Origin of the sequence: Paucibacter sp. JuS9, assembly GCF_044043925.2 — a bacterium.
Taxonomy (GTDB): domain Bacteria; phylum Pseudomonadota; class Gammaproteobacteria; order Burkholderiales; family Burkholderiaceae_C; genus JAUASW01.
On sequence record NZ_CP194172.1, the window covers coordinates 3,056,852 to 3,111,809 of the forward strand.

The window sequence follows — 54,958 nt, forward strand, 5'->3', positions numbered from 1 at the left end:
ACATCACCATCCAGAACGGTGTGCGCAATGCCCTGCTCCCGAAGCCAGGCTGCGGTCGCCTCGGCCAGGGTCGACTTGCCAGAGCCTGAAAGCCCCGTCAGCCATACGGTCAGCGCCGCTGTCATGCCTGGCCTCGCACCAGCAAAGCACCCGAGGTGCGGTTGGACGCAGGATCAACAACGATCAATGCGCCACCCACGCGGTTCTCCGTGTACGGCTCCACCGGCAGTGGCTGCTGCGTCTCGATCTTCACGTGGCCGATCTCGTTGACCGCCAGCTCATGCGCTTGAGCTTCGGCCAGCGTGTGGATGTCCAGCTTGTGCTCGATGGCCGTGATGCGCGCTTGCACCCAGCGGTTGCCGTGGCGCACCCAGTACTTGCGGCCGACTTGGGCCGGCTCGGTGTCCAGCCAGGCCAGCGTCGCTTCAAACGCCTGCTTGGGCTCGGCGCTGCCCGGCGTGACGATCCAGTCGCCACGGCTCACGTCCAGCTGGCGGTCCAGCAGAAGACCGGCGGACTCGCCCGCCACGCTGTGTGCGACGGTTTCGCCCGCCTTGCGCACTTCAGCCACGATGGCCTTCTGGCCGCTGGGCAGCACCTGGATCTCGTCGCCCGCCTTGACCTGGCCATGGGCAATGCGGCCCCACAGGGTTCTGGGCTGATGGCCCGTGCCATCGCCGTTGGTGGCTACGTACTGCACGGGAATGGCCAGTCGGCCTTCGACCTTCTCCTGCACCGTCGGCAGGCTCTCCAGCACTTGCAAGAGCGACGGGCCCTGGTACCAGCTCGCATCCAGCGGCTGGGTGACGTTGTCGCCCCGCAGCGCGCTGACCGGGACGATGGCCTTGACCTCGATGCCCGCGTCCTGCGCGAACTTGCGCAGCGCCGTGCTCACCTTGGCATAGCCCTCGGCCGGATGCTCCAGCGCATCGATCTTGTTGATCGCAAACACGATGCTCGGCACCCGCAGCAGGTGCGCCAGCAGGCTGTGGCGGCGGGTCTGCGGCAGGAGCGTGATCTCGGCTTCATCGAGCTTCAACTTGGTGATGTCCACCAGCACGACTGCTGCATCGCTTCCTGCAGCCGCAGTCACCATGTTGCGCGTGTACTGCTCATGGCCCGGAGCGTCGGCAATGATGAACTTGCGGGTCTTGGTGGCGAAGTAGCGGTAAGCCACATCGATGGTGATGCCTTGCTCGCGCTCGGCCTCCAGGCCGTCGGTCAGCAATGAGAGATCAATCGGCGCACCGGCGGCGCGCTTCTCCAGCGTGTCCAGCTGATCAGCCAGGATGGCCCGGCTGTCGAACAGCAGCCGGCCGATCAAGGTGCTCTTGCCATCGTCCACGCTGCCTGCCGTGAGGAAGCGCAAAGCCCGGTGCTGGGTGTCCACGTCTTGCTCGTGGATCAGATTGTTCAAGACGGCGCTCATCAGAAATAGCCTTCCTTTTTGCGGCGCTCCATCGAGGCCTCGCTGGTGCGGTCGTCCATGCGGGTGGCACCGCGCTCGCTGATGGTGACGGTCAGGGTTTCGGCGACGATCTCCGAGGCCGTCGCGGCATCGCTCTCCACCGGGCAGGTGCAGGTCATGTCGCCAACGGTGCGGAAGCGGACGGTTGCCGTCTCGACGGTCTCGCCTTCTTCGGGCGGCGTCACCTCCGTCAGCGGCACCAGCAGGCCCTTGCGGCGGATCACCGAGCGCTCGTGGGCGTAGTACAGCGACGGCAGCGGGATGTTCTCGCGGGCCAGGTAGAGCCAGACATCGAGCTCGGTCCAGTTCGAGATCGGGAAGGCGCGGAAGTGTTCGCCCGGGCGGATGCGGGTGTTGAACAGGTTCCACAGCTCCGGGCGCTGTTCCTTGGGCTGCCACTGGCCGAAGGAGTCGCGGTGGCTGAAGATGCGTTCCTTGGCGCGGGCTTTTTCTTCATCGCGGCGGGCGCCGCCGATCAGCACGTCGAAGCGGTGTTCTTCGATGGCTTCCAAGAGAGCGACCGTTTGATGGCCGTTGCGCGACTCCAGCGGGTGAGAGAGGCGCACCGTGCCGCGGGCGATGGAATCTTCCAGATGGCCGACGACCAGGCGCTCGCCCATCTCTTCAACACGGCGGTCGCGGAACGCGATGACCTCGGGGAAGTTGTGGCCGGTGTCCACGTGCAGCAAGGGGAATGGCAGACGGCCCTTGAACTCGTTACCAGACACGCGTTGCTTGAAGGCCTTCTCCGCCAGGCGCAGCACGACGCAGGAATCCTTGCCGCCCGAGAACAGCAGCGCCGGCCGCTCGAACGAGGCCGCCACTTCGCGCAGGATGAAGATGGCTTCTTCCTCGAGCCAGTTCAGATGGGATTCGCTGATCATCGTCATTCAATATCTCAGTGCTTGGCCGACGAGAACTCGGGCACCAGCTGCCGCAAGGCCGCACGCACCGCATCGTCTTCCAGGGCCGGGCCTTGCATCAATGCGTCGAGCCAGCCCAGCACCTTGTTCGCTGCCTCGGCATCGTCAAGCCGTGCCACGCTCAGGCGCTTGATGGCTGTTGGCAGCGTGGTATCGCTGTCTGCCAGCAATTCCTCATAGAGCTTTTCGCCTGGGCGCAGGCCGCTGAAGACGATGCGGATCTCGTCCAGGCTGTGGCCCGAGAGCCGGATCATGTCGCGTGCCAGGTCGACAATTTTCACCGGCTCGCCCATGTCCAGCACATAGACCTGGCCGCTCTCGCCCAAGGCCGCCGCCTGCACCACCAGGCGCGCCGCTTCTGGAATGGTCATGAAATAGCGGGTGATGTCGGGGTGCGTCACGGTCACCGGGCCGCCCGCGGCGATCTGCTCCTTGAACTTCGGAATCACGCTGCCGCTGGATCCCAGCACATTGCCGAAACGCACGGCCATGAAGCGCGTCTTGTGCCCCTGGCGCGCGAGCTGGCTGATCACCAGTTCGGCGGCGCGCTTGGTGGCGCCCATCACATTGGTCGGATTGACTGCCTTGTCGGTACTGATGAGCACAAAGCGCTCCGCGCCCGCCTCGGCTGCAGCCAGCGCGGCGTGATAGGTACCGAGCGTGTTGTTGCGCAGCGCTGCCCAGGCGTTGTCCTGCTCCATCAGCGGCACATGCTTGTAGGCAGCGGCATGGAAGACGATCTGCGGCCGCTGGCGCGCAAAGGTCTGCCGCAGATGGGCCAGGTCCTTCACATCGCCCACCAGGCGGGTCAGCGCAATCAAGGGAAAGCGCTGCGACAACTCCTGCTCGATGCCGTAGAGCGCGAACTCGCTCAGCTCGTACAGCACGATGCGCGAGGGCCCGAAGCGCGCCACCTGCCGGCACAGCTCGCTGCCGATGCTGCCGCCAGCGCCGCTGATCAGGACCACCTTGCCCGAGAGCGCATCGCTGATGCCGGCCTCATCCAGTTGCACCGGTTCGCGACCCAGCAGGTCTTCCGGCTCGATCTCGCGCAATTGCTCGGGCTTGCTGCCTTGCAGGAGTTCAGCACTGCTGGGCACGGTCAGCACCTGCAGACCCGTGCGACCGGCAAGATCGAGAGCCCTGCGCCGCTGGGACAGTTCGGCGCCGGGCATGGCGACCACGACATGCGTGATGCCATGGCGCTCGGCCAGGGCCTGCACATCGTCCAGGCGCCCCAGCACCGGGATGCCGCCGACCCGCATGCCACGCTTGGCAGCATCGTCATCCAGGAGGCCGACCACCACCCAGCCCTGATGCTGGACACCGGCCACCAGCAGGCGGCCGGCGTCGCCGGCACCCATCACCAGCGCACGTCGCGTTTCTTGCGCGCTGCCACTGATGCGGCCGCGCATGTGCTCGTAAAGCATGCGATAGCCCAGGCGCACCATCGCCAGGCCGATTGCGCAGAACAGCGGATGCAAGGCCAGCACGGAACGCGGCACCGCGCGCAGCTCCATCATCTGTATCACGGAGGCCCCCAGGGTGCCCGCAATGACACAGGCCAGCAGCAAGCGCTTCACCTCGCCAAAGCCACTGAAGCGCCACATGCCCTTGGGCACGCGCAGGCTCCACAGCACCATCACATAAAGCAGCACCAGCGCCAGCAGCACGCCGGCGTCGTAGCCAGGCCTGGCCGACAGCCAGCGTTCGAAACCGAGCCGAAACAGGTAGGTGGCCTGCCAGGCCAGCGCCACCACGGCCGCATCGAGCAGCAGCGACAAGGGCTCGCGCCAGCGGCGGATGCGGGTCAGGAAAGCGTCGAGTGAGAGCCAGAACATGCCGAAGCTTCCATCAGCGCCGCAGCGCTGCCAGGGTCGAGAAGATCAGCCGCAGGTCGCCGCCGAGGCTGGCCTGCCTCACATAGTCGGCGGCCAGGGCCAGCTTGGCCGGCATCACGACCTCGATGTACTCGCGCTCGGGGTCGGCGGCGGCAGCCAGACGTTCGCTTTCATTGCGATAACGCAGCGAGGCCGGATCGGTGATGCCGGGTCGGACCGAGAGCACCAGGCGACGCATTTCTTCGGGGTACATCGCCACGTACTTGGGCACCTCGGGCCTCGGGCCGACCAGGCTCATCGCGCCGCGCAACACGTCCCACAGCTGCGGCAACTCATCCAGCTTGTAGCGGCGCAGAAGCTCGCCGCTGCGGGTGATGCGCGGGTCGGCGCCCACGGTGATCTGCGCGCCGGCATTGTCAGCACGCATGGTGCGGAATTTGTGGATCAGGAAGGGTTGGCCATGCCGCCCCACCCGCTCCTGCCTGAAGAACACGGGGCCGGGCGAATCGAGCTTGACCCACACGGCGAGCACGACGAGCAGCGGCGCGAGCAGGGCCAGGCCCAGCGCCGCGCAACAGATGTCGAATGCCCGCTTGGCCATGAACTCAGGCGCCCTGCGCGATCTCGCGCACGGCGGTGATCACGCGCTGTACGTCTGCATCCGTCATCGCCGTGTAGAGCGGGATGCTCAGCATGCGCTCGTAAGCCTTCTGCGAATGCGGGAACTGCTCGGGGCGCAGGCTGTAGCGCTCGCGCCAGTAGGGCTGCAGATGCAGCGGGATGTAGTGCACGCTGCAGCCGATGCCGCGGGCATACATCTGTTCGATGAAGGCGTCGCGCTCCATCTCGAGATCGTCAGCCAGGCGCAGCACAAACAGATGCCAGGAATGGGTGTCGCCTTCCACCGGCAGCGGCGGCATGATCAAGGGCAGATCGACAAAGGCCCCGAGGTACTGCTGGGCGATCTGCTCGCGGCGCGCCTGGAAAGCCGGGATGCGCTTGAGCTGGTGGATGCCCAGCGCCGCAGCGATGTCGGTCAGGTTGTACTTGAAGCCCGGCGCCACGATCTCGTAGTACCAGCTGGGCACCTTGGCGGTGAAGCGATCGAACGCGTCGCGGTTGATGCCATGCAGGCGCATCACCTTGGCTCGCTTGGCAAGCTCGGCGTTGCGCGTCACCAGCATGCCGCCCTCACCGGTCGTCATCGTCTTGTTGGCATAGAAGCTGAACACGGTGGCATCGCTGCCCATGGTGCCGATCAGCTCCTTCTCAAGTGTCGTGGGCAAGGCGTGGGCTGCGTCCTCGACCACGCGCAAACCGTGCTTGCGAGCGATGTCGAGGATGGCAATCATGTCCACCGCCAGGCCCGCGTAATGCACAGGCACGATCGCCTTGGTACGCGGCGTGATCGCCGCCTCGACCAGCTTCGGGTCGATATTGAGCGTGGCCGGGTCGATATCCACCAGCACCACGTCCGCCCCCAGGTAGCGCACCACTTCAGCGGTGGCTGTAAAGGTGTGGGTGGTGGTGATCACCTCGTCGCCGGGACCGATGCCTATGGCTTCCAGCGCCAGATGCAGCCCCGCCGTGGCCGAGTTGACCGAGATGCACTCGATCTGTGGCTCACCGAGGAAGGCGGCGAAATCCTGCTCGAACCTGCGTGCCTTCGGGCCGGTGGTGACCCAGCCGGAGCGCAGCGTATCGACCACTTCGTTGATCTCGTCCTCACCGATCTCGGGCAGGGCGAAGGGCAGGAAGGCTTGCTTGGTTTCAGAAGAGCTCATGGCTTCTCGATCACGGCCAGCACATGGGTGCGCAGCCAGGGAATGCTGTTGAAGACGGTGTAGGCGCCCGGATGCAGGCGGCACACCAGCCGCGCCAAGGGCGGCGCCAGCGTCAGGCGCTGGCTGCCGACCCGCGCCTGCGGGAACAGCTCACGCACCCGGCGCAGCGGTACGCCGCGCACATCGGCATTGCGCGGATTGTCGACGATGAAGTCGTACCAGAGCACCGCCCCACCGGGCTTGAGCCAGCGCCACATGGCATCGGCCAGCTGCTGTTGCACTGCGTCGCTCAGGATGGAGGAAAACACGGTCGACTGGAAAACGAAATCCTGGCTGCCCGGCTCAATGCCGGCCTGCGTGGCGTCACCCGCCAACAGCTTCACGCGCGCCGGCAACACCCGCTGCGCCAGCTCGAAGCGCTCCTGCAAGAGCTCGACGCCGCAAAGATGCTCGGGTGCGAAGCCGGCTCGCAAGAGCTCCAGCAGGTTGCCGCCGGCACCGCAGCCAACCTCGGTCAGCTTCCAGTCCTGCGGACGCCCGGGCTTCTTGGCCAGCAGCGTCAAGAGCGCTCGCTCGCGTTCCTGCAGCATCTGCCAGACCTCGGGCCGCAAGAGGCTGTAGCGGTCGCCAGCATCGCGCCGCGCATAGCGCTCGGCAATGGCAGCGATCTCTTGCTGGCGTTCCTGGTTCATTCGGCGAGGGTCACTGCAAGGCGTTGATGAATTGCTGAGCCAGCACGGGATAAGTGTGATTGGCCAGCACGAAGGCCCGACCACGCTGGCCCATGGCCGCGCGTTCTTCCGCACTCATTGCAGCCAGGCGGCGCACGCCTTCAGCCACCGCCTGCGCGTCCTCCGGCGGCACGGTCAGGCCGGCTTGCGCTTCGGCCACCGGGTCATTGCCGGCCTCGACCGAATGCAGGACCGCACGCTCGGCCATCATGTAATCCATCAGCTTGTTCGGTGCAATGCCGAAGCGGTAGATCGGCGTGCGTTGCCAGCCGATGTAGGCAATGTCGAAACCCTTCAGCAGCGCGGGAATCTGGCGCTTCGGGATGGGCGCGAACATCGTCACATTCGTCAGGCCTTCATCGCGCACGCGCGCCTGAAGCCGTTCTTTCTCATGGCCACCACCCACCAGCACGATGCTGACGGATTCGTTCTTCAGGAGCTTGGCCGCATCGAGCAGCACGTCCAGCGCATTGGGCAGGCCGTGCGAGCCGGCATAGCCCAGGACGAGACGGCCTGCCGCTCTTTGCGTGGCCAGATGCGCCGTCAGTTCGGCGTTCAGCGCTTCGCTTTCGCCTTCCCATTCATCCAGCGTGATGCCGTTGGGCACGATGTGCAGCTTCTTCAGGTCGAGCCCATGCGAGGCCATGTGCTGGTGCACCTTGGGCAGCATCGAGACGACGACATCGGCATCGCGGTAGGCATCGTTCTCGGCCTTCTGGCACAGCATCGCAAAGGGGTGATGCGGCGACATGCCGGAGAGCTCGATCGGTGACAGCGGCCAGAGGTCGTGCACTTCATAGACCAACTTGGCTTTGGCCAGACGCGCCACCTTGCGGGCCACCCAGAAGTCCATCGGGTAGGTGGACGATGCAATCACCGCATCTGGCCGGAACTCGCGCGCCAGCGCCGTCGCATCCCCACTCACCTGGCGGCAGAACGACCAGATATTGCGCACCCGGCCCAGGCCGTTGCCCTCGTACTTCGGCGTCTGGTACCAGCAGTAGCTGATGCCGTCGATCTTCTCGCCGAGCTTGGTGGGCTGCGTCGTGCGCACATGCGAATGCGAGGCCGCGAGTATCAGCACCTGATGGCCCTGACGCACCCATTCGCGCGCCAGGTAGTAGGGCCGGTACTCCATGCCCAGTTCGGGCGATCCGGCGTAATGATTGATCAGCAAGAGCCTCAAGGGGCCGTTCCTTCGATGTGCTTCAGACGTTCAAGAAATCGTCCCACGGCGGGGCCGAACAAGCCATGCTCGGCAACCCATGCTCGGTTGGCGACGCCAGCGCCCTCCGGGTCGGCGAAAGCATCCAGCTGCCCGGGCAGCCGGGCCTCGTCGCGCAGGATCAGGCCGCGGCCGGCGCCCTCGCCGACCAGCTCATGGTTGGCCGGCAGGTCCGAGAGTATCGGCAGGCATTCATGCGCCATGGCCTCCAGCACCGAGACGGCCACCGAATCACTCTGCGGCAGGCTCAGGTACCAGCGGGCCCGGGCGTAGCAGCCGCCCTGCGTCTTGGCGTCGAGCCGGCCGACGAACTCGACCTTGTCGGCCAGGCCCAGCGCGCGCACCTGCTGCTCCAGCGCGGCGCGCAGGCTGCCGTCATTGGCGACGACCAGGCGCGCCTCGGCCTGCTGGGCTGCCACCGCAGCGAAGGCCGTGATCACCCGCTCCGGCGCGTAGATCGGCTCCAGCCCGCGGTTGGCGAAGAACAGCCAGGGGCTCTTTCTTGCGCCCTGCTTGGGCAAAGCCTCGAGGCCAAAGGGGAAAGTCATCACCTCACGGGCGCCCAGCGCCAGCATGCGCTGCGTCATGTGGCGCGAGTCGGACGTGGTCAAGGCGCAGGACTTCAGGACCCGCTGCGTCAGCCAGCGGTAGGCCCAGCCCTGTTCGGGCGTGACCAGGATGTCGCTGCCCCAGGCCGAGCCGGCGATGCGTGCTCGCAGGCCCCAGCCGCGCTTGGCGGCCCAGGCCAGGGTGCCGTGCGAAGTCAGGTAGTGCGCATGCAGCCAGTCGGCATCGATCCTGGACAACCAGCGACCCAGCGCCGGCAACTTGGCCAGCACGGCCACATTGCCACCGCCATGGGCCGGGTCCGAGTGCATTGCCAGGCGACGCTCGGCGGGCAGCAGCGCATCGAACCCCGGCGCAAAGCCGCGCGACGAGGCCGCCCACAGCTCGACTTGCGGCTGCAGCGCCCGCGCCCACTTGAGCAGGTGCGGGCTTTCGCCGTCACCAATCAGCACCAGTTTCATTGATGCTTGTCCGGCAGCTCGCCGGCCCAGGCCTCGTAGTGCGCCGCCATCCAGGGATAGCGGCCAAGGAGCTCGGCGTCACGGTGGCGCACATCGCCGATCTGAACCGCCGGCTGGCCTTGCATGATCGCGAAATCGGGCACCTCGCCGCGCACCTGCGAATAGGCACAGATCACGCAGCCCTTGCCAATATTCGCGCCCGATTCGATCAGGCTGTGCGGGCCGACAAAGCTGTAGGCGCCGATGCGGATCGGCGCCTTCAGGTAGCCGGGCGGCGGGCCGGTGTGCTCCACATAGGCACGGCCCAGCAGGCGGATCGACCGGTGCGAGCTGTGCGTGACGATGGAGACGAAGTTGGTGATCTGAACGCCTTCCTCGATGTCCAGGCCCGCGGTCGCATCGATGAAGTTGAACTGGCCGATGAAGACATGATCAGCCAGGCGCAGGCCCGACTCGCCGTCGATGCAGGTGCTGGGCGCCACACGGGTGTGCGGCAGGTCCTCTCCGCGCGAGCCGCGCTCGCCGAACACCATGCGGTAGAACAGCGTGCGCCACAGCAGGCGCCGACAACGGTTCAGGATCGCTCTCATGCTCGTTCCTCATGCCTCCAATGGGCCAGCGACCAGAAAAAGTAGCTGAAGTAGAGCAGCATTGCCGCCGACACGCCCCAGGCAGCGCCGATCAGGCCGCCCAGCTTCAGACCGGCAGCCAGGCCGCCGACGAACATCAGCTGCCCCACCAGCGCCAGGCGCAAGGCCCAGCCCTGTGCGCCCCAGGCCATGGTGGCGACCGACAGCGGCGAGGCAATGAAGTGCATGGCGATATAGGGTGCCAGGGCGCGGGCCAGGGTGCCGGCCTCGACCCAGCGCTCACCGAACACGCGGGCAAACAGCCACGGCCCCCACAGCAGCAGCACGATCATCAGCGGCAGGGCCAGGCCGATCAGCACCAGCATGGTCCGGCGCACGGCGTAGAGGCCTTCGGCAGGCGTGGCTGCGCCAACCAGGCGCGGGTAAAGCGTCTGCGACAAGGCGCCGCCTACCAGGCCGGCCGGCGCCTTGAGATAGCGCAGGGCCAGGGCCCAGTAGCCCGCCGCCGCTTCGCCCGACCAGGCGGTGATCAGGATCAGCGCCAGGCTGTCTTGAAGCGCGCCGGCAAAGGCATGCGGCGTGTTGAGCAGCGGAAAATCGCGGTGCTTGCGGGCCATGGCCTTGAGCGCCGCGCGGGGCTGCTTCCACACCGCCGCCCAACCGCCTTCAGGGCTTGGCCGCGACAGCAGGAGTGCGGCTGCGAGCGCCGCGAGGATGGGGCCGAGCAGCAGGCCGACCGCGCCCGCCTGCAGCAAGCCCAGCACGACCTGGGCTGCCGAGCCACCACCGTACTGCACGACACGCGCAGCCGCCAGCGCCTTGAAGCGCTCGGCCCGCGTGGCCCACAAGGTCAGCCACTGTGTCATCGCGCCGGCCGCCACGGCGAGTGGCAGCCACCATGCCAGGCTCAAGTCCTGGACCAGCAAGAGCACGCCAGCCACGACGACGGAAACCGCAAGCACGCCCATTAGCACGCGGGCGCACAAGCCCATCAGCACTGCGGCAGCGCCGGCGTCGCGCTCCAGCGGCAAGGCGAATTCATAGCGGGCACAGCCGACCACCGCGAGGTTGGTGGCCAGCGTCCAGATGAAGGAGAACTGGCCAAACTCCGTGGGCGAATAGAGCCGCGTGAGCCAAGGCCCCAGCAACAGCGGCAGGAGCTGCGCCAGGGCGCCGCCGGCCAGCAGGGTCAGCGTGCTGCGCAGCAGCCCCCTATCTCTCATCAGGCGTTCAACCCAGGGCCTGCGCCAGCGCCTGGACCACGGCGTCCTGCTGCGCTTCGCTCAGGTCGGCGCTCATCGGCAGGCTCATCACACGCGCCGCGGCGGCTTCGGACCGCGGCAGGCTGAGGTCGGGTCGCGCATAGGCCGGCTGCCGGTGCAGCGGCTTGGGATAGTGGATGGCCGTGGGGATGCCAGCAGCGGTCAGCGCCGTCTGCAGCTCGGCGCGGCCTTCCACCATCACGGTGAACTGAGCCCAGACGCAATCGCGGTCGGCGCGCACGGCGAGACGCTCGAGCGGCAGGCCAGCCAGCTTGTGCTGATAGCGCTCACCGATCTCGCGGCGGCGTTGCAGCTCCCATTCGAAGCGCTCCAGCTTGGCCAGCACGATGGCGCATTGCAGCGTGTCCATGCGACCGCCAACGCCGACACGGGTGTGCGTATAGCGCTGGCTCTGGCCATGGATACGGATCTCGCGTGCGGCTTGCGCCAGCGCGTCGTCATCGGTGAACAGCGCGCCGCCGTCGCCATAGCAGCCCAGCGGCTTGCTCGGGAAGAAGCTGGTCGCGCCCCAGGTGGACAGGCCGCAGCTCTTGCGGTTCTTGTAGGTGGCGCCAAAGCTCTGCGCCGCATCTTCGATCACCGGGATGTTGCCGTGACGGGCCGCGATCGCATTGATCTCGTCCATGTCGCAGACCTGGCCATAGAGACTCACCGGCATGATGGCTCGGGTGCGCGGCGTGATCAGCGCCTCGATCCTGGCTGCATCGATATTGCAGGTATCGGGCTCGATGTCGGCATAGACCGGCACACCGCCCAGCAGCACGATGACCTCGACCGTGGCGGCAAAGGTGAAGGGCGTGGTGATGACCTCGTCGCCCGGCTTGAAGCCCATGGCCATCAAGGCGATCAGCAGGGCCTCGGTGCCGCTGGAGACGGTGATGCAGTGCTTGACGCCGACGAAGGCGGAGAGCTTCTCTTCCAGCTCCTTGACCTCGGGGCCCATGATGTACTGGCCATGGTCCAGCACCTTTTGCATGCGCTCGGCGATGGGGTCACGCAGCGCCTGGTACTGGGCCTTCAGGTCGATGAAAGGAATGCTCAAGAACGATCTCCTTCGCGAGCCAGGGCCACGCCATCAGGCCCCAGTCGATAAACATCACCGGTCTGCTTGCACTCGGCATAGCAAAGGTCCGTGTCGGCAGGCAAAACCAGGGGCAGCTCAAGCCGCTCCCCATGCCGGGTCATCCAGCCGATCTGGCGTGCCGGCACGCCGACCACCAGGGCGAATGGCGCAACGTCCGCGGTGACTACAGCACCGGCGCCGACGAAGGCGTACGCACCTATCGTCGTGCCACAGACGATGGTGCAGTTGGCACCCAGCGTCGCCCCCTGCTTGACCAGCGTGCGGCGGTATTCGTTCTTGCGCGCCACGGCGGCGCGCGGGTTGTAGACGTTGGTGAACACCATCGACGGCCCGCAGAACACGTCGCTCTCCAGCGTCACAGCGTCGTACACCGAGACGTTGTTCTGGATGCGGACGTTGTCGCCGATGCTCACGTCGTTGCCGACGTAGACACCCTGCCCCAGCGAGCAGCGCTCGCCGATGCGGGCACCCGGGCTGACATGGGCGAAGTGCCAGACCTTGGTGCCCGCGCCCAGCTGCGCGCCATCGTCGACGATGGCGCTGTCGTGCTTCCAGTAGGTCATGTCGTTCGCCGGACCACCCCAAGGGCGACATGCGCCCCCTCGGGGGGCAGTGAAGCGGCGAAGCCGCAAACGTGGGGGCTCATCATTGCTTTCAGAAGACCAGGGGAAGGCCGACGCGCTGGCCGTCACGCGCACTGCGGTAGGCGGCCACCAGGATCTCCAGCGAGCGCAGGCCCTCATAGCCATCGACCTCGGCGCTGGCCTCGCCCCGCAGCGTCTTGATGACGTTGTCGTAATAGAGCGGATGTCCGAAACCATAGACGCTGCCCGTCTCGTAGCTGGCGGCCAGCACCTCGGCGTCTTCAGGGCGCGCGTCGGCAAAGGCCCAATGCTCGATCTTGTTGACCGCGGTGCCGCCGATCTTGACCGTGCCCTTTTCGCCGAGGATGGTGATCGAGCCTTCCAGGTTCTGCGGCCAGGTCAGCATGGTGACGTTGATGGAAGCCAGGCCGCCATGGCGCAGGCGCAGGCTCATCACGCCGGTGTCCTCCGCCTCGATGTCGCGCGCCAGGGTGGCGGTGTAGGCATGGATGTTGTCGACCGGCCCGACCAGCCAGTCGAGCAGGTCCACGTAGTGGCTGGCCTGGTTCATGAAGGCGCCGCCATCCAGGTCCCAGCGGCCGCGCCAGGGCGCCGCGTCGTAATAGGCCTGCGGGCGGGTCCAGAACACGTTCACCGTGCTCATGTAGATGCGGCCGAAGCGGCCTTCGTCGATCGCCTTCTTGACGCGCTGCACCGTGGCATTGAGCCGGTTCTGCTTGACCACGAAGAGCTTCACGCCCGCGTCGCGGCAGGCCTTGACCATGGCCATGCCTTCCTCGAACTTGGTCGCCATCGGCTTTTCGCTCAGGACATGGCGGCCGGCGCAGGCCACTTGAATTGCCTGCTGCGGATGCAGGCCCGAGGGCGTGGCCAGCACGACCACGTCGGCATCGCTGCCGGCCAGCAGCGCTTCCAGCGAAGCGAAGCCGGGCGCACCGGTGAGCGCCACAGCCGCTTGCAAAGCCTCGGGTTTCGTGTCGCAAACCGCCACCAATTGCGCTGCATCCCCATGGGCGGAGATGGCGTCGACATGGTTTTTCGAGATGCGACCACAGCCCACCAGGGCGAAGCGGATCGGTCGGTTCAGGATGGGCAAGCTGGGGCTCATGCGAGGGCCACGGGAAGGCGAAGCCAGGAATTCTACGGGCCGGCACCAAAGCGTCTTTCGCTTCAGAGAAGACTCATATCCCGAAGCGATGTGATGTCGGAACAAAAGCGTCTTTCGCTTCAGAGAAGACTCATATCGCGAAGCGATGTGATGTCGGAACTAAAATCTCAGGAAATTCAACGAGTTGCCATGAGCCAGCCCAACGCACCGCAGACCCCCGCCTCCGCCCCTGCCCCCCAGGAAGAAAACCAGTTGATCCATGAGCGTCGCGAGAAACTTGCCGCCATCCGCGCCAAGACCGCCGTTCCGTTCCCCAACGACTTCAAGCCCCAGCACCGGGCCCTGCCCCTGGTGCAGCGCTATGGCGATGTGGCCAATGAAGAGCTGGAAGCGCAAGGCATCAAGGTCAGCGTGGCCGGCCGCATGATGCTCAAGCGCGTCATGGGCAAGGCCAGCTTCTGCACCCTGCAGGACGCCACCGGCCGCATCCAGCTGCGCGTCACCATCGACAATGTAGGCGCCGAGGTCTACGACGACTTCAAGCACTGGGACCTGGGCGACATCCTGGGCGCCGAGGGCACGCTGATGCGCACCAAGACCGGCGAACTCTCGGTCGCCGTGACAACGCTGCGCCTCCTGACCAAGAGCCTGCGCCCGCTGCCGGACAAGTTCCACGGCATGACGGACCAGGAGCAGAAGTACCGCCAGCGCTACGTCGACCTGATCACCGACGAAGCCGCACGCACCCGTTTCGTGGCGCGCTCCAAGGCCGTTTCCTCGATCCGCAGCTACATGGTCGAGCATGGCTTCCTGGAAGTCGAAACGCCGATGCTGCACCCGATTCCGGGCGGCGCGAATGCCAAGCCCTTCATCACGCACCACAACGCGCTGGACCAGGAGATGTACCTGCGCATTGCGCCGGAGCTCTACCTGAAGCGCCTGGTGGTCGGTGGTTTCGAGCGCGTGTTCGAGATCAACCGCAACTTCCGCAACGAAGGCATCTCGGTCCGTCACAACCCCGAGTTCACGATGATGGAGTTCTATGCGGCCTACTGGACGCACCATGATCTGATGGACTTCACCGAGGAGGTGCTGCGCCACGCCGCCCGTGCCGCCACCGGCAATGCCCGCGTGACCTATGCCGGCAAGGAAGTGCACCTCGACAAGCCCTTCGCCCGCCTCTCGGTGCGCGATTCGCTGATCCAGGTGGCCGGTCTCACCGCCGCCCAGGCGGACGACGCCGAGGAACTGAAGGCCCGCATCAAGGCCGCCGGCGAGCAGGTGCATGCGCACTGGAGCCTGCCGGAGCTGCAATTCGGCCTGTTCGAAGCCGTGGTGGAAGAGAAGCTGTGGCAGCCGACCTTCATCATCGACTATCCGGTCGAAGTCTCGCCGCTGGCCCGCGCCTCGGACACCAACCCCAAGATCACCGAGCGCTTCGAGCTCTTCATCACGGGCCGCGAGTACGCCAATGGCTTCTCCGAGCTGAACGACGCCGAAGACCAGGCCGCGCGCTTCCACTCGCAGGTGGCCAACAAGGACGCTGGCGACGAAGAAGCGATGTTCTTCGACGCCGACTTCATCCGCGCGCTGGAATACGGCATGCCCCCGACCGGCGGCTGCGGCATCGGCATCGACCGCCTGATGATGCTGATCACCGACAGCCCGTCGATCCGGGACGTCATCCTCTTCCCGGCCTTGCGCCGGGAATCGTGAGCCCACCGGCACTGCGCCGCGAAGCCTGATCGCACTGAGCACCAATGAGAAAGGGCGACCCTCGCGGGTCGCCCTTTTCTTGTTGGAGCGCTGGGCTGATTACTTGCCGGCGTAGACCGGCGCATTGCTCAGGCCGCGGACGGTCGGCAGGTAGCCGCCGGTTTCGGCTTGCAGCACTTCCAGTTCGCCGCTGTCACGGGCGCGCTGCAGCTCGGCAACGACCTGGGCGCGGGTCTTGCCGCCAACGGCCTTGCCGCTGTTCAGTGGCTGCGGCGCGCCGGCTTGGCGGGCTTGCACTGCAGACAGTTCGCCGCTCTTGCGGGCCGCTTGCAGCTCGGCCACGACTTCGGCTTGCGTCTTGCTCGACTGGGTCGAGACCGGCAGCAGGTAGGCGGTGCCATCCGAGCTGGCGCGCTGGGCAGCGAGTTCACCGCTGGCCTGGGCGCGGGCCAGTTCAGCCACGACTTCGGCACGGGTGGTTTGTGCCGATGCGGCGCCAGCGAACAGCAGGGCAGACAGGGCGGCGACGGTGATTTGCGACAGCTTGCTCATGATCGAATCCTTTACATGGACCCTCGGGTCCTGGGTTGTTGAACTCGGCGACTTCGCTTCGTCCATGGCCTGAACTGTAAAAAATTCGACTACGGGAAAACACTAGTCAAAATGGAAGATGTAATTCCACAAACGTAAACAATCCCGGCGTTGAGAGCCGGGACTTCGCCCCAGTGATCAAGAATGCTTGAAGCCGGGCGCCCTTTTCTCCAGGAAGGCCGACATGCCTTCACGCTGGTCGTCGCTGCCGAAGAGCGCATGGAAGTAGCGCCGCTCGATGGCCACGCCATCAGTCAGCGGCCCCTGGAACGCCAGGTTCACCAGCTCCTTGATCAGCATGGCTGAGGGGCCGCTGAAGCCATTGATGGTCTCGGCCGCCGCCAGGGCTTCGTCGATCAGCTTGTCGGCCGGCACCACACGCGACACCTGGCCGGCGCGCTCGGCTTCCGCAGCGTCCATCATGCGGGCGGTCAGCAGCATGTCCATGGCCTTGCTCTTGCCCACGGCGCGCGGCAGGCGCTGCGTGCCGCCGGCACCCGGGATGATGCCCAGCTTGATCTCGGGCTGGCCGAACTTGGCCGTATCGGCCGCGATGATGAAGTCGCACATCATGGCCAACTCGCAGCCGCCACCCAGCGCAAAGCCGGCCACCGCGGCGATCACGGGCTTGCGCACCTGCAGAATGGTTTCCCAGTTCTTCGAGATCAGCCCGCTCTTGAAGGCACTCATGAAGTTGTGCGGCAGCATGGTCGGGATGTCGGCGCCGGCAGCGAACGCGCGCTCGGAGCCGGTCAGCACGATGCAGCCGATGCCGTCGTCAGCATCAAAGGCCAGCAGCGCCTGGCCCAGCTCGTCCATCAGCTGATCGTTCAGTGCATTCAGCTGCTTGGGGCGGTTCAGGGTGATCAGGCCGGTCTTGCGCGGACCGTCGCCGCGCACTTCGGTGAGGATGCATTCGTAATTCATGGCTTGGACTCCTTCTTGATGGTCTGAACTATAGGTTCCGGCGCGGCCTGCAAGGGCGGGCTCTTGAGCAGCATGTCGATCCAGATCTGCTCGTCCTGGCGAATCTTCAGCCGCACCGGCAGCCATTGCAGCGAGGGCGCGAGCCACATCTCGACGCTGAAATCGCCGGCTGCAACGGGCAGCGTGGGCCGCAGATGCCAGGTTGCGAGCGGACCCATCGGCGTCTCGATCGTTTCCTCGCCCACGACCTGGTAGCGCCAGTCGGCATACAGGCGCCGAGGCAGCGCCAGCGGTACCAGGACCTGGAGACCCGGCCGGGCCAACTCGCGACCGGTCAGGAACAGCCAGGTCAGTTGCACGAACTGGCTGGAAGCATCCTGCACCTCGGCCGGCGAGGGCTCGCTGCGGCCATTGGCGAGCTGCACCTGACCGCGCTGGAACAGCATGGTGACCAGACGGCGCTCACGAAAGATGATCTTGGTTTCTTCATCAAAGCGACGCGGCGAGATGCCACGGCCGCCCAGCTCGCCTTCGCTGCTCATGCGCCGCGTGAGGAAGGGTGTCAGGCGCGGGCCGATGCCAACGTCGAGGTTCACCTGGTAGCGCCGGCCCTGGCGTATCCATTCGACCTGCGCATCGCCATGCACCTCGCCGTTGTAGTAGCCCAGCAGCGTGTAGGTCAGCCGCGTTGACAAGGGCCATTCGGGACCGGGTTCGTCTGAAGCAGCAGGTGCGGCGCTGGATGCAGCGGTGGCAGGCGCGCTGGCCGCAGCGCTGGCAACTTGCGGCGCGCTTGCCGTGGGCTCTGGCGGCTCAAGTGGACCGGACTTTGGCGGCAAGGGCTCGGCCACGCCTTCATCAGGCGGCGCCACAGCGACTGCCGGCTGGGCTGCACTGGCGGCAGGAGCGGCAGGACCGGCATGGGCTGTAGCAGTCGCAGCAGTCGCTGCAGTCGGCGCATGTGCAGGCCTGGCCCTCGTTGCGGGTGGCGCAGTCGAGAGCAGCTCGCGAACAAACGCCGCCTGCATTCGCGGCGGCATGGCCGCCATCTCGGCCCAGCGCTGGTGCTGCGCCTGCAGCTCATCCACCAGGCGCCAATGCCCGCACAGCACCAACACCAGGAGAGCGGCAAATGCCAAGCTGCGCCTGGCTGAGGCCTTCAGCCGCCCAGCCATGCGTGGCGCAGGGTCTGGGCTCGTGCGGCGGCCTTGTCGGCAATGCTGAGGTTCACTGCCACAGGTACCGAGACGGCCGACTCCGGCATGCGCAGCGCGAGGTCCAGCACCCGTTGCTCGCGACCAACCAGCAGGTGCAGCCTGAGCGGTTCGCGTTGATCGAGGAACAGCGGGACATCGTCGAGCTTGCGCAGGCGCCAGCCGTTGCAGGCGATGAGCTCATCGCCTGCGCACAGGCCGGCGGCAGCGGCCGGGCTGCCCGCCAGCACCTGTTTGACCTGCAAGCCATCCCCCAGCTTCAAGCCCAGGCGCAGCGCCAGCGGCGCGGACTCGAAGCCCCAATGCACACCCAGGGGGTCGAGCAGGCTGGCGAGCGGGAAATCGGCATGGCCGTGCACCCACTGACGCAATTGCCCAGCCAGCTCGCTGCCGCCCAGCTCGGCCACGGCGGTCAGGATCTCGGCCTCGCTGATCGGCCCGCCATCGCTGTGCGCCCACAGCTTGCGCATCACTTCGTCCAGGCTCGCATGACCGGCGCCGCGCAGCGACAAATCCAGGGCCAGGCCCAGCAAGGCGCCCTTGTTGTAGTAGCTGATCGTTGAATTGGGCGTGTTCTCGTCGGGCCGGTAGTACTTGGTCCAGGCCTCGAAGCTGGCCTCGGCCAGGCTCTGCACCTGACGGCCCGGCGTGGCCAACACACCGCTGATGGCCGTCGACAGGAGTTTCAGGTAACGCGCCTCGTCGATCAGGCCGCTGCGCACCAGGAACAGCTCGTCGTAGTAGGACGTGAAGCCCTCGAAGAACCAGAGCAGCTCGGTGTAGTTCTCGGCGTCGTAGTCGTAGCGCGCAAACTCCGCCGGGCGCAGCCGCTTGACGTTCCAGCTGTGGAAATACTCGTGGCTGATCAGGCCCAAGAGGCGGACCAGGCCGTCATTCATCTCTGCGCTGCCCAGGCGCGGCAAGTCGCGGCGCGGCGCAATCAGGGCCGTGCTGGAACGGTGCTCAAGGCCGCCGTAGCCCTCTTCCACCGCGTTGAGCAGGAACACATAGCGATCAAACGGCAGTTCGTTGCGCTTCGGATGCTTGCCGTGCCAGAAGGCGATCTGAGCCGCGCAGATTCGCCGCGCCTGCTCGAGCAGTCGGTCGCCATCGAACACGGGCAAGGCACCCGCGACGATGAACTCGTGCGGCACGCCCTCGACCTCGAACTGACCGCGCCAGAAGGCGCCCAGCTCGAAGGGATGGTCGACCAGCTCGTCGTAGTCCGCCGCCAGGTAGTGGCGGCCATCGAAGGGCAGCGCCGTGCCGACCTGCCAGCCCTCGGGCAGACCTTGCACGCTCAGCCGCTGGACTTCGGCCTCGCGGCCCTCGGCACGCAGGCACAGGCTGCTCGGGTTGAAGAAGCCGCGTTCCGCGCTCAGATAGGCCGCTCGCACCGACGTGTCGAAGGCATAGACGCGGTAGCTGAGCTTGAGTGGCTCGCCAGCCAGATTGCCAGCCTGCCAGCGGTTCTTGGAGAGTTGCGTCAGCTCGATCGTGCGGCCACCCTGCTCGGCCCGCAGGCCGCTCAGGTGGCGCGAGAACTCGCGCACCAGATAACTGCCAGGTATCCAGACCGGCAGGCTGAACAGCTGCTGCGCGGCCGGCGCAGCGAGCCGGAGTTCGACCTGGAAATGGTGGCTGCCGACATCCTCGATCGAGATCAGGAAGTCGACCATGCTCAGACCCCGGCCGCCGCGATGAAGCAGCACAGGGCCGCCACCATGCTGAGCCGGAAACGCAGCGTCAGCCAGCTGCCCGCGCCGAGCGCCGGGTAGGTGCGACGGTCCACCAGATAGCAGACGATCAGCATCACGCCGTGCACCACGAGGCCGGCATAGGCCGGCATCAGCGTGGCGATGGCGGCAACCAAAGAGGGCACGACACCCCAGACAAAGGGTTGCGGCGAGGGAATGCTCTGGCGGAAGCCCAGGCCCCAATGGATGCCTCCGAGGAAGGAGACCACGGTGCCGGCATAGATCGACAGCCCCAGCGTGGCATAGGTGTGGGCGTCGTCGTTGTAGCCCAGCAGCAGCCAGACCAGCAGCATGCCCAGCACGAAGGGCACGAGCCCCAGATTACCCAAGCGGGTAGCGATCGGATTCATTGGCAACGGAGCACTCATCGCTAGGGCCTGGAATGACTATTTGGCTGCGGCCTGCAGGCGACGCTCAAGCTGCTCGGCGTTGATCGCGCCAGGCACACGGATGCCGTCCTCGAACAGGATGGCCGGTGTCGCGCTCACATGGTACTTGCGGGCAAAGGCCTGGTTGCGCTCGATGGCCGAGTCGTCGCAGGAGCCGGCCGCAACGCGGGGCGGCGCCGTGCCATCGAGCATCCAGTTGCGCCACACGGTGGTGGAATCCTTGGCGCACCAGATGGCGCGCGATTTGTCCGGCGAATCACCGCCCAGGATGGCCACGACGAAGGTGTACACGGTCACGTCCTTCACGTCCTGCAGGGAGCGCTCCAGGCGCTTGCAGTAACCGCAGTTCGGGTCGGCGAACACGGCGATGCGCCGCTTGCCATTGCCGTTCTTCCAGACGATGGCGTCCTTCAGGGGCAGGATCGAGAAGTCGATCTGGTTGAGTTTGGCGATGCGGTCCTCGGTCACGTTGCGGCGGGACTTCAGGTCGATCATCTCGCCTTCGATCAGGAACAGGCCGGCACCATCGGTGTAACGGATTTCATTGCCATGCCGCACCTCCCACAGCCCCTGCATCGGCGATGGCCGCACCTCATCGGGCTTGGGAAAATTGGGCACCTTCTCGCTCAGGCTCTTGCGGATCACGGCTTCGTTGGCAAGGGCGCCCAAGGACAGCAAGGCCAGCGCGGCCAGCCACAGACTCTTCTTCAACATGATGGATGCAGATCCTGGATATGGGAGTGATTGGGTGCGCGGCCGTCAGCGGCCGAGCGCCTGGCCGGCCAAGAGCTTCTTCAGCGGCGACAGGCGGTTGAGCAGGGACAGGCCTTCGTTGCGCAGCTGGCGCAGGGCCGGCGCCTCGCTGGCGAAAAGACGTTGCAGGCCATTGGTCATGTAGCCCATGGCCAGCGTGGGCAGGAGGCGTTCGCGCGCATAGCGGCGCAGGAGGCGCGCATCGCCGAGCATGCGCCAGCTCTCGCGCTGGGCCAGCACGCGGGCCAGACAGGCCACATCGGCCAGGCCCAGGTTGAGGCCCTGACCGGCCAGCGGATGGACCAGATGGGCCGCATCGCCCAGCAGCACCCAGCCTTCGCCGCTGACCTCGGAGGCCTGCGCCAGGTTGAGCGGCCAGGCGGCGCGCGGGCTGGCCAGGCGCAAGCTGCCGGCCGCTTCACCACTGGCTTCGTTCAACGCGGCTTCAAAGCCGGCTTCGTCCATGGCGAGCAGCTCGGCGGCACGCTCGGGAGCGACCGACCACACAAGGCCGAAGCTGTGCTCCGGCTCAGGCCGGTCAAAGGGCAGGAGCGCCAGCACTTCGGGCGAACGGAACCATTGATGGGCAATCCCCTGATGCGGGCGGTTCGACACCAGCCGCGCTGCCACGCCATGCTGGGCATAGGGCTTGAGATCGAATTGCACGCCGCGTGCCGCTCGGGCGGCGGATTGGCGGCCTTCGCAGATGGCCTCCAGCTCGGCTGGCACCGGCTGCCTGACGCGCTGGACATGTGGAGAGAAGCGCACGGCGTCTGCCAGTTGCTGGTCCAGGGCGGCCGCGTCAACGATGAAGGCCAGCTCGGAGCGACCTTGCTGCCAGGCCGAGAAGTCCAGTTGCGAGCCTGCCTGGTCGCCGCGGATGCACATGTCGAAGACCGGCGTGCGGGCGTCCGTGGGCAGCGAGTCCCAGACCTTGATTTGCTTCAGGAGCGCGACCGCCTCGGCGTTCAGGGCATAGGTGCGCACATCGTCCGCGCGCGCCGGTGCTTCATCAGCGCCCAGCAGCGCGACGCGCAAGCCCTGGGCGGCCAGGGCCAGGGCCAGGCTGCGGCCCACCGCGCCCTCTCCCCGAACCAAAACCTCGTGAGCTTGCTTGCTTTGCATGGTCGCCATTGTAGGCAGGCGGGGAAACCCGGCCCGGGCAGCTAAAATCGCGGGCTGCACGCAGCTGCTGCGTCCCCTGAACGACCCAAAATCGGCCGTCTCGACCACCGCCCGGTCACGACCGAGCCATCCAGAAAGCCCTGCCATGAGCCTCAAATGCGGCATCGTGGGCCTGCCCAACGTCGGCAAGTCCACTCTCTTCAACGCCCTGACAAAGGCCGGCATCGCCGCCGAGAACTACCCGTTCTGCACGATCGAGCCCAATGTCGGCGTGGTCGAGCTGCCCGACCCGCGCCTGCAGGCGCTGGCCGAGGTCGTCAAGCCTGAGCGCATCCTGCCGGCCATCGTCGAATTCGTGGACATCGCCGGCCTGGTGGCGGGCGCCTCCAAGGGCGAGGGCCTGGGCAACCAGTTCCTCTCGCACATCCGCGAGACCGACGCCATCGTCAACGTCGTGCGCTGCTTCGAAGACCCGAACGTCATCCACGTCAACGGCAAGGTCGACCCGATCTCCGACATCGAGGTGATCCAGACCGAGCTGTGTCTGGCCGACCTCGGCACCGTCGAGAAGAGCCTGCACCGCTACAACAAGGTGGCCCGCGCCGGCGACAAGGACGCCATCGCCCTCGTGAAGGTTCTGGAGAAATGCCAGGCGGCCCTGGACCAGGCAAAGCCGGTACGCACCCTCGACTTCAGCAAGGAAGAGCTGACCATCCTGAAGCCGCTGTGCCTGATCACGGCCAAGCCGGCGATGTTTGTCGGCAACGTGTCGGAAACCGGCTTCGAGAACAACCCCTTCCTGGACCGCCTGAAGGAATACGCCGCCGCCCAGAACGGCCCGGTGGTCGCCATCTGTGCCAAGACCGAAGCTGAGCTGTCGGAAATGGAAGACGAAGACCGCGCCATGTTCCTGGCCGAGATGGGCCAGGACGAGCCGGGCCTGAACCGCCTGATCCGCGCCGCCTTCAAGCTGCTGGGCCTGCAAACCTACTTCACCGCCGGCGTGAAGGAAGTGCGCGCCTGGACCATCCACGTCGGTGACACCGCACCGCAGGCGGCCGGCGTGATCCACACCGACTTCGAGCGTGGCTTCATCCGCGCGCAGACCATCGCCTTCGAGGACTTCATCCAGTTCAAGGGCGAAGCCGGCGCCAAAGACGCCGGCAAGATGCGGGCCGAAGGCAAGGAATATGTGGTCAAGGACGGCGACGTCCTGAACTTCCTGTTCAACGTCTGAGCGAACAAAGCCTCGTTCACCCCTGGAAAGCCGGCTTCGCGCCGGCTTTTCTTGTGTAGGCTTGGGCGTAGCACAGACTCACAGCCTCGCTGAACTTTCGATGCCTCTGCGCAAGATGCTGATCCGCGACTTCGCCCGCATGCTGGGCGTGGCCGTGGCCTATGCCATCGTCGCGTTGGCGGCGATGCAGCTGGCAATCCCGCCCGACTACGCAGCGCCGCTCTACCCTTCGGCAGGCCTCGCGCTGGCAGCGGTCCTCGGCTGGGGCAGGCGCATGCTGCCCGGAGTGGCCTTGGGCGCGTTTGCAGCCAATGTGCTGCTCAGCCTTGACCGCGGCCTGCCCTCGCTGCTGGCGCCGACGCTGATCGGCCTGGGCGCCATGCTGCAGGCTGGCGCTGGCGGCTGGACGATACGCCGCTGGGTGTCGCAGCCGCTTGTGTTGTCCGAACCGCAGGATCTCGCCCGCTTCTACGGGCTGGGCCTGCTGTCCTGCCTGATCAGCCCGACGGTCGGCAGTGGCGCCCTGCTGCTGATCGGTGCGATCGAAAAGCACCAATGGCTGCACACCTGGGCGTCCTGGTGGGTGGGCGACACCCTGGGCCTCCTGATCGCCGCGCCGATGGCCCTGACCGTGCTGGGCCAGCCGCGCAAGGCCTGGCGGCCGCGCCGCCTGAGCGTGGGCCTGCCAATGCTCTTGAGCACCCTGCTGCTGGCTGCCGCCACCGTGCGCGTGCTGGACTGGGACGCGCAGCGAGGGCGCAGCCTGTTCGAGCGCGAGGCCGTGAATGCCTCCAATTCGCTGGAGGCCCGGCTGCGCGAACCGCTGCTGGCCCTGGAAGCCGCGCGCGGCCTGATGACCGTGGCGCCACGTCAAAGTCGCCAGGACTTCGAGCGCGGCACGCAAGGATTCCTCGGCAACGGCCCCTTGCTTGCGATGGGCCTGGCTCAACGAGTGCCGCGCACTGCGCTCGCCGCCTTTGAGCGTGAAGCACTGGCCGACGGCCTGGAGGGTTTCAAGGCCATTGACCGTGACCGTCCTGGCGACCTCCTGCCTCCCGCCAACGAGGACATGCTGGCGATCCGACTGATCGAGCCGCTGGCGCGCAACCGCGGCGCCCTGGGCGTCAACATCCGCTCGATACCGGGGCCGCGGCTGGCATTGGCCCGTGCCGAGGCCAGTGGCCTGGCCAGCGCCACGGCAGGCTTCCAGCTCTCGCAGGACAAGGAAAAAAGCACCGGCGTCGTGCTCTACCAGGCCCTCTATGAAGGCCCCGTCAACAGCCCGGCCGAGCGCAGTGCCAACCTGCGCGGCGTCGTCTTCGTGACCCTGCGGCCCGACCAGGTGCTGCAGGCCCTGCCGCCGCTGCCCGACTATCTGCGCCTGTGCCTGCTGGACACCGATCCGCAGGCGCCGCGCCGGCTGCTGGCCGGGCCAGCCGCCTGCGAGCAGCTCACGCCGGCCATGCACCAGACGCAGCGCTTGATGAGCTTTGGCGGCCGACAATGGCAGATCATCGCTTTCGCGCCGCATGGCCTGCCCATCGTGGGCGGCGGCAGCGGCCTGCCCTTTGCCCTGGTGGGCCTGGTCTGCACGGCGCTCCTGGGCCTCTTGCTGCTGACCGTCACGGGCCGGGCCCGCCGCATCGAAGACCTGGTGCGTGCACGCACCTCCGAGCTCAAGCGCGAAGTGCTTCAGCGCCAGCAGGCCGCCGCCGCGCTGCTGGAGAGCGAACAGCGCTTCCGCAACATCTTCGACACCACGCCCATCGGCCTCGTAATCGCAGACAAGCAGGGCATCGCGCTGCAGGCCAACCCGCATTTCTGCCGCCTGGTGGGGTACACGCTCGAGGAGTTGCAGCAGTTGCACACGGTGTCGTTCACCCATGCCGATGATCGCGCTGAAGACCTGCGCCTGGGCCGCCTGGTCTTGCAAGGCAAGTTGGGCATGTACCGGCGAGACAAGCGCTATCTGCACAAGGATGGGCACGAGGTGCATGTGCGGGTCACCGTCTCGGTGCTCGAAGCCAGCGCCGGGGCCGGGCGGCGCCTGGTGGGCGTGGTCGAGGACATCACCGACCAGCTGAAGATGGAAGAACTCGAGCGCGCCCGCGAGGCGGCTGAGGCAGCCAACCGGGCCAAGAACGACTTTCTCTCGCGCATGAGCCATGAGCTGCGCACGCCGCTCAATGCCATGCTCGGCTTCACCCAGTTGCTGGAGATGGACCGCGAGCAGCCGCTGAGTCCGCGCCAGCACGGTTGGTCAACGCAGATCCAGCAGGCGGGCTGGCATCTGCTGGAGATGATCGACGACACGCTGGACCTGTCGCGCATCGAATCGGGCGCGCTGCGCCTGGACCCGGCAGCGCAGGACCTCAATCGGCTGCTGGATGAGGCAGTCGCCATGGTGGAAGGCAACGCCGCACAGCGCCACCTGACGCTGGACCGGCAACTGGCCGAAGACGCCCGCCATGTGCATGGCGACGCCACCCGCATCAAGCAGATCCTGATCAATCTGCTGTCAAACGCGGTCAAGTACAACGTCGAGGGCGGCCGGATCGAGATCCGCAGCGAGCTGCAGGCCGGCGGCCGGGTGAGCCTGAGCGTGACCGACAGCGGCATCGGCCTCACGCCCGAGCAAGCGGCCAGCCTGTTCCAGCCTTTCAACCGCCTGGGCCGCGAGCACAGCTCGGTGTCGGGTACCGGCATCGGCCTGGTGATCTGCAAGCGTCTGGCCGAGGCCATGGGCGGCGAGCTGGAGGCCACAAGCCGCGCCGGCCTGGGCAGCCGCTTCACGCTCAGCCTGCCGGTGGCCAGCGCCGCAGTCGCCGCACCGACCAGCGCCCTGGACCATGCCGCCGCCAGCCACTATCACCAGCAGCGCCGGCTGATCTACATCGAGGACAACCCGGCCAATGCCGAGGTGATGCGCGGCATCCTGGCCCAGCGACCGCAGATCAGCTGGGAGCTCTGCGTCGACGGCCAGAGCGGTCTGGAGACAGTGCTGAGCGTGAAGCCCGACCTTCTGCTGCTGGACCTGCAACTGCCTGACATCCATGGCCTGGAGCTCTTGCAACGCCTGCGCGCGGCCGGCGCCACGATGCCGGTCGTGGTGCTCTCCGCCAACGCCCTGCCCGAGCAGATCGAGGCCTGCAAGGCGGCCGGCGCGGCCGACTACATGACCAAGCCGGTCGACGTGCACGCGCTGCTCGCCCTGCTCGACAAGCTGCTGAGCGGCCCGGCGCTTGCTTCACAATAGAGCCTCTCCCGGCCACCACCATCACGACAGGACATGAGCTCGTCTACCGAACTGACCACTCAAGCCTCGCGCGCCGTAGCCACCGTCTCGGCCGCTGAATCCGGCTTCTCCGGCGCCAGCGGCGCCGCCCGGCAATTCCTGACCTTCCGCATCGATGCCGAGGAATACGGCATCGACATCCTGAAGGTGCAGGAAATCCGCTCCTACGAGCCGCCCACCCGGGTGGCCAATGCGCCCGAGTTCGTCAAGGGCGTGGTCAATCTGCGGGGCGTCATCGTGCCCATCGTCGACCTGCGCATCCGATTGGGGCAAAAGGCCGAGTACACGCCGTTTACAGTCGTAATCGTTCTCAACGTGATCGGCCGCGTGGTCGGCATCGTGGTCGACTCGGTCTCCGACGTGCTGGAGCTGCAGCCCGACGAGATCAAGGAGCCGCCCCAGGTTGGCGCCGCCATCGACACCCGCTTCATTACCGGTCTGGGCAAGATTGGCGAGCGCATGCTGATCCTGATGGACATCGAAAGCATGGTCGGCAGCCCGGATTTCGGCCTGGTCGACTAGTTTTCGGCGGGCTTGGAGCCGGCGGCATGTCATGCCAGCGCCGGCTTTAGCACTCACCTCGGAAGAGTGCTAATATTTGCGAATCCCAGTGCCATGACTCTCATGAGGAGGCCCTTCAGATGACCGCAAATCAAGCCATCACCGTCCGCGACCCCTGGGCATTGCTGCCCTCGCTGGGCAATCTCGATGCCTATATCACCGCCGTCAACCGCATCCCGCTGCTGACGCCGGAAGAAGAATCCCGCTTTGCCCGCAATCTGCGCGAACGGGGCGACCTGGAATCGGCCGGGAAGCTGGTGCTGTCGCATCTGCGCCTGGTGGTTTCCATCTCCCGCCAGTACATGGGCTACGGCCTGCCGCATGGCGACCTGATCCAGGAAGGCAATGTCGGCCTGATGAAGGCAGTCAAGCGCTTCGATCCTGACCAAGGCGTGCGCCTGGTGAGCTACGCGATGCACTGGATCAAGGCCGAGATCCACGAATACATCCTGCGCAACTGGCGCATGGTCAAGGTCGCCACGACCAAGGCCCAGCGCAAGCTCTTCTTCAACCTGCGCTCGATGAAGCACAGCATGAAGGAAGTTTCGGAGCAGACCCACCGCAACACGCTGAGCGAAGCCGAGATCGAGCAGGTCGCGAGCACGCTCAAGGTCAAGCGCGAGGAAGTGCTGGAGATGGAAACGCGCCTGTCCGGCGGCGACGTCGCCCTGGAGCCGCAGACCGACGACGACGGCGAGGCGTTCGCGCCCATCGCCTACCTGGCTGACGACAGCCAGGAACCGACCCGTGTGATCGAAGCCAGGGCCCGCGACGCCCTGGCCGGCGACGGCATCACCCGTGCACTGGCCGTACTCGACGAGCGCAGCCGTCGCATCGTCGAAGAGCGCTGGCTGAAGGTGAACGACGACTCGAGCGGCGGCATGACGCTGCATGAGCTCGCCGCCGAATACGGCGTCAGCGCCGAGCGGATCCGCCAGATCGAGGCGGCCGCCATGAAGAAGATGCGCAAGGCGCTGGCTGAACCAGCCTGAGCCCACTTTTACCAAGCGGCGCCCCAGGATCCGGCTTTGCCGGGACTAGGGGCGTGCCCCCTTGAGGGGACCGGCGCAGCCGGTACAGGGGTGGGTCACTTTTCTGCCAACAGGATCTTCAAGTCATCAGTGAGCGCCTGCGCGCCCGAGCCGTAGCGGGAGAACACGCGCACGCGCCCTGCGGTGTCGAAGATGAAGCTGGCGGCCGTGTGGTCCATCGTGTAGGTGCCCTCCTGCTTGCCGGGCACCTTGGCGAAGTAGACCTTGAAGTTCTTCGCCGCTTCCTTGATTTGATCCGGGCTGCCGCGCAGCGCCACGAAGCTCGGGTCGAAGCTGGCCAGATAGGCGCGCAGCAGCTCGGGCGTGTCTCGCTCCGGGTCGACGGTCACGAAGATGCCCTGCACCCGCTCGCCATCGGTGCCCAACGCCTTCTTGACCTGGGCCAGCTCGGCCATGGTCGTGGGGCAGACGTCCGGGCACTGGGTGTAGCCGAAGAAGATCACCAGCACCTTGCCCTTGAAGTCGCCGAGCGAGCGCTCGCGGCCGTCCACGTCGGGCAGCTTCAGGTCTTGCGCATAGTCGGCGCCGGTCAGGTCCACGCCCTGAAAGGCGTTCTTGGCAGGCCCGCGTTCACACGCGGCCAGACCCAGGGCAGCTGCGGCCGCCAGGGCCAGGATCAATTGACGCTTGGCATGCATGGGGTGTGGCTCAGCTTATCCAGGGTTGAACATAGTGGTCGACCAGCAAGGCCGCGAACAGCAGCGACAGATGCCAGATCGAGAACAGAAAGGTCTGGCGCGCCAGCTGGTCGGAATACTGCTTCCACAGGCGCCAGGCATAGTGGCAGAAACGCAGGCCCAGCACGATGGCCGCGACCAGGTAAATCCAGCCGCTCATGCCGGTCAGGAAGGGCAACAGCGTCGCGGCCAGCAGGATCCAGGTGTAGAGCACGATCTGCAGCCGCGTGAACTCGCCGCCATGTGTGACCGGCAGCATCGGCAGGCCGGCCTTGCGGTAGTCCTCGGTGCGGTACAGAGCCAGCGCCCAGAAATGCGGCGGTGTCCACAGGAAGATGATCAGGCACATCAGCATGGCCTCGGAACCGACATCACCGCGCATCGCGGCCCAGCCCAGCACCGGTGGCATGGCCCCCGAGGCACCGCCGATCACGATGTTCTGCGGCGTCATGGGCTTCAGGATCACGGTGTAGATCACCGCATAGCCGACGAAGGTGGCAAAGGTCAGCCACATGGTCAGCGGATTGACCCAGAACCAGAGCATGGCCGAGCCGATGGCGCAGAGCAGGGCCGAGAAGGTCAGCGTCTGCGCGCGGCTCAGCTCACCCTTGGCAGTGGCGCGCCAGGCGGTGCGCTTCATCTTGGCGTCGATCTGCTGCTCGATCAGGCAGTTGAAGGCAGCGGCAGCGCCGGCCACCAGCCAGATGCCGGCGGTGGCGGCCAGGGCCGTCAGCCATTCGCGGCCTTCGGGCAGGCCGGGCACGGCCAGCGCCATGCCAATGACGGCGCAGAAGACGATCAGTTGAACGACGCGCGGCTTGGTCAGCTGGTAGTACTGCTGCCAGCGCGAGCTGGTGACCGGAGCGGCAGCGGAGGTCGAGGTGGACGACATAGGGCGTGAGTCTATTGTTTTGTGCGCATCAAAAGCACGCTCAGCAAGGAGAGCAGCAGCGCGGCACCGCCGGTGTGCATCAGGGCGGCGGCAATCGGCCAGTCCAGCACGACATTGGACAGGCCGGTGGCGATCTGCAAGGCCAGCACCAGGCCGAGGCGACGCGACCAACGCGCCTGCCCGGCGACGGCGAGGCGCCAGATCAAGGCCAGCAAAGCGAGCGTCAGGACCAGCGCACCGATGCGGTGGCTGAGGTGGATGGCGGTCAGCGCCTCGAAGGGCAGCCAGCCGCCGTCAGCCCCGACGCCCAGATGGCGCCAAAGCGTGAAGCCCGCCGAGAAGTCGGTCGCCGGCCACCAGTCGCCGGCCCGGCAGCTGGGGAAATCATTGCAGGCCAGCACCGCGTAATTGGTGCTCACCCAGCCGCCCAACGCCACCTGCGCCACCGTCAGGAACCAGGCGGCGATCAGCCCGCGGCGCAGGCCGGCGCTCAAGGCGACCTGCTTTGGCGCATATAGCTGCGCCTGCGCGGCAAGCAGCACCAGCAGGCCCAGGCCGAACAGCAGATGCAAGGTGACGATGGCCGGGAACAGCTTCATCGTCACCGTCAAAGCGCCAAAACCACCCTGCACCAGCACCCAGGCCAACGTGAGCGTTGCCCACCACGGTGCCGAGGGCGGCAGCTCAAACTTCTTGCGGCCACGCCAGCTGAAGATGGTCAGAAGGACGATAAGGAAGCCGACGCCGCTTGCCAGGTAGCGATGCACCATCTCGACCCAGGCCTTGCCATGCGTGACCGGCCCGGTGGGTTGCGCCGTTTGGGCGATGTTGATGTGCTCTTGGGCGCCCAGCGGGCTCGCGTGGCCGTAGCAGCCCGGCCAGTCCGGGCAGCCCAGGCCGGAGTCGCTCAGCCGCGTGAAGGCGCCGAACACGACCAGGTCGAAGGTCAGGAACAGCGTCAGCAAGGCCAGGCCATGCAACCAGCCGCGCGAGCCGAAGGCCACGCCGCGCTGGCGCCGCCACAGCCACAGCAGCGGCAGGCCGCCCAGCAGGGCGCCGACGAGGAGCAGCTTCAAGAGAGGAGAGAGATCGAAACCGGACATGCTTGTGCTTCAGCGCCGGCTCAACGCCCTGGCTTGTCCCAACCCGCGTTGGCCTTCATCAGCCGATCCAGGTCCTTCTTGATCTTGCTCGGGTCCGGATCGACCGGCTCGCGCAGCATCCACCGCCCCACGGGGTCGATGACGTAAATGTGGTCCTGCAGCTTCGCTCCAGCCGCTGGCTTCAGCCAGGCTTCCAGCTCGGTGCGCGGCACCCGCAGCGTCTGCACCGGGATGCCCTTGCTGACGGCCTCCTGCAGCTCGGGGCGCAGCGGTTCGTCGTCAGGGATCAGCCAGAGCTTGTCGAGCTTGTCGCGCTCCTTGCCGAGCATCTCGCGCAACTGGCGCTGCATGAAGAGCTGGTTCTCGCAGGCCTTGTCGCAGGCTGCGGGCTGCACCACGGTCAGCAGCCACTGGCCCTTGAGGCTGGCCACACTCACCGGCTGGCCAGCGAGGTCGCGAAGGCTCAGGGATTCAGGGATGTCGACCGTCGGCACGATCAGGTCACCATAGGCCTTGCCGCTCAGGCCCATCACGTAGAAGCTGTAGTACGAGGCCAGCACCGGCATCGCGCAGATCAGCACGACGCCAAGCGCCTGCCAGCGGCCACGGCGCGTCATCTCGGCGCGCTCGCCCGGCAGTGGTGCGCTGTGCACGGTCATGCTCAGTGGCTCGGCGGAGGATTTCTCAGACATGGTGCTGCCGCCGGGGGCGGAGGAGTTGGAACCAGACATAAAGACCCAGGATCAGCGCAGCGAGCGCAAACCATTGAAAGGCGTAACCGTAGTGCTTGGACATGCCCAGGTCGGGCGTTGGCCAGTCGCGCGGCAAGTTGTCGTCGGCATTGCTGCCAACGGTCTGCAAGACCGCCAAGGGCAGGATGGGCAGCCCGGTTTCACGAGCATAGGCAGACGGGTCGAGATTTTGCCGGATCGTGCCGGTACCGGCCTCGCCCAGCTGATAAAGCCTTGTCGGCGCGACCGCCACCCGCCCTTCGAGCTCGACGACGCCGGCCGGCGTAGCAAGCATTGGCGCACGATTGCGCTGCTGCGCATCAAAGCCGACCCAACCGCGCTGCACGAGCACGATCTCATGCCGACCATCGAGGCGCAGAGGCGTCACCGCATAGAAGCCGGCGCGGCCGTTCATCGGGCGGTTGTCCAGCAGCACGGTGCGATCAGCCAGCCACTCACCACGCAAACGGACGCGGCGATGCACCGGCATCGGTGCCTCAAGCAAGGCAGAGGCAGGCAGCGCTGCGGCCTTCTCGCCGGCCTCCAGGCCTGACTGGATGGCGCGCTTCTCGGCGGCGCGGTCGAGCTGCCACCAGCCCAGGCGACCGGTGAGCGCCACACCAAGAATGGCGGCCACCAACACCACGGCGCGGCGCCTGTCCTTCATTGCCGTCATGTTGGCGGGCCCCCGATGGAATAATCCGCAGCCATGAAATACCTGATCGTGATCGGCCTCATCGCCGTGCTCCTGGCGCTGGCCTCGGCCGGCTTCTTCATGCTCCGCAGAGGTGCCACCCAAGGCCGCGATGCCCGCATGGCTCGCGCGCTGGCACTGCGGGTGGCGGTTTCGGTGGCACTGTTCCTGTTCATCTGGCTTGCGTATCTGATGGGTTGGATCCAGCCAACCGGCGTGCCGCTGGCCAAGTAAGCGGCCAGTGCCTGAATAAAAAAAGCGCCGCTCGATGCGGCGCTTCTTCATTGCAGGCCTTGCGGCCCATTACATCCAGTAGACGACGATGTACAGGCCCAGCCAGACCACGTCCACAAAGTGCCAGTACCAGGCGGCGCCTTCGAAACCGAAGTGCTTGTCCTTGGTGAAGTGGCCCTTTTGCAGGCGCAGCGTGATGAACAGCAGCATCAGCATGCCGACGAACACGTGGAAGCCGTGGAAGCCGGTCAGCAGGAAGAAGGTCGAGCCGAACACGCCGGACGTCAGCTTCAGGTTCAGCTCCGCATAGGCGTGGTGATATTCGTAGCCCTGCAGGCACAGGAAGACGATACCCAGGATCACGGTGGCCCACATCCAGGCGATAGTCTTGCTGCGGTTGCCGGCCAGGATGGCGTGGTGGGCAATCGTCAGGGTCACACCCGAGGTCAGCAGCAGTGCGGTGTTGATCGTCGGGATCGGCCAGGGGCCCATGGTCTGGAAGGCTTCAACCATGCCGGCAGGAGCGGCCGTGCCAGCGCCTGCAACGCTCGGCCACAGGGCCTTGAAGTTGGGCCACAGGATGGCGTTGTCCAGGCTGCCCAGCGACGGCACCGAGTGGTTGCGGGCCCAGTACAGCGCACCGAAGAAGGCGCCGAAGAACATCACTTCCGAGAAGATGAACCAGCCCATGCTCCAGCGGAAGGAGAGGTCGATCCGCTCGCTGTACATGCCGCCTTCGCTTTCGCGGATCGCATCACCAAACCACTGCTTGAGCACAAAGGCCCACCACAGCAGACCGAAGATCAGCGAATACATGCCCCAGTCGTGGCCGTTGATCCACTGGCCTGCGCCCAGGATCACGAAGAACAGGCCGATGGCGGCCATGACCGGATGACGCGAGGGTCCGGGCACAAAGTAGTACGGGGCTTTCCCGTGGGTGGTCGCTGCCGACATCTTTCTTCTCCTCGAACTAAAGCTTCAGTAGTTCAATCAAAACTGCAATTTCAGCTGCTTGCGATGCTGCTGCCGATCACCCACTGGACGACCAGCACCAGCATCAGCACAAACAGAATGGCCCCGATCACGCCGGCGATGATCACATGCACCGGGTTCAGCTGAGCCACATCCTTGTCGTAATCGGCGCCACGACGCACGCCGAAGAAGGCCCAGGCAATTGCCTTGACCGTCTGGAAAAACGAGCCGCGCCGTTGCGTGGCTTCCTTCAAATCCTGCGTCACGACCTCGACCCCTTCGCGCCGTTGAGCACCGGAGCCGCTGCCTGCTTCTTGCCCGCCACCTCGAAGAAGGTATAGGACAAGGTGATGGTCTTGACGTCCTTGGGCAGCTTGGGGTCGATGACGAACACCACCGGCCACTGCTTGCCTTCACCGGCCGCCAAGGTGTACTCGTTGAAGCAGAAACATTCCAGCTTGTTGAAGTGGGCCGTGGCCTGCTTCGGCGCGTAGCTGGGAATGGCCTGCGCCGACATCACGCGGTTCTGGACATTCTTGAACTCGTACATCACGGTTGTCAGCTCGCCCGGATGCACTTCCAGGTGGCTGACCGCCGGCTTGAACTCCCAGGGGCCACGCACATTGGCATCGAACTCGATGCTGATCTTGCGGCTGTAGTCGATCTGGGTGTTCTTGATGTCCCGGGCCTTGACCGCGTGCTGGCGCTCGGAGAGCGACAGCACGTTGATGCCCAGCGCCGAACAGATGGCGTTGTAGAGCGGCACCAGCGAGTAGGCGAAACCGAACATCAGCACCGCCACGACGGACAGCTTGCCCACCAGCTGCAGATTGGCTCTGCGCAGGGATTCAAGCCAGTTCCGGCGGGGCGTGGAATCGCTCATGTCTGAAGCCGCTCAGAAACCGTACAGCGCGATCTTGGTCACGAAACCAACCGCGAACACTGCGGCCACCGACGCCAGGATCAAAGCCAGGCGACGGTTGGCGCGACGTTGTTCTTGCGTCTGGGCCATGGTGATCAGCCGACGATCTTGGTGGCCGTGCGATCCAGCTTCGGCGGGTTCTCGAAGGTGTGGAACGGGGCCGGCGACGGCACTTCCCATTCCAGGCCTTCAGCCGCTTCCCAGGGACGCTGCGGGGCCTTCTCACCCTTGCCGCGCATCAGCGGGATGGCCACGGCGAAGAAGAAGTAGACCTGCATCAGACCGAAGCCGAATGCGCCCACCGACGCGATCGCATTGAAGTCGGCGAACTGCATCGGATAGTCGGCATAGCGACGCGGCATGCCGGCCAGACCCAGGAAGTGCATCGGGAAGAAGGTGATGTTGAAGAAGATCAGCGAGCCCCAGAAGTGAATCTTGGCACGCGTCTCCGAGATCATCACGCCAGCCCACTTCGGACCCCAGTAGTACACGCCAGCGTACAGCGCATACAGCGAGCCAGCCACCAGCACGTAGTGGAAGTGGGCCACCACGTAATAGGTGTCCTGCACCTGGATGTCGATCGGGGCCATGGCCAGGATCAGGCCCGTGAAACCGCCCATCGTGAACACGAAGATGAAGCCCACGGCCCACAGCATCGGGGCTTCAAAGGTCATCGAACCGCGCCACATCGTGGCCAGCCAGTTGAAGATCTTCACGCCCGTGGGCACAGCGATCAGCATGGTCGCGTACATGAAGAACAGCTGACCCGTCACCGGCATGCCGGTGGCGAACATGTGGTGGGCCCAGACGATGAAGGACAGGATCGCGATCGACGCGGTCGCGTAGACCATCGAGGCGTAGCCGAACAGCTTCTTGCGGGCAAATGTCGGGACGATCTGGCTGACGATGCCGAAGGCCGGCAAGATCATGATGTAGACCTCGGGGTGGCCGAAGAACCAGAAGATGTGCTGGTACATCACCGGGTCACCACCGCCGGCCGGGCTGAAGAAGCTCGTGCCGAAGTGGCGGTCGGTCAGCGTCATCGTGATGGCGCCGGCGAGCACCGGCATCACGGCGATCAGCAGGTAGGCGGTGATCAGCCAGGTCCAGGCGAACATCGGCATCTTCATCAGCGTCATGCCAGGCGCGCGCATGTTCAGGATGGTGACAATGATGTTGATCGAGCCCATGATGGACGAGGCGCCGAGGATGTGCATCGCGAAGATGCCGGCATCCATCGAAGGGCCCATCTGCAGCGTCAGCGGTGCGTACAGCGTCCAGCCGGCAGCGGGTGCGCCGCCAGGCATGAAGAACGACGCGACCAGCATGATGGCGGCGGGAATCATCAGCCAGAAGCTGAAGTTGTTCATCCGCGCAAAGGCCATGTCGGAGGCGCCGATCTGCAGCGGGATCATCCAGTTCGCGAAGCCCACGAAGGCCGGCATGATCGCGCCGAACACCATGATCAGACCGTGCATGGTCGTGAACTGGTTGAACAGCTCCGGATTGAAGAACTGCAGGCCAGGCTGGAACAGTTCGGCGCGGATGCACAGGGCCAGCACACCGCCGACCATCAGCATCGTGAAGGCGAACAGCAGGTACAGGGTACCGATGTCCTTGTGGTTGGTAGCGAACACCCAACGACGCCAGCCCGTGGGGGCATGATGATCATCGTGATGATCGTGGCCGTGGGCATGAGAGTCGTGACCGTGGGGGTCAAGCACTGCTGACATGTCGATTCCTTAAAGACGTCCGGTGTACTTACTTGCGGGCGGCCGCGACTTCAGCGGGCTGCACGACCTGGCCGGTCTTGTTCGACCAGCTGTTCTTGGTGTACGTGATGACGGCAGCGATCTCGGTGTCGCTCAGCTGCTTCCACGCCGGCATGGCGCCGTTGTTCTGGCCGTTCAGGAGCACGCCGACCTGCTTGAGCTTGTCGTCGCTCAGCACCACCGGCGAGCCGTCCAGTGCCTTGATCGGGCCTGCGCCCTTGCCATCCGGCTTGTGGCAGGCCGCGCAGTTGGCGGCGTAGACCTTCTCGCCGCGGGCCACCAGGGCAGCCAATTCCCAGACCTTGCTCGGATCGTCCGCCTTGGCGGCCATTTCCTTCTTCTTGCCATCGACCCAGGCAGCGTAGTTTTCAGCCGACACCACCTTCACGTGGATGGGCATGTAGGCGTGCTCCTTGCCGCACAACTCGGCGCACTGGCCGTAGAAGTCGCCAATCTGCTCGGCCTTGAACCAGGTGTCGCGCACGAAGCCCGGAATCGCATCCTGCTTGACGCCGAAGGCCGGCACCATCCAGGCATGGATCACGTCGTTGGCCGTCGTGATGATGCGCACCTTCTTGTTGACCGGCACGACCAGCGGGTTGTCGACCTTCAGAAGGTAGTTGTCGACCTGTTCGGGCTTGCCCGAGTCCGACGCGACGCGCTGGGCGGTGTCCAGCGTGGCCAGGAAGTTGATGCCCTCGCCCTCGCCCTTGAGGTAGTCGTAGCCCCACTTCCACTGGTAGCCGGTGGCCTTGATGGTCAGGTCGGCGTTGGTGGTGTCCTTCATGGCGACGACGACCTTGGTGGCCGGCAAGGCCATCAGGATGACGATCACGAAGGGGACGACGGTCCAGGCGATTTCAACGGCCACGCTTTCGTGGAAGTTGGCGGCCACCGCGCCCTTGCTCTTGCGGTGCTTCCAGATGGAATAGAACATCACACCGAACACGGCCAGGAAAATGGCCACGCAGATGATCAGCATGAAGTTGTGCAGCCACATCTGCTCGGTCGCGATCTTGGTGACCGGCGGGTGCAGATTGAGCTGATTGACGGCCGGGCCGCCCGGCAGGTCGTTTACCGCTTGGCCCGCAAGAGCCGCCTGGACGGCAAGCGTGCTGCCCAGGGCCAGCACCAGCTGACCGATCCGGCGCCCAACTTGATGCACTCGCTCGTTCATCATTTTCATGGTCGTCACTTCAGTTTCAATTTCAAGCCAAGAACGCCGATGCGGCCATGCAAGTTGGCCGCTGCGACATCCGTCGTCTGTGGAGCCTGGGGAGGCTTCTTTGTCTCGTGCTGCACCCTGCTGGAATGGTGCTGGACGTGCCAGGTCTTGACCCTTCCAGCCAGGCGCACATGTGGTCAGCCGCGCATTTTAGCCCAGCGCCATGAGCACAACGTGGTCTTGTGGCCCTTGACATGCCTCAGCGAGGTCCCTGTTTGCGCACCATGGCCCTCATATCGTCCAGCGAAACCGCGGTTTCGGCCGCCAGCCGGGCCCTGGGAACCGGCTTGAAAGCGTGGCCGTAGATCAGTTCGACCCGGGCCCGCAGGAGGCCATCGGCACCGCGCAGGCCTTCGAGCGCCTGCACGAGACGCTGCTTCCAGGCCCGGCCGCGCAGCCCGGCGAATCGACTGGGTGAAACATTGCCCCCCAGTGAGCGCAGGTCCGCCAGCAGGCTCTCGGGGCTGGTCCAGGTCAGCGTCAGGAGCTCCTGATCCATCACCGGGTCGGCAAAACCGGCCTGCACCAGTTCGTCGCCGATGTCGTGCATGTCGATCCAGGGCGGCGCCGGCTCGCCCCAAGCTTGCTGGGCGTAGAGCGGACGCAGCTCGACAAAGCTGTCGGGGCCCAGGCAGGAGAACATCAGGAAGCCATCAACTGCCAGCGAGCGATGCCAGGCCATCAAGAGTGCAGGGAGTTGACTGCTGCCGTGCAGGCACATATTGGCCCACAGCAGTTCGGCGGCGCCGGGCTCGACCAGCTCCGGCCGGACCTGATGAGGCAAATTGCGGCGCAGGAGCTTGTCCATGAAGCCGGCCTGCGGCGCACGGGACTCGTCCAGATCGACCCAGACTTGGCGCGCCTGCGGATAGGCCTGGGCCAGGTCGTCCTGGCTGCCACCGAGCCAGGCAGCCCATTGGATCACGGTGGCAGGTTGCAGCTTGATCACCTGCAGGCGCTCGGCCATCCGGCGCGAGACCTCTCGATTCAGCCAGGGCGCCTCGGCTGCCTTCATGAGGCGGCGGCGCTGCTGCCGCACAGCCACCGGATCTATGCCTACGGTCTTGCCACTCGCTACTTCAGATGGGGGAGAAACCGCAGGCGCTGTCATGGGCCGGAAGTATATTGAGCCGATGCCGGCCGAGCCTCTCGCCCCCAGCAAGCCCTCGGTGTGCGCGCGGCTGCTGGCGCGCTGCCCGGGGCAATGCGCGATCTGCCGTGCCTGGTCGCCGACGCGCATCTGCAGCGCCTGCCTGGCGGCTCATGCGCAGATCGCACGGCGGTGTCCGCAATGCGCCATTCGCCTGCCAGACGCCAGTGCCTTGAGCCGATGCGCGCAATGCCAGCGCCATCCGCCGCCACTGGACCTGACCATCGCCGCGCTGGATTACGCTTTCCCCTGGAATCAGCTCCTGCAGCGCTACAAGTTTCATCAGTGCCTGGAGTTGTGCCGTCCTTTGCTGGATCGCCTCGACGACGCCCTCGATGAGGCCCAAGCCGAAATGCCCGACTGGCTGCTGGCCGTACCGTTGAGCCAGGACCGCTTGCGCGAGCGCGGCTACAACCAGAGCCACGAGCTGGCGCGTACCTTGGCAGCCCGGCGCGGCTTGCGTTGCGATGCCGGCCTGCTCCTGCGCTTGCGTCAGGGCCAGGCGCAGAGCAGCCTGCCTTTGCCTGATCGTACCGCCAATGTGAAGCACAGCTTCGCCGTCGAGCCCGGGCGCCTGCCCGATCTGCGCGGCGCCCGTGTGGCACTGCTGGACGACGTGATGACGACAGGCGCCACGCTGTTCGAGCTGGCCCGCGTCGTGCGCCAGGCCGGCGCCGTGCACGTGCAGGCCTGGGTGCTCGCGCGCACGCCGGCACAATGAGGGCATGTTTCATATCGTCCTCGTCCAGCCGGAAATACCACCCAACACCGGCAACGTGATCCGCCTGGCCGCCAATACCGGCTGCAGCCTGCATCTGATCGAGCCCTTGGGTTTTTCGATGGAAGACAAGCTCCTGCAGCGCGCCGGCCTCGACTATCACGAGTACACGGCCGTGCTGCGCCATGCCAGCTGGCAGGCATTTCTGGATGCAGTGAAGCCGCCCGCGGAACGCATGTTTGCGTTCACCACGCGCGGCAGCCATCGTTTTGCAGAGCAGGCCTGGCAGCCGGGCGACTTCCTGGTCTTCGGCTCGGAAACAGCGGGCCTGCCACCAGCACTGCGTGACAGCTTCCCACCCGAGCAGCGTGTGCGCCTGCCGATGCGACCCGACCAGCGCAGCCTGAACCTGAGCAACAGCGTCGCCGTTGCAGTGTTCGAGGCCTGGCGGCAGAACGGCTACGAGGGCGCGGTCTGATCAGCCTGGCCGCGTGTATCGCGTCCAGGCCTTCGCCAGCCACAAGCTCCTCCCGGACCTTGTGCGCGGGCTCAGTGTTCGGATCGGGCCTGTCGGCCCATCAGCACATCAATCGCGTCGAGCACGCTCAAGCGCCCGTCCAGCACCTCGACCACGGCTGCAGTGATAGGCATCTCGACACCGTTGGCCTGCGCGCGGGCCAGCACAGTCGGGGCGCTGTAGACGCCTTCGGCCACATGACCAAGGCGCTGCAGGATCTGCTTCAGGTCCAGACCCTCGGCCAGCATCAGGCCCACCCGGCGGTTGCGCGACAGGTCACCGGTGGCGGTCAGCACCAGGTCGCCCATGCCTGACAGGCCCATGAAGGTCTCGGTGCGCGCCCCCAGGCTTTGACCGAGGCGCAGCATTTCGGCCAGGCCGCGCGTGATCAGCGCGGCGCGGGCATTCAACCCAGGCGCGCGTGAGGCGTCGCCAAGGCGCTCGGCGCGCAGGCGCAGGCCATCGGCAATGCCGACGGCAATCGCCATCACGTTCTTGACGGCGCCACCGACCTCGACGCCGACCGGATCATTGGAGCTGTAGACCCGCATGCGCTCGCCATGGAACGCCTCGACGCCCAGCTGGGCCAGGGCCTCGTCCGCACTGGCCGATACCAGCGCTGTCGGCTGGCCGGCGGCGACTTCCTGCGCAAAGCTGGGGCCTGACAGCACGCCCACTCGCAAGCGCGGCTGCACTTCGCGCGCAATCTCATGGCCCAGCAGCCCGGTGCCCGCCTCAAAGCCCTTGCACAGCCACAGCACCGCCGCGCCATCGGGCAGGCGGGCGAGCATGCTGCGAAGTGCGGCCATCGGTGTGGCAATGATCAGGAGCTCGCCGAAGGCAAGGGCCGCGTCGAAATCACTCGTCAACTGCAAGCCGGCCGGCAGCGGCGCCTCAGGCAGATAACGCGTGTTGCAGCGGCTCGCGCGCATCGCGGAGACGGCCGCCTCCTCACGCGCCCACAGCATCACTTCATGGCGGGCTGCGGCCTGGATGGCCAGCGCCGTGCCCCAGGCGCCAGCACCGAAAACCGTGATCTTCATCGCTCTCTCGCTCCGTCCAAAAACGACAAAAGCGCGCCGCGCGTCAGCGTGGCGCGCTCCAGGGCGCTAGGCCGGGGTCAATCAGTTCAGCGTGGCATCGGCCGGTGCGGCTTGCTGCTCCTGCTGGGCCAGCATGGCTTGCTGCTGTGCCTCGAACATGGCCTGGAAATTCACTTCCGTCAGCATGACAGGCGGGAAGCCAGCGCGGGTGCTGATGTCGGAAACGATGGCGCGCAGATAGGGGTACAGCATCTGAGGGCAGACGATGCCGATGATGCCTTCCAGCTGCTCTTGCGGCACATTGCGGATCTCAAAGATACCGGCCTGCTTGGCTTCGACCAGGAACAGCGTGCGGTCGCCGACCTTGGTGTTGACCGTGGCGGTCACGCAGACTTCATAGAAGCCTTCGGCAGCGGGTTCGGCCGACAGGGTCAGGTTGATCTCGATATTGGGCTGAGCCTGTTCCAGCAGGATCGCCGGCGAATTCGGCTGCTCCAGCGACAGATCCTTCAGGTAGATACGCTGAATCTGGAACACGGGGGTGTTGTTCTCGTCGGCCATGATGTCTCTCAAGCAAAAGTAAAGCCCGCCGTGACGGTTGGCGGGCAGCAGCAGCGATTATGGCGCAGCCGGCCCAGACGCCCGCCCGGACATGCCCGCTCTTGCAAACCGGGGGTGCGCCCTTAGGGGAGGCGCCGAGGCGGCATTCAGTCAGCCTGCAGCAGTGGCTGCAAGCCGCCGCGATGGTCCAGGGCGATCAGCTCGTCGCAGCCGCCCACATGGGTGTCGCCGATGAAAATCTGCGGCACAGTGCGGCGGCCGGTCAGCGCGATCATGCTGTCGCGCTGCGAGGGGTCCAGGTCGACACGGATCTCTTCGATCTGCTCGACGCCTCTTTGCTTCAAGAGGTTCTTGGCCCGCACGCAGTAGGGGCAGACCAGGGTCGTGTACATCTTCACGCGACTCATCGCGAATCCATCCTCAACAACATATTGGAGCGCTGAAGGCTCAGCCAGCGCTGCGCTCGGTCGGCAGATTGGCTTCGCGCCAGGCTTTCAAGCCCCCGGTCAGCGGCTGGGCTTTTTCATGACCCAGCTTGCGAAGGATGCCAGCTGCACGGGCGGCGCGCGCGCCGGTCTGGCACATCACCACCACGGGCAAGGCCTTATTGCTGGGCAGTTGCTTGTGGCCTTCGAGTGTGCTCAGGGGGATGTTGCGGGCGCCTGTGGCGTGACCGGCGGCGAACTCCTCGGGCTCGCAGACATCGATCAGCACCGCCTTCTCGCGGTTGATCAGGCGCACCGCTTCAGCGGTGGCAACGCCGCCACCCGCCTTGCTCAGTGCGGGCCACAGCAGCAAGCCGCCAGAAAGCACAGCGGTCAGCAGGAGGTACCAGTGTTCGAGCAGGAAGTTCAAGAGCGATGCCCCATAGCAAAAGGAGCGAGATTATAGGAATCTCGCTCCTCGTCGCAAAACTTGCGGGCCGAGCGCAGGGCCGCTCCCAAGCCGGCACGCGCTGGCGATGTGCTTGCCGGTCATGCCGGCAAGCATCGCCGTCCCCTTGGGGGGGCCCGTTCAAGGTACTCCTTGAACGGGGGGCAAACATCTTCAGGACAGCTTGAAAGTGGAGACCGCTGTCTGCAGGCTGCGAGCCTGCTGCTCCAGGCTGGAAGCCGCGGCAGCAGCCTGCTCCACCAGCGCCGCGTTCTGCTGCGTCATCTGGTCCAGCTGCGTGACCGACTGATTGACCTGGCCGATGCCCTGGCTCTGCTCGGTCGCGGCGGCCGTGATCTCGCCGATGATGTCCGACACCCGCTGCACGCTGGCCACGATCTCGGTCATCGTCGAACCGGCGTCTTCCACCAAGCGGCTGCCAGACTCGACCTTCTCGACGCTGGCGCCGATCAGGCCCTTGATTTCCTTGGCGGCCTCGGCCGAACGCTGGGCCAGCGAGCGAACCTCGCCCGCCACCACCGCGAAGCCGCGGCCCTGTTCGCCAGCACGTGCAGCTTCCACCGCCGCATTCAATGCGAGGATGTTGGTCTGGAAGGCGATGCCATCGATCACGCCGATGATGTCGTTGATCTTCTTGGAGCTGGTATTGATCTCGTTCATCGTCGAGACCACCTGCGAAACCACCTGGCCGCCCTTTTGTGCCACTGCCGCAGCCGAGCCAGCCAACTGATTGGCCTGAGCCGCCGCGTCGGCGCTCTGGCGCACTGTGTCGGTCAGGGTCTGCATATTGCTGGAGGTCTGTTCCAGCGAGCTGGCCTGCTTTTCGGTCCGCACGGAGAGATCTTGATTGCCCACGGCAATCTCACGCGATGCCACGGTCATCGAGTCGGTGCCCGTGCGGACATTGGCCACGATGCCAGCAAGGCCGCGCGACATGTCGCGCACTGCCGCCAGCAGGCTCTGGTCGGCACCGGGTGCCACCACGATATCTTGCGACAGGTCGCCGTCGGCCATGTGACGCATCACATCGCGCGCATATTCCGGCTCGCCGCCCAGCTGGCGCCAGACGCCGCCGATCACCAGGAACGAACCCAGACCCAGGCAGACCACCACGACCACGCCGCTGATGACGATGGCCCACAAGCTCGACGAGACGCCGGTCTGCGCCTTGTTGAGACCCTCATCAAAACCTTCGGTGGCACCCTTGCGGACCTTGGCCAACGTGCCCTCGAGCTGCTTGAGCGAGCCCTGCATCTTGGCGATGGCCCCACCCTGGTCGCCCTGCTTCATGCCCATGAACAACTGGGCCGTGTCAACCGAGGCCGCGAAATAGGCTTCGAAGTCCTTCTTGAGCGCGCCAGCGGCTTCCTGCTTGCCATCGATCTTGGTGATCGTGTCCAGGATCTTGCGAAGATTGGCGGCGCGTTCGTTGGCCTCGTCCAGCCGCTTCTTCTCGCCCTCTGCCACAGCGCTCTGGATCGTGGAGCCCAGGGCTTCCAGCTGCGAGGCGAACTGCGTGGTCGAGTCGAGATAGGGGTAGTCCACCGTACCGACCGACGTGATCGCGTCAGAGGTGCGCGAGGAATACAGCAGCACGACGATGATCCCGACGGCGAATATGCCGGCGGCCAGGAAGGGCAGCAGCCAGATCCGGGTCTTCACATTCATCTTTTAGTCTCCATCCAACGAGGGAGCGCAGGGCCCCTGCCCTGCGCTCCTGGTTCTCAGCGACCTGAGTGGCACCTCAATCGACGGTCAACACCACCTTGACGCTACCATCCACCGCCGACTTTTCGATATAGCCTATCGCGTCCGGATTGGCTGCGACAAACTTTTTCACTTCGGCGGAATTGGCCATTTCCTTGGGCGGCGTGCCTTTGCCGCTGAACACGATGCGAGACCAGGCGGCCTTCACCTGCGCGGCCTGCTTGCCCGTCACCTTGCTGTAGAAGTGCTCACGCACCGCTGCGCTTTCGGCCTGGTCGACCGCAGCTGCGGTTGCACCATTGGGCAGCGTGCTGCTCTTGCCCAGGAAGATGCTGGCCACCTGATCGGCGGTCATGCTTGCTGCGGCGTTCTTGGAATTGACGATCACGGCCACCTGGGCCTGGGCTCCGACACCAGCCAGCGCAAAACCAGCCAGGAAAGCCAAACGCTTGAACTTGTTCATGTTTGCCTCCCTTGATCAGAACACCATGTCCACAGCGATGCTGTAGACGTGGACGCGGTCTTTGAAGCTGCTCGGCACGTTGAGGAAGTAGCCGGGGCCGTTCGGGGTGATGCGGTCCACCTGGGCCTTCAGCGCGGTGTTGCGAGCAAAGTCCCAACGCACGCCAGCCGCCAGCGTCTTCTCATCACGCTTCTGGCTTGCCACCACGCCATTCACGTTGGCGCTGAGGAAGTTCAGCTGCGCCTGCGTTGCCGCCGGGTAGCCCGCGGTCGGGATCGTGTTGTTCACATTGCTGTCGATCTGCTTCAGCTGCGACACCGTGGCATAAGGCGTGAACTTGCCATAGCGATGGCCGACCGTGACGTACCAGCCATTGGTATCGGATGCATAGGTATCGGTGCGGCGCTGCGTGTACTCGGCATTCACCAGCCAATTGCCCTCATCCCAGGTGAGGCCGAAGCCAGTGAAGCTGGCTGACTTGCTGTTGGGATCAAGCTCGTTGCCCACCGAAACCACGGACGGAATCGGCACCGAGCGCAGGCCGGCCACCAACGTATTCAGCGAGGCGGAGTGCACGGTCAGCTTGCCCTGCAGGCGACCGACGCGCAGGCTCACGCCACCATCGAGTTCCAGCGTCGCATTGAAGCCGACCAGGCTCTTCATCTCGACCTCGGTGCGCTGCACCATGGACTTGGCCTTGCCGGCGAACAATTGCGCCGTCAGTGAGCCCAAGCCGGTATTGGTCTGGTAGATCACGTCTGCGCCGTCGAAGCGGCTGATCGGCACCTGGCCGTAGACATCGTGAGGTGGGCGCAGCCAGGTGTTCGCATAGCCCACATCACGGAAATCGGACACCGCAAAGAACGGGCCGCCCATGCGGCCCACGCGGAAGGACAGCGAAGGCGCTGCCTGCATCTTGACGAAGGCCCATTCGACCTCCGGATTGAAATTGCCGTCGCCATTCTGCTTGGACAGCAGCTGCACTGTGCCCGAGAAGGTGGAATTGGCCTTGGCCGTCAGCTGCACGCCGAGTTTGCTGTCGACCTCACCGCTCCAGCGCTCGCTGGCGCCGCGGTTCTGCCCAAAGATGGCGTATTGAGCGACGCTGCTGTTGGTGCCCGTTGCGCCCAGGGTCGCGAAACCCGAGACCGTCACCGCGCTGTCACTTTGCGCCTGAGCGCCTACGCAGGCCAAAGCGGCCAATGCCAGGGGCGCCCAACGCCACTTGCTGTTCTTCTGCATGCTCCGTCTCCTGCTTAATAAACCAGAACAAGTACGGCGGCTGACGCACCAGTGCGCGAGTGCCGCCCGAAATTGATACTAGGACGATCTGCTCACTTCAGTTTGCGATTCGTCATTTCACGACAGATTTGTGGATTGCCGGCAACGGGAAATGGGAATAGTCCACGCTCTGTGCATCGATAGAATCCGCCCCAGCCCGAATCGGGCGGCCTCCCCTCGTGACCGACATGTACAAGCTCGTGCTCATTCGCCACGGCGAATCGACCTGGAACCTCGAAAACCGCTTCACCGGCTGGACCGATGTAGACCTGACCCCCACTGGCGTCGAACAGGCCAAGCAGGCCGGCCGCCTGCTGAAGGAAGCGGGCCTGGATTTCGATGTCACCTACACCTCGGTGCTCAAGCGCGCCGTCTGGACGCTGTGGCACTGCCTGGACCAGATGGAGCGCACCTGGCTGCCGGTGATCCATGAATGGCGCCTCAACGAGCGCCACTACGGCAGCTTGCAAGGCCTCAACAAGGCCGACATGGCCAAGCAGTACGGTGACGAGCAGGTGCTGATCTGGCGCCGCAGCTACGACACGCCACCGCCGGCGCTGGAAGCCAGCGACCCGCGCAGCGAGCGGGGTGATCTGCGCTATGCAGGCCTTGCGCCCGAGCAGATTCCGCTGACCGAATGCCTGAAGGACACCGTGGCCCGCGTGCTGCCGGCCTGGAACGAAGTTTTCGCACCCGCCATCAAGAGCGGCCAGCGCGTGCTGATCGCGGCCCACGGCAACAGCATCCGCGCCCTGGTGAAGTACCTGGACGGCATCGCCGACGACGCCATCGTCGGCGTCAACATCCCCAACGGCATTCCGCTGGTCTACGAGCTGGATGCAGACCTGAAGCCGATCAAGAGCTACTACCTGGGCGACGCAGAGGCCGCAGCCAAGGCCGCCGCCGCGGTGGCAAATCAGGGCAAGGCCTGAGGCACGGGGCGGAGCGAGGCTGCTCGACCATGCCCCGCTTCGCCGCCAACCTGAGCCTGCTCTACGCCGAGCTGCCCTTTCTGCAGCGCTTTGCTGCTGCGGCAGCGGACGGCTTCACGGCCGTCGAGTACCTCTTCCCCTACGACCATCCGGCCGGGCAACTCTCATTGCTGCTGCAAGAGCACGGCCTGCGGCAGGTGCTCTTCAATGCACCGCCCGGCGACTGGGCGGCCGGCGAGCGCGGATTCACCTGCCTGCCTGATCGCGAGCCGGACTTCCGCTCCTCGGTCGAGCGAGCCCTCGCCTATTCAGAGGCGCTGGGCCGGCCACTGGTCCACCTCATGTCGGGCCTGCTGCCCACGGGCATGAGCCGGGAACAATTGAATGGCCTGGTGGTAGCGCGTCTGGCCTGGGCCGCGGAGCGCGCCAGCGCTGCCGGCATCATCCTGACGGTGGAGCCTATCAACGAGCGCGACATGCCGGGCTATTTCCTGAACCGTCAGGACCATGCGCTGGGCCTGATCGAGGCCGTGGGCTCGCCCCACTTGAAGCTGCAGTTCGACGCGTACCACTGCCAGGTCGTCGAGGGCGACGTGAGCAGCAAGCTGCGCCGTGCTTTCGAGCGCGGCGTTCTCGGCCATGTGCAGGTAGCGGGCGCGCCGTTGCGCCAGGAGCCAGATGAAGGCGAGCTGCGCGTCGAACACCTGATGGCCTTGCTGGACGAGCTCGGCTACGCCGGCTTCGTGGGCTGCGAATACCGGCCGCGCGCCGGCACCTCTGCCGGCCTGGGCTGGCTGCGAAGCTGGATGCCGGCGCTGCCCTAGCCGCAGAAACATCCGGCCAGGCGGGAGCAGTCAGCCGCCCAGACTCAGCGCGGCTCCGGAGGTCTGAAGGGCGGCTTGGGCGCCGAGGCCGGCTGGGCAGGCTTGAGGGCCTGCTCATGCAGGAACTTGCCGCGCTTGGCCGCCCCCTCCTTGCCAGCCTGGTACTCGGCACTCATTGCGGCGCGACCGAAAGCGTCCGTTGGCTTGGGGCGAGGGCGCGGTGCGGGAGTCTGGGTGCCGTCAATGCGCCCGGCGCCGTTGCCTGCGGCAGCGTTGAACTTCTTCGACAGCCCACCACCGGCGCCAGCAGCATTTGCACCACCGCCGCCACTCTTGCCGCCGCTGCCACCGCTGCCAACGCTTGTTGTCGCAGTGCCGGTGCTGGCACCTGCATTGAACTTCCTGGCCAGACCGGAGCTGCCACCGGTGCTGGTCGAGCCTGAGCCGACCTGGCCTTTCACCGATGTGCCAAAGCCGCTGCCGTTGCCGCCCCCTTGCGCGCCGCGCGCCTGACTGGTGGCATTGACGGGCCTGGAACCGCCCGATGCATTGAACTTGCTGGCCAGACCCGAGCTTCGGTTGTTGGCCAGGGAGCCGGAACCGACCTGGTTCTTGACGCTAGAGCCTAAGTTGCCACCGCCGTTGCTGCCGTTGCTGCCCTGGTTTCGATTGGCATTGGAGCCTGCCCAACTGCCCGCACCACCATTGCTGCCGGCCCAGCTGCCGCCGTTGCGACCACCGGGCATCTGCGCGGGCGGCGGCGGGGCCGGCCTGAACGACGGTTGTGGGGGTGGTGGCGGCCGGTAGGCCGGCGGCGGAGGCGGTGGCGGCGGCGGAGGTGGCCGGTATGGAGGTGGCGCACTGCCGCGTCCCTGGGCCCGCGCCTGTGTCACCAGCAGCGGCCACAAGCCGCAGATCACGGCCATGCGGCGACGATTGGCATCATCCATTGACGGCTCCTTTTGCGCCTCAGGCGCCGACGCGGCTCAGGTAATGCCGCAGATTCTTCACATAGCGCTTGGCTTGCGGGGCCTGACAGCCACCGATACCGCTCCACATCTGCGCGAGGTCACGCGTGCCGTACATGCCCGCGTTCTCGACACGCTGGCGCGCAGCGCCGTTGTCGACCATGGAACGAGGGTTGCGGATGGCATCGGCCAGGGTCGTGGCAATGTTCTTCATGTGCTCGAAGCCCATGCGCGCCATGCCATCGGTGGTGCCTGGGATCACGCCGCGCACGAATGCAGTGCGGTAGCCCTCGACCTCGCTGAGCTTGAAGCTGCGGCATTCGTTCGCCAGCAGTTGCGCCTGCGCCACCAGGTAGTTGAAGTTGTAGAGCCCGTTGTCGCCAAGCAGCGAACTGTTGCCGTAGTAGACCGCCTGCATCATGTTGGCGTCCTCGTAGTCGGCTTCGGCAAAGACCGGATGCGAGCTGCTCATGCCACTGCCGTATCCGCCCTTCTCGGCGAGCTTGGCGTATTGGCTGGCCTGCTTGTCATTCCTGGGCAGACCCTCCATGCCGGACTTGTAGGCTTCGCTGAGATAGAAATAGGCCGCCGGGTACTGGAGTTCAGCGGCCCGCCTGAACTGGGCCACCGCGTCTTGCGGCTTCTTGTCCTCGAGCAGCGCTCGCCCAAGCTGAAACTGCAGGCGCCCCGAGCGCGGCTCGGCCTTCACAGCCTCGCGGCAGGACTGGACGGCTGCAGCCACATTCATGTCGTCGTCGCTGACGCCCGGCGCGATACGACCCGGGTCATCCGGGTCGGCCGCCAGCTGGTCGCAGCGCGTGGGGGCAGGGCCGGTTTGACTCGTGCCAGCGAGCAAGTCGGCATGCTCAGGCTGGGCGCCGAACATGGCAACGTCGGTCGAAAGGCGCTTGAGCAGTTCGGCCCGCTGGTCTGCCATGCGCTTGAGTTCGGCGCCCGGCCCGGCCTGGAGCTCGTCAGCCAGGAAGTAGCGCGCTACCAGCTGCGAGATCTGCTCCGGTTCGCGCAGGCCCCGCACCTGACGCGCCACCTCGCTGGCAGCACCTGCCAGCAAGGGTTGGCGCTCGGCGCGCAAGGCTCGCTGCAGCTCGGCCAAGGGGGGCGCCAGGTTCAGCGCACGGCTGTTGCGATTGTCAAAATCACGCACGGCGGCGGCATGCGCCGCGAGATCGGCCAGGTCGGCCCGGGGCGGATGAATGGCTTGGCGCTCTTGCTGGGCGACGCCCGCCGCCAGCTCGGTGATGCGCTTGTTGAGGCTCTCGCGCAGGCCTTGCACGACCGTCGCCGGCAGGCTGCTGCGGCGCAACCTGTCCAGGTGGCCGGTCAGCACCTGCAAGCCGGCACTGCCCTCCGCCGCGGCCACGGCCGCCTGGACTCGCTGTGTCTCGACCGGCACGCCGACGCGCTGCCGCGTCGCCTCGACCTCCTTCTCGAAGGCGGCCAGGTCGCCGAGCACGCTGCCACCATCAGCGCTCGCCACCCGGCCCGATGCGATCGAGGCCCGACCGCGCCGGATGGCAGCATCGCCGCGAGCCTTTAGGCCGTCGAGCCGGGCGTAGTCTTCCTCCACGGGACGCAGGGCCGCGAGCTCCTGACGAATGCCTTCCAGCTCGGCGCGCTGCGCCTGCAGGGCCTCCTGCTGGCGCAGCAAGGTGACTTGCATGTGCTCGTTCCAGACCTGCTGGGTCAGCTGCATTTCGGTCGGCGTGAGCGTGCCACCGCGACGGCACTCGGCAAGACTGCTCGCCGCAGCGCGGAAATCGCTCTGGGTCAGCTCGCGGTAGCTCTTGCCGAAGGCTTGCGAGAAGACCGGCTCGGCCACCAGGGAGAGCACGACATCCGAGCCACCCCGGCCAACGGACGCATTGGCGGCCGCCCCGGGCACCGAGGCCACCCAGCGCTTGTACTTCTCGCAGGAGGCGGAAGACAGGCTGTCCTTGATGATCTTGCCCAGATTGAACCCTTGCGCCGCAGCCAGGCCCGGCAGGGCAAGTGAGAGGCTCAGCAGCAGCCCTGTGCGCAGCTTGGACATGAACGGAACTCCGGCAATTTGCAATCAGCGTGGCACCGATGCTAGCGGAGGCTCAGTGCACCCAGAACCCCGGGCCCAGACCTGTCCCCGATTGGGCGGACAGGCCGGCAGGATGGATCGCTGTCACCTCGGCGATTCACTCCCGGGGCTGCGATTCGGCCGACTCAGGTGGACAGCTCGGCCGCAAGGGTTTCGCGCACATGCTCGGACAGCGCGCGGCGATCTGCATGGGCGCAGTCGATCGAGCCGAGAATGCGCAGCTCGCAGCCTTGCCCGCGCGCGCTGGCGATGGCCCAAAGGCTTTGCATCAGCGTCATATCGCCAATGAAGCGCAACGGCGTGCTGAAGCGTTCGCCAGGCCCGTGCCAGCGCAGCAGCAGCGGCTGGATCGGCACTTCGGTGACGATGGCCGCCTGCAGCAGGTTGGCATGAAAAGGCAGGAGCTCCGGGCCCGGGCCCGTCGTGCCCTCGGGAAACACAGCCACGGTGTCGCCCTCTTTCAAGGCCGCCGCAGTCTGGTGCACCACGCGCAGCGCATCGCGCTTGCTGCTGCGCTCGATGAAGAGCGTGCCCGCCGCCTCGACCAGCGCGCCCACCAGCGGCCAGTGCTTGATGTCGGCCTTGGAAACGAAACGAGCCTCCGGCATCACCGCATGCACCGCCGCGATGTCCAGCCACGACACATGGTTGGCCAGCACGAGCTTCGGGCCGGGACGCGGCGTGCCGCTGTGCTTCAGCTCGATGCCGAGAATGCGCAAGGTCTTGGCCGACCAGGCCTGGATGGCCGCATGGCGGGCCACCTTGTCCAGGCCCTTGAAGCGCAGGTGCACCATCCAAAGGCCGCTGCCCACATGGGCCAGCAGGCGCAACAGGCGCCAGACGGCAGTCATCATCAGCTCTTCTCGTAGGCGAGGTGGCCCGCCACCAGCGTGTAGCGCACCTGTGCCGGCAGCTCGAACCCGGTGATCGAATAGGCAAACGGCGTGTGCTTGCCCTGGCTCACCAGGCGTTCCGGCGTGACCGACCAGGACGCCTTGGCATCGAACACGCAGATGTCGGCCACGCCACCGGCCACCAGGCGGCCAGCGCTGTCCGCCAGCGACCCGAGGGCCGGTCCCAGCACGCGCACCGGCTCGGCGGTGATCACGGCCAATGCCCTGGACAGCGGCAGGCGCTCGTCCTCGGCCCAGCGCAAGGCCAGGCTCAGGAGCAGCTCCAGGCCCGTGGCGCCCGGTGTGGCCTCGGCAAATGGCAGGTTCTTCTCGTCGGCCGTCACCGGGTTGTGGTCGCTCACCAGCGCGTCGAGCGTGCCGTCGGCCAGGCCGGCGCGCAAGGCATCGCGGTCGCGGCCCTGGCGCAAGGGCGGCGAGAGGCGCAGCGCCGGCTCGAAGAAACCGATGTCCACGTCGCTCAGATGCAGGGAGTTGACCGAGACATCGGCGGTGACAGCCAGGCCTTCGCGCTTGGCAGCACGCACCAGCTCGACACCGGCGGCACTCGAGATGCGGCACAGATGGACGCGCGCGCCGGTGGCACGGATCAGCTCGAAGATCGTGTGCAGAGCGACGGTCTCGGCCGTCACCGGCACGCCGGACAGGCCCAGCCGCGTGGCCACGGCCCCGCTGGCAGCCACGCCACCGCCGAGCCAGGGGTCCAGCGGATGCAGCCAGACCGTGTAGCCGAAGGTGGCCGCGTATTGCAGGGCGCGATGCAGGAACTGTGTGTTCCGGATCGGCACTTCAGCCTGCGAGAAGCCGACACAGCCGGCCTCGGTCAGCTCGGCCATCTCGGTCAGTTGCTCGCCGGCCAGGCCGCGCGTCAGGGCGCCCAGCGGGAACAGCCTGCACAGGCTCAGCTTGCGGGCGCGGAACTTGAGCATTTCCACGAGGCCGGGCTCGTCCAGCGCGGGGTCGGTGTCGGGCGGGCAGACGAGGCTGGTCACGCCGCCGGCGGCTGCGGCATTCAGCTCGCTCTCCAGCATGCCTTCATGCTCGTGGCCCGGCTCGCGCAGGCGCGCAGCGAGGTCCACCAGGCCTGGCGCAACAACCAGGCCGGTCGCGTCGATCACGCGCTCGGCTTCGAAATCCTTCACCTCACCCAGGCCGAGGATGCGGCCGGCGGCAATGGCGACATCGCCCACCTTGTCCAGGCCCGATGCGGGGTCGATAAGGCGACCACCTCTGATCAAGATCTTCATGCTTCGTTCCCAGCCAGGATGCTCATGACGGCCATGCGAACCGCGATACCGAAGGTCACCTGCGGCAGGATCACGCTCTGCGTGCCGTCGGCCACGGCCGAGTCGATCTCGACGCCGCGGTTGATCGGGCCCGGGTGCATCACGATGGCGTCCGGCTTGGCCAGCGCCAGCTTCTCGGGCGTGAGGCCGAAGTTCTTGAAGAACTCGCCGGCGCTGGGCAGCATCGCGCCGTTCATGCGTTCGTTCTGCAGGCGCAGCATGATGATCACGTCGGCACCCTTCACGCCTTCGGCCATGTCGTTGCAGACGCGCACGCCCATGTCCTTCAGGTCGCCCGGCACCAGGGTCTTGGGGCCCACTGCGCGGATCTCGGGCACGCCGAGGATGCTCAGCGCATGGATGTCGGAACGGGCCACGCGCGAGTGCACGATGTCGCCGACGATGGCCACCGTCAGGTTGCGGAAGTCCTTCTTGTAGTGGCGGATCGTGTACATGTCGAGCAAGCCCTGCGTCGGATGCGCATGGCGCCCGTCGCCGGCATTCACCACATGCACATGCGGCGCGCAATGCTGGGCAATCAGGTAGGGCGCGCCGCTTTCGCTGTGGCGCACCACGAACATGTCGGCATGCATGGCCGAGAGGTTGGCGACCGTATCCAGCAGCGTCTCGCCCTTGGCGGTGGAGCTGCGCGCGATATCGAGGTTGATCACGTCGGCCGAGAGCCGCTTGGCGGCGATCTCGAAGGTGGTGCGCGTGCGCGTGCTGTTCTCGAAGAACAGGTTGAACACCGACTTGCCGCGCAGCAGCGGCACCTTCTTCACATCACGGTCATTGACCGAGAGGAAGGTGCCGGCGGTGTCGAGGATCTGGTGAATGATGGCCGCGGGCAGGCCTTCGGTGGAGAGCAGATGGATCAGCTCGCCATGCTTGTTCAGCTGCGGGTTTCTTTTACTCAGCACCTGAGCCTCCCTCGGTGACGTCGAATGTGAAGGCGCCGGACTCGGTCTTGGCCAGCCGCAGGCGCTGTGTTGCGGCGAGGGTCACGCGCGCAGCCGAGAACACCGGCTCGATCGGCAACTGGCGGCCGCCGCGGTCCACCAGCACCGCCAGCGTGACGCTGGCCGGGCGGCCGAAGTCGAACAGCTCGTTGATCACCGCCCGCGTGGTGCGGCCGGTATAGAGCACGTCGTCGATCAGCAGGATGTGGCGGCCCTCCACCTCGAAAGGCAGCCGCGTGTGGTCGGCGCTGGCGCTCATGCCCTTGGTGCCGAAGTCGTCGCGGTGCAGCGAGCTGGAGATCACGCCATGGTCGGCGAGACCCAGGTCGGCGGCAAGCCGCTCGGCCAGCCAGGCGCCGCCAGACCAGATGCCCACGAGCGCGGTGTCAGTTTGAAGCAGCTTCTGCACGCCCTTTTTGAGGTCGTCGTAGAGCGCTTCGGCATCAAGAAGCAAGGTCGTCATTGGGGCACCCCCAAGCTTCGCTTGTCCCCGCCAAGCGGGGGTTCGCCCACTTTCGGGCGGCCGTGCAGTGTGCTCATCAGGGATGCTCTTGGAAGTATTGTTCGAGGATCAGGGCCGCGGCAGCAGAGTCCAGGTCCCGGGCGCCCTGGCTCTCCGCTTCGACACTGGTGTAGCGCTCGTCCACTTCAAACACCGGCAGGCGAAAGCGGCCCTTGAGCTGGCGGCCGAAGCGACGCGCGCGCTGGGTGATTTCATGTTCGGCGCCATCGGGATGGAAGGGCACGCCGATGACCAGTGCATCGGGCTGCCATTCCCTCACCAGCTTCTCGATGGCAGTGAACCGGGCGTCGCCCTCCGCGTGAATGCTTTTCAGGGGCTCGGCACGGCCGGTGAAGCGGCTGCCCGTGGCCACGCCGACACGCTTGGTGCCGAAATCGAAAGCCAGCAGGGATTGGGGTGCAACGGTGGCGGTGTCAGCCGTGCTCATGCGTGCCCCGCCTCGGGGCTCAACATGCGCGGGTCGATGCCAAGCAGGCCCAGGGCGCGGGTGTAGCGCTCTTCCACGGGCGTTTCGAAGATGATTTCGGGCGCGGCGTCCACGGTCAGCCAGCCGTTGCGGCCGATCTCTTCTTCCAGCTGACCGGCGGCCCAGCCGCTGTAGCCCAGGGTGATCAGGAGCTTCT

General features: G+C 65.9%; 58 protein-coding genes (2 of these 58 cut by a window edge). 10 read left to right on the forward strand and 48 right to left on the reverse strand.

From position 1 onward, the window contains the following. From cysC to ABT392_RS13775, 14 genes are all read right to left on the reverse strand, one after another. Window positions 1-125, reverse strand: partial view of an adenylyl-sulfate kinase gene (cysC, locus tag ABT392_RS13710; protein ID WP_334276395.1) — the 5' end (the start) only. 415 nt of this gene lie to the left of the window's left edge; 125 of the gene's 540 nt are visible here — the first part of the coding sequence; the start codon lies at window positions 123-125; its stop codon lies off the left edge, out of view. Further along, entirely contained in the window at window positions 122-1,429 is a 1,308-nt protein-coding gene (locus tag ABT392_RS13715; protein ID WP_395385521.1) for a sulfate adenylyltransferase subunit 1, read from the reverse strand. Before ABT392_RS13715 ends, cysC begins: the two co-directional genes overlap by 4 nt. Beyond that, entirely contained in the window at window positions 1,429-2,358 is a 930-nt protein-coding gene (gene cysD, locus ABT392_RS13720; RefSeq protein WP_334276397.1) for a sulfate adenylyltransferase subunit CysD, read from the reverse strand. The genes ABT392_RS13715 and cysD overlap by 1 nt, the downstream gene beginning before the upstream one ends. A gap of 8 nt (window positions 2,359-2,366) precedes the next feature. Further along, entirely contained in the window at window positions 2,367-4,232 is a 1,866-nt protein-coding gene (locus ABT392_RS13725) for a polysaccharide biosynthesis protein (RefSeq protein ID WP_395385520.1), read from the reverse strand. 13 nt (window positions 4,233-4,245) lie between these two features. Beyond that, window positions 4,246-4,833 (reverse strand): sugar transferase, encoded by a 588-nt coding sequence (locus ABT392_RS13730; protein ID WP_395385519.1) that lies wholly within the window; start codon window positions 4,831-4,833, stop codon window positions 4,246-4,248. 4 nt (window positions 4,834-4,837) lie between these two features. Then, on the reverse strand, window positions 4,838-6,016 hold the full coding sequence (locus ABT392_RS13735; protein WP_395385518.1) for a DegT/DnrJ/EryC1/StrS family aminotransferase: 1,179 nt from the start codon (window positions 6,014-6,016) through the stop codon (window positions 4,838-4,840). Continuing rightward, the gene (locus tag ABT392_RS13740) at window positions 6,013-6,708 is read right to left on the reverse strand and encodes a class I SAM-dependent methyltransferase (protein ID WP_395385517.1); all 696 of its coding nucleotides are present in this window, start codon (window positions 6,706-6,708) and stop codon (window positions 6,013-6,015) included. The genes ABT392_RS13735 and ABT392_RS13740 overlap by 4 nt, the downstream gene beginning before the upstream one ends. A 10-nt stretch (window positions 6,709-6,718) precedes the next feature. Continuing rightward, window positions 6,719-7,933: a glycosyltransferase family 4 protein gene (locus ABT392_RS13745; RefSeq protein WP_395385516.1), complete on the reverse strand. Its 1,215-nt coding sequence runs from the start codon at window positions 7,931-7,933 to the stop codon at window positions 6,719-6,721. Continuing rightward, window positions 7,930-9,000: a glycosyltransferase gene (locus ABT392_RS13750; RefSeq protein ID WP_395385515.1), complete on the reverse strand. Its 1,071-nt coding sequence runs from the start codon at window positions 8,998-9,000 to the stop codon at window positions 7,930-7,932. Before ABT392_RS13750 ends, ABT392_RS13745 begins: the two co-directional genes overlap by 4 nt. Then, window positions 8,997-9,590, reverse strand: coding sequence for an acyltransferase (locus tag ABT392_RS13755; RefSeq protein ID WP_334276404.1), 594 nt, complete (start codon window positions 9,588-9,590; stop codon window positions 8,997-8,999). Before ABT392_RS13755 ends, ABT392_RS13750 begins: the two co-directional genes overlap by 4 nt. Beyond that, complete coding sequence (locus ABT392_RS13760) at window positions 9,587-10,813, reverse strand: lipopolysaccharide biosynthesis protein (RefSeq protein ID WP_334276405.1); 1,227 nt, start codon at window positions 10,811-10,813, stop codon at window positions 9,587-9,589. Before ABT392_RS13760 ends, ABT392_RS13755 begins: the two co-directional genes overlap by 4 nt. Before the next feature lie 7 nt (window positions 10,814-10,820). Continuing rightward, complete coding sequence (locus tag ABT392_RS13765; RefSeq protein WP_334276492.1) at window positions 10,821-11,909, reverse strand: DegT/DnrJ/EryC1/StrS family aminotransferase; 1,089 nt, start codon at window positions 11,907-11,909, stop codon at window positions 10,821-10,823. Window positions 11,910-11,911: 2 nt separating this feature from the next. Next, window positions 11,912-12,520 carry an acyltransferase gene (locus ABT392_RS13770; RefSeq protein WP_334276406.1) on the reverse strand — a complete coding sequence of 203 codons (609 nt, stop codon included), beginning with the start codon at window positions 12,518-12,520 and terminating at the stop codon, window positions 11,912-11,914. A 91-nt stretch (window positions 12,521-12,611) separates the two neighbouring features. Then, window positions 12,612-13,670, reverse strand: a complete 1,059-nt coding sequence (locus ABT392_RS13775) for a Gfo/Idh/MocA family protein (protein WP_395385513.1) — start codon at window positions 13,668-13,670, stop codon at window positions 12,612-12,614. A 189-nt stretch (window positions 13,671-13,859) separates the two neighbouring features. Between ABT392_RS13775 and lysS the strand changes: the two genes are divergently transcribed. Beyond that, window positions 13,860-15,386, forward strand: coding sequence for a lysine--tRNA ligase (gene lysS, locus ABT392_RS13780; protein ID WP_395385512.1), 1,527 nt, complete (start codon window positions 13,860-13,862; stop codon window positions 15,384-15,386). Window positions 15,387-15,485: 99 nt separating this feature from the next. Here the strand turns inward: lysS and ABT392_RS13785 are convergent, their stop codons facing one another. From ABT392_RS13785 to ABT392_RS13815, 7 genes are all read right to left on the reverse strand, one after another. Then, window positions 15,486-15,938 carry a hypothetical protein gene (locus ABT392_RS13785; RefSeq protein WP_334276409.1) on the reverse strand — a complete coding sequence of 151 codons (453 nt, stop codon included), beginning with the start codon at window positions 15,936-15,938 and terminating at the stop codon, window positions 15,486-15,488. Between the two features lie 177 nt (window positions 15,939-16,115). Continuing rightward, complete coding sequence (locus ABT392_RS13790) at window positions 16,116-16,904, reverse strand: enoyl-CoA hydratase (protein WP_395385511.1); 789 nt, start codon at window positions 16,902-16,904, stop codon at window positions 16,116-16,118. Beyond that, window positions 16,901-18,043: a DUF3108 domain-containing protein gene (locus ABT392_RS13795; RefSeq protein ID WP_395385510.1), complete on the reverse strand. Its 1,143-nt coding sequence runs from the start codon at window positions 18,041-18,043 to the stop codon at window positions 16,901-16,903. Before ABT392_RS13795 ends, ABT392_RS13790 begins: the two co-directional genes overlap by 4 nt. Window positions 18,044-18,063: 20 nt before the next feature. Then, complete coding sequence (locus ABT392_RS13800; RefSeq protein ID WP_395386818.1) at window positions 18,064-19,797, reverse strand: M61 family metallopeptidase; 1,734 nt, start codon at window positions 19,795-19,797, stop codon at window positions 18,064-18,066. Window positions 19,798-19,799: 2 nt separating this feature from the next. Then, window positions 19,800-20,225: a DUF3429 domain-containing protein gene (locus ABT392_RS13805; RefSeq protein ID WP_334276413.1), complete on the reverse strand. Its 426-nt coding sequence runs from the start codon at window positions 20,223-20,225 to the stop codon at window positions 19,800-19,802. A 36-nt stretch (window positions 20,226-20,261) separates the two neighbouring features. Continuing rightward, the gene (locus tag ABT392_RS13810; RefSeq protein WP_334276414.1) at window positions 20,262-20,978 is read right to left on the reverse strand and encodes a DsbC family protein; all 717 of its coding nucleotides are present in this window, start codon (window positions 20,976-20,978) and stop codon (window positions 20,262-20,264) included. 45 nt (window positions 20,979-21,023) lie between these two features. Further along, complete coding sequence (locus tag ABT392_RS13815) at window positions 21,024-22,151, reverse strand: FAD-dependent monooxygenase (protein WP_395385509.1); 1,128 nt, start codon at window positions 22,149-22,151, stop codon at window positions 21,024-21,026. A 136-nt stretch (window positions 22,152-22,287) separates the two neighbouring features. On the opposite strand from ABT392_RS13815, the gene ychF reads away from it, so the two are divergent. The 4 genes from ychF to rpoH all read left to right on the forward strand — a co-directional run bounded on the left by ychF (window position 22,288) and on the right by rpoH (window position 28,227). Then, window positions 22,288-23,379 (forward strand): redox-regulated ATPase YchF, encoded by a 1,092-nt coding sequence (ychF, locus tag ABT392_RS13820; protein WP_395385508.1) that lies wholly within the window; start codon window positions 22,288-22,290, stop codon window positions 23,377-23,379. A gap of 100 nt (window positions 23,380-23,479) precedes the next feature. Further along, window positions 23,480-26,635 (forward strand): CHASE domain-containing protein, encoded by a 3,156-nt coding sequence (locus ABT392_RS13825; RefSeq protein WP_395385507.1) that lies wholly within the window; start codon window positions 23,480-23,482, stop codon window positions 26,633-26,635. A gap of 33 nt (window positions 26,636-26,668) precedes the next feature. Continuing rightward, complete coding sequence (locus tag ABT392_RS13830) at window positions 26,669-27,196, forward strand: chemotaxis protein CheW (RefSeq protein WP_395385506.1); 528 nt, start codon at window positions 26,669-26,671, stop codon at window positions 27,194-27,196. Window positions 27,197-27,315: 119 nt separating this feature from the next. Next, the gene (rpoH, locus tag ABT392_RS13835; RefSeq protein ID WP_395385505.1) at window positions 27,316-28,227 is read left to right on the forward strand and encodes an RNA polymerase sigma factor RpoH; all 912 of its coding nucleotides are present in this window, start codon (window positions 27,316-27,318) and stop codon (window positions 28,225-28,227) included. A gap of 95 nt (window positions 28,228-28,322) precedes the next feature. Here the strand turns inward: rpoH and ABT392_RS13840 are convergent, their stop codons facing one another. Genes ABT392_RS13840 through ABT392_RS13860 form a run of 5 tightly spaced genes read right to left on the reverse strand, consistent with a single transcriptional unit; the run spans window position 28,323 to window position 32,366 of the window. Next, window positions 28,323-28,925 (reverse strand): SCO family protein, encoded by a 603-nt coding sequence (locus ABT392_RS13840; RefSeq protein WP_464970798.1) that lies wholly within the window; start codon window positions 28,923-28,925, stop codon window positions 28,323-28,325. A 10-nt stretch (window positions 28,926-28,935) separates the two neighbouring features. Beyond that, complete coding sequence (cyoE, locus tag ABT392_RS13845) at window positions 28,936-29,856, reverse strand: heme o synthase (protein WP_395385504.1); 921 nt, start codon at window positions 29,854-29,856, stop codon at window positions 28,936-28,938. A gap of 11 nt (window positions 29,857-29,867) precedes the next feature. After that, entirely contained in the window at window positions 29,868-30,959 is a 1,092-nt protein-coding gene (locus ABT392_RS13850; protein WP_395385503.1) for a COX15/CtaA family protein, read from the reverse strand. Between the two features lie 20 nt (window positions 30,960-30,979). Continuing rightward, entirely contained in the window at window positions 30,980-31,651 is a 672-nt protein-coding gene (locus ABT392_RS13855; protein WP_395385502.1) for an SCO family protein, read from the reverse strand. Further along, window positions 31,644-32,366: an SURF1 family protein gene (locus tag ABT392_RS13860; protein WP_395385501.1), complete on the reverse strand. Its 723-nt coding sequence runs from the start codon at window positions 32,364-32,366 to the stop codon at window positions 31,644-31,646. The genes ABT392_RS13855 and ABT392_RS13860 overlap by 8 nt, the downstream gene beginning before the upstream one ends. 33 nt (window positions 32,367-32,399) lie before the next feature. Between ABT392_RS13860 and ABT392_RS13865 the strand changes: the two genes are divergently transcribed. Then, window positions 32,400-32,618 carry a DUF2909 domain-containing protein gene (locus tag ABT392_RS13865; RefSeq protein ID WP_395385500.1) on the forward strand — a complete coding sequence of 73 codons (219 nt, stop codon included), beginning with the start codon at window positions 32,400-32,402 and terminating at the stop codon, window positions 32,616-32,618. 69 nt (window positions 32,619-32,687) lie between these two features. On the opposite strand, the gene ABT392_RS13870 is transcribed toward ABT392_RS13865, so the two are convergent. The 7 genes from ABT392_RS13870 to ABT392_RS13900 all read right to left on the reverse strand — a co-directional run bounded on the left by ABT392_RS13870 (window position 32,688) and on the right by ABT392_RS13900 (window position 38,524). Continuing rightward, window positions 32,688-33,572: a cytochrome c oxidase subunit 3 gene (locus tag ABT392_RS13870; RefSeq protein WP_334276426.1), complete on the reverse strand. Its 885-nt coding sequence runs from the start codon at window positions 33,570-33,572 to the stop codon at window positions 32,688-32,690. A 50-nt stretch (window positions 33,573-33,622) separates the two neighbouring features. Continuing rightward, window positions 33,623-33,856: a DUF2970 domain-containing protein gene (locus ABT392_RS13875; protein WP_334276427.1), complete on the reverse strand. Its 234-nt coding sequence runs from the start codon at window positions 33,854-33,856 to the stop codon at window positions 33,623-33,625. Further along, window positions 33,853-34,473 carry a cytochrome c oxidase assembly protein gene (locus ABT392_RS13880; RefSeq protein WP_395385499.1) on the reverse strand — a complete coding sequence of 207 codons (621 nt, stop codon included), beginning with the start codon at window positions 34,471-34,473 and terminating at the stop codon, window positions 33,853-33,855. Before ABT392_RS13880 ends, ABT392_RS13875 begins: the two co-directional genes overlap by 4 nt. A 12-nt stretch (window positions 34,474-34,485) precedes the next feature. Then, on the reverse strand, window positions 34,486-34,602 hold the full coding sequence (locus ABT392_RS13885) for a cytochrome oxidase small assembly protein (protein ID WP_334276429.1): 117 nt from the start codon (window positions 34,600-34,602) through the stop codon (window positions 34,486-34,488). A 5-nt stretch (window positions 34,603-34,607) separates the two neighbouring features. After that, on the reverse strand, window positions 34,608-36,245 hold the full coding sequence (ctaD, locus tag ABT392_RS13890; protein ID WP_334276430.1) for a cytochrome c oxidase subunit I: 1,638 nt from the start codon (window positions 36,243-36,245) through the stop codon (window positions 34,608-34,610). A gap of 28 nt (window positions 36,246-36,273) precedes the next feature. Beyond that, on the reverse strand, window positions 36,274-37,470 hold the full coding sequence (coxB, locus tag ABT392_RS13895; protein WP_395385498.1) for a cytochrome c oxidase subunit II: 1,197 nt from the start codon (window positions 37,468-37,470) through the stop codon (window positions 36,274-36,276). Window positions 37,471-37,708: 238 nt separating this feature from the next. Continuing rightward, window positions 37,709-38,524: a biotin synthase gene (locus tag ABT392_RS13900; protein WP_334276432.1), complete on the reverse strand. Its 816-nt coding sequence runs from the start codon at window positions 38,522-38,524 to the stop codon at window positions 37,709-37,711. Between the two features lie 118 nt (window positions 38,525-38,642). Here ABT392_RS13900 and ABT392_RS13905 point away from each other — a divergent pair, with 118 nt between their 5' ends. Both ABT392_RS13905 and trmL read left to right on the forward strand, forming a co-directional pair. Further along, entirely contained in the window at window positions 38,643-39,380 is a 738-nt protein-coding gene (locus ABT392_RS13905; RefSeq protein WP_395385497.1) for a ComF family protein, read from the forward strand. A gap of 4 nt (window positions 39,381-39,384) precedes the next feature. Continuing rightward, a complete protein-coding gene (gene trmL / locus ABT392_RS13910; RefSeq protein WP_395385496.1) occupies window positions 39,385-39,855 on the forward strand; it encodes a tRNA (uridine(34)/cytosine(34)/5-carboxymethylaminomethyluridine(34)-2'-O)-methyltransferase TrmL in 471 nt (156 codons plus the stop codon). 71 nt (window positions 39,856-39,926) lie between these two features. Here trmL and ABT392_RS13915 read toward each other — a convergent pair whose 3' ends face one another. From ABT392_RS13915 to ABT392_RS13945, 7 genes are all read right to left on the reverse strand, one after another. Further along, window positions 39,927-40,937: an NAD(P)H-dependent glycerol-3-phosphate dehydrogenase gene (locus tag ABT392_RS13915; RefSeq protein WP_395385495.1), complete on the reverse strand. Its 1,011-nt coding sequence runs from the start codon at window positions 40,935-40,937 to the stop codon at window positions 39,927-39,929. A gap of 81 nt (window positions 40,938-41,018) precedes the next feature. Continuing rightward, on the reverse strand, window positions 41,019-41,498 hold the full coding sequence (gene secB, locus ABT392_RS13920; protein ID WP_334276436.1) for a protein-export chaperone SecB: 480 nt from the start codon (window positions 41,496-41,498) through the stop codon (window positions 41,019-41,021). Window positions 41,499-41,644: 146 nt separating this feature from the next. After that, window positions 41,645-41,905 carry a glutaredoxin 3 gene (gene grxC, locus ABT392_RS13925; RefSeq protein WP_395385494.1) on the reverse strand — a complete coding sequence of 87 codons (261 nt, stop codon included), beginning with the start codon at window positions 41,903-41,905 and terminating at the stop codon, window positions 41,645-41,647. A 40-nt stretch (window positions 41,906-41,945) separates the two neighbouring features. Then, on the reverse strand, window positions 41,946-42,353 hold the full coding sequence (locus tag ABT392_RS13930; RefSeq protein ID WP_395385493.1) for a rhodanese-like domain-containing protein: 408 nt from the start codon (window positions 42,351-42,353) through the stop codon (window positions 41,946-41,948). A gap of 192 nt (window positions 42,354-42,545) precedes the next feature. Next, entirely contained in the window at window positions 42,546-44,060 is a 1,515-nt protein-coding gene (locus ABT392_RS13935) for a methyl-accepting chemotaxis protein (protein ID WP_464970799.1), read from the reverse strand. 76 nt (window positions 44,061-44,136) lie between these two features. Continuing rightward, entirely contained in the window at window positions 44,137-44,562 is a 426-nt protein-coding gene (locus ABT392_RS13940; RefSeq protein WP_334276440.1) for a type 2 periplasmic-binding domain-containing protein, read from the reverse strand. Between the two features lie 15 nt (window positions 44,563-44,577). Next, complete coding sequence (locus tag ABT392_RS13945) at window positions 44,578-45,804, reverse strand: porin (RefSeq protein WP_334276441.1); 1,227 nt, start codon at window positions 45,802-45,804, stop codon at window positions 44,578-44,580. A 227-nt stretch (window positions 45,805-46,031) separates the two neighbouring features. Here ABT392_RS13945 and gpmA point away from each other — a divergent pair, with 227 nt between their 5' ends. Continuing rightward, window positions 46,032-46,775 (forward strand): 2,3-diphosphoglycerate-dependent phosphoglycerate mutase, encoded by a 744-nt coding sequence (gene gpmA, locus ABT392_RS13950; RefSeq protein WP_334276442.1) that lies wholly within the window; start codon window positions 46,032-46,034, stop codon window positions 46,773-46,775. A gap of 29 nt (window positions 46,776-46,804) precedes the next feature. Continuing rightward, window positions 46,805-47,599, forward strand: a complete 795-nt coding sequence (otnI, locus tag ABT392_RS13955; protein WP_395385491.1) for a 2-oxo-tetronate isomerase — start codon at window positions 46,805-46,807, stop codon at window positions 47,597-47,599. A 44-nt stretch (window positions 47,600-47,643) separates the two neighbouring features. Here the strand turns inward: otnI and ABT392_RS13960 are convergent, their stop codons facing one another. The 8 genes from ABT392_RS13960 to ABT392_RS13995 all read right to left on the reverse strand — a co-directional run. Beyond that, the gene (locus tag ABT392_RS13960) at window positions 47,644-48,549 is read right to left on the reverse strand and encodes a hypothetical protein (protein WP_395385490.1); all 906 of its coding nucleotides are present in this window, start codon (window positions 48,547-48,549) and stop codon (window positions 47,644-47,646) included. A gap of 19 nt (window positions 48,550-48,568) precedes the next feature. After that, the gene (locus ABT392_RS13965) at window positions 48,569-50,617 is read right to left on the reverse strand and encodes a tetratricopeptide repeat protein (RefSeq protein ID WP_395385489.1); all 2,049 of its coding nucleotides are present in this window, start codon (window positions 50,615-50,617) and stop codon (window positions 48,569-48,571) included. A gap of 164 nt (window positions 50,618-50,781) precedes the next feature. Continuing rightward, window positions 50,782-51,510, reverse strand: a complete 729-nt coding sequence (locus tag ABT392_RS13970; RefSeq protein ID WP_464970800.1) for a lysophospholipid acyltransferase family protein — start codon at window positions 51,508-51,510, stop codon at window positions 50,782-50,784. Next, entirely contained in the window at window positions 51,510-52,814 is a 1,305-nt protein-coding gene (locus ABT392_RS13975; RefSeq protein ID WP_334276447.1) for a dihydroorotase, read from the reverse strand. The genes ABT392_RS13970 and ABT392_RS13975 overlap by 1 nt, the downstream gene beginning before the upstream one ends. Then, on the reverse strand, window positions 52,811-53,773 hold the full coding sequence (locus ABT392_RS13980) for an aspartate carbamoyltransferase catalytic subunit (RefSeq protein WP_334276448.1): 963 nt from the start codon (window positions 53,771-53,773) through the stop codon (window positions 52,811-52,813). Before ABT392_RS13980 ends, ABT392_RS13975 begins: the two co-directional genes overlap by 4 nt. Then, entirely contained in the window at window positions 53,763-54,275 is a 513-nt protein-coding gene (gene pyrR, locus ABT392_RS13985) for a bifunctional pyr operon transcriptional regulator/uracil phosphoribosyltransferase PyrR (RefSeq protein WP_334276449.1), read from the reverse strand. The genes ABT392_RS13980 and pyrR overlap by 11 nt, the downstream gene beginning before the upstream one ends. Window positions 54,276-54,351: 76 nt before the next feature. Then, complete coding sequence (ruvX, locus tag ABT392_RS13990; protein WP_395385487.1) at window positions 54,352-54,762, reverse strand: Holliday junction resolvase RuvX; 411 nt, start codon at window positions 54,760-54,762, stop codon at window positions 54,352-54,354. After that, window positions 54,759-54,958: the 3' end of a YqgE/AlgH family protein gene (locus ABT392_RS13995; RefSeq protein ID WP_395385486.1), read on the reverse strand. 379 nt of this gene lie beyond the right edge of the window; only the last 200 of its 579 coding nucleotides appear in the window; its start codon lies beyond the right edge, outside the window — the gene reads right to left on this strand; it ends in the stop codon at window positions 54,759-54,761. The genes ruvX and ABT392_RS13995 overlap by 4 nt, the downstream gene beginning before the upstream one ends.

Coding starts and splice junctions, on each gene's coding strand:
- ychF (WP_395385508.1), top strand. CDS start 22,288: ATGAGCCTCAAATGCGGCATCGTGGGCCTGCCCAACGTCGGCAAGTCC.
- ABT392_RS13730 (WP_395385519.1), bottom strand. CDS start 4,833: ATGGCCAAGCGGGCATTCGACATCTGTTGCGCGGCGCTGGGCCTGGCC.
- ABT392_RS13935 (WP_464970799.1), bottom strand. CDS start 44,060: ATGAATGTGAAGACCCGGATCTGGCTGCTGCCCTTCCTGGCCGCCGGC.
- ctaD (WP_334276430.1), bottom strand. CDS start 36,245: ATGTCAGCAGTGCTTGACCCCCACGGTCACGACTCTCATGCCCACGGC.
- ABT392_RS13915 (WP_395385495.1), bottom strand. CDS start 40,937: ATGAAGATCACGGTTTTCGGTGCTGGCGCCTGGGGCACGGCGCTGGCC.
- ABT392_RS13870 (WP_334276426.1), bottom strand. CDS start 33,572: ATGTCGGCAGCGACCACCCACGGGAAAGCCCCGTACTACTTTGTGCCC.
- otnI (WP_395385491.1), top strand. CDS start 46,805: ATGCCCCGCTTCGCCGCCAACCTGAGCCTGCTCTACGCCGAGCTGCCC.
- secB (WP_334276436.1), bottom strand. CDS start 41,498: ATGGCCGACGAGAACAACACCCCCGTGTTCCAGATTCAGCGTATCTAC.
- ABT392_RS13725 (WP_395385520.1), bottom strand. CDS start 4,232: ATGTTCTGGCTCTCACTCGACGCTTTCCTGACCCGCATCCGCCGCTGG.
- rpoH (WP_395385505.1), top strand. CDS start 27,316: ATGACCGCAAATCAAGCCATCACCGTCCGCGACCCCTGGGCATTGCTG.
- pyrR (WP_334276449.1), bottom strand. CDS start 54,275: ATGACGACCTTGCTTCTTGATGCCGAAGCGCTCTACGACGACCTCAAA.
- grxC (WP_395385494.1), bottom strand. CDS start 41,905: ATGAGTCGCGTGAAGATGTACACGACCCTGGTCTGCCCCTACTGCGTG.
- ABT392_RS13905 (WP_395385497.1), top strand. CDS start 38,643: ATGCCGGCCGAGCCTCTCGCCCCCAGCAAGCCCTCGGTGTGCGCGCGG.
- ABT392_RS13760 (WP_334276405.1), bottom strand. CDS start 10,813: ATGAGAGATAGGGGGCTGCTGCGCAGCACGCTGACCCTGCTGGCCGGC.
- ABT392_RS13810 (WP_334276414.1), bottom strand. CDS start 20,978: ATGTTGAAGAAGAGTCTGTGGCTGGCCGCGCTGGCCTTGCTGTCCTTG.
- ABT392_RS13850 (WP_395385503.1), bottom strand. CDS start 30,959: ATGTCCGGTTTCGATCTCTCTCCTCTCTTGAAGCTGCTCCTCGTCGGC.
- ABT392_RS13975 (WP_334276447.1), bottom strand. CDS start 52,814: ATGAAGATCTTGATCAGAGGTGGTCGCCTTATCGACCCCGCATCGGGC.
- ABT392_RS13785 (WP_334276409.1), bottom strand. CDS start 15,938: ATGAGCAAGCTGTCGCAAATCACCGTCGCCGCCCTGTCTGCCCTGCTG.
- ABT392_RS13940 (WP_334276440.1), bottom strand. CDS start 44,562: ATGAACAAGTTCAAGCGTTTGGCTTTCCTGGCTGGTTTTGCGCTGGCT.
- ABT392_RS13840 (WP_464970798.1), bottom strand. CDS start 28,925: ATGCATGCCAAGCGTCAATTGATCCTGGCCCTGGCGGCCGCAGCTGCC.
- lysS (WP_395385512.1), top strand. CDS start 13,860: ATGAGCCAGCCCAACGCACCGCAGACCCCCGCCTCCGCCCCTGCCCCC.
- ABT392_RS13815 (WP_395385509.1), bottom strand. CDS start 22,151: ATGGCGACCATGCAAAGCAAGCAAGCTCACGAGGTTTTGGTTCGGGGA.
- trmL (WP_395385496.1), top strand. CDS start 39,385: ATGTTTCATATCGTCCTCGTCCAGCCGGAAATACCACCCAACACCGGC.
- ABT392_RS13805 (WP_334276413.1), bottom strand. CDS start 20,225: ATGAATCCGATCGCTACCCGCTTGGGTAATCTGGGGCTCGTGCCCTTC.
- ABT392_RS13855 (WP_395385502.1), bottom strand. CDS start 31,651: ATGTCTGAGAAATCCTCCGCCGAGCCACTGAGCATGACCGTGCACAGC.
- ABT392_RS13800 (WP_395386818.1), bottom strand. CDS start 19,797: ATGGTCGACTTCCTGATCTCGATCGAGGATGTCGGCAGCCACCATTTC.
- coxB (WP_395385498.1), bottom strand. CDS start 37,470: ATGAAAATGATGAACGAGCGAGTGCATCAAGTTGGGCGCCGGATCGGT.
- ABT392_RS13865 (WP_395385500.1), top strand. CDS start 32,400: ATGAAATACCTGATCGTGATCGGCCTCATCGCCGTGCTCCTGGCGCTG.
- ABT392_RS13880 (WP_395385499.1), bottom strand. CDS start 34,473: ATGAGCGATTCCACGCCCCGCCGGAACTGGCTTGAATCCCTGCGCAGA.
- ABT392_RS13860 (WP_395385501.1), bottom strand. CDS start 32,366: ATGACGGCAATGAAGGACAGGCGCCGCGCCGTGGTGTTGGTGGCCGCC.
- ABT392_RS13825 (WP_395385507.1), top strand. CDS start 23,480: ATGCCTCTGCGCAAGATGCTGATCCGCGACTTCGCCCGCATGCTGGGC.
- ABT392_RS13965 (WP_395385489.1), bottom strand. CDS start 50,617: ATGTCCAAGCTGCGCACAGGGCTGCTGCTGAGCCTCTCACTTGCCCTG.
- ABT392_RS13970 (WP_464970800.1), bottom strand. CDS start 51,510: ATGATGACTGCCGTCTGGCGCCTGTTGCGCCTGCTGGCCCATGTGGGC.
- gpmA (WP_334276442.1), top strand. CDS start 46,032: ATGTACAAGCTCGTGCTCATTCGCCACGGCGAATCGACCTGGAACCTC.
- ABT392_RS13960 (WP_395385490.1), bottom strand. CDS start 48,549: ATGGATGATGCCAATCGTCGCCGCATGGCCGTGATCTGCGGCTTGTGG.
- ABT392_RS13755 (WP_334276404.1), bottom strand. CDS start 9,590: ATGAGAGCGATCCTGAACCGTTGTCGGCGCCTGCTGTGGCGCACGCTG.
- cysD (WP_334276397.1), bottom strand. CDS start 2,358: ATGACGATGATCAGCGAATCCCATCTGAACTGGCTCGAGGAAGAAGCC.
- ABT392_RS13885 (WP_334276429.1), bottom strand. CDS start 34,602: ATGGCCCAGACGCAAGAACAACGTCGCGCCAACCGTCGCCTGGCTTTG.
- ABT392_RS13750 (WP_395385515.1), bottom strand. CDS start 9,000: ATGAAACTGGTGCTGATTGGTGACGGCGAAAGCCCGCACCTGCTCAAG.
- ABT392_RS13715 (WP_395385521.1), bottom strand. CDS start 1,429: ATGAGCGCCGTCTTGAACAATCTGATCCACGAGCAAGACGTGGACACC.
- ABT392_RS13775 (WP_395385513.1), bottom strand. CDS start 13,670: ATGAGCCCCAGCTTGCCCATCCTGAACCGACCGATCCGCTTCGCCCTG.
- cyoE (WP_395385504.1), bottom strand. CDS start 29,856: ATGTCGTCCACCTCGACCTCCGCTGCCGCTCCGGTCACCAGCTCGCGC.
- ABT392_RS13735 (WP_395385518.1), bottom strand. CDS start 6,016: ATGAGCTCTTCTGAAACCAAGCAAGCCTTCCTGCCCTTCGCCCTGCCC.
- ABT392_RS13770 (WP_334276406.1), bottom strand. CDS start 12,520: ATGACCTACTGGAAGCACGACAGCGCCATCGTCGACGATGGCGCGCAG.
- ABT392_RS13945 (WP_334276441.1), bottom strand. CDS start 45,804: ATGCAGAAGAACAGCAAGTGGCGTTGGGCGCCCCTGGCATTGGCCGCT.
- ABT392_RS13830 (WP_395385506.1), top strand. CDS start 26,669: ATGAGCTCGTCTACCGAACTGACCACTCAAGCCTCGCGCGCCGTAGCC.
- ABT392_RS13790 (WP_395385511.1), bottom strand. CDS start 16,904: ATGAATTACGAATGCATCCTCACCGAAGTGCGCGGCGACGGTCCGCGC.
- ruvX (WP_395385487.1), bottom strand. CDS start 54,762: ATGAGCACGGCTGACACCGCCACCGTTGCACCCCAATCCCTGCTGGCT.
- ABT392_RS13740 (WP_395385517.1), bottom strand. CDS start 6,708: ATGAACCAGGAACGCCAGCAAGAGATCGCTGCCATTGCCGAGCGCTAT.
- ABT392_RS13900 (WP_334276432.1), bottom strand. CDS start 38,524: ATGAAGGCAGCCGAGGCGCCCTGGCTGAATCGAGAGGTCTCGCGCCGG.